Source organism: Actinosynnema sp. NPDC002837, assembly GCF_040295345.1.
In the GTDB taxonomy this organism is placed as follows: domain Bacteria; phylum Actinomycetota; class Actinomycetes; order Mycobacteriales; family Pseudonocardiaceae; genus Actinosynnema.
This window is the reverse complement of the sequence record NZ_JBEOVG010000058.1, coordinates 1-56,350: the sequence shown is the minus strand read 5'-3', so window position 1 is coordinate 56,350 and position 56,350 is coordinate 1. Positions and strand designations below refer to the sequence as shown.

Genomic DNA, 56,350 nt, shown 5'->3' with positions numbered 1-56,350 from the left:
GCTCGACCCGCAGGGCGAGCACCGCATCGTCGTGATCGGCGGCGCGCAGAGCGCGGCGGAGATGCTGTGGTCGGCGCACGAGACCTTCCCGCGCGCCAAGGTGACGATGGTGATGCGCTCGATCGGCCTCAACGGCTACGAGAGCAGCAAGTTCACCAACGAGCTGTTCTACCCGTCGTTCGTGGACAAGTTCAACGAGGCGCAGCCCGACGCGCGGACGCAGCTGCTGCGCGAGATGCACCGCACCAACTACGCGGGCCTCTCGCCGGCCATGCTGGACAACCTCTACCACACGATGTACCTGGAGAAGCTGACCGGCACCCAGCGGCTGTCGATGGTGACGATGGCCGAGGTCGTCGACTCCGCGCTGGTGGACGACGAGGTCGTGCTGACGCTGCTGGACCGCCGCACGGGCGAGCGCAGCGAGCTGCGCTGCGACCGGGTGATGCTCGGCACCGGCTTCGACAAGCGGATGCCGACCCTGGTGCGCTCGATGGCCGCCGAGGTCGGCCAGGAGGACTTCACCGTCACCCGCAACTACCGCCTCCAGCTGCCCGAGGCCGTGTCCGCCCGGGTGTACCTGCAGGGCGTGAACGAGGCCACGCACGGCATCGCGGACTCGTTGATCAGCGTCCTGGCGATCCGGGCCGCGGAGATCGTCGCCGACCTCGCCGACACCGGCGAGGACACCGTGCCCGTGGTGCCGCAGCGCGTCACCGAGCTGTTCGCCGAAGCACCCCAACCCGCCTGACCCGAGAGGAGCCGTCACCATGATGGAAATCCGCCCCCTGGACCGGGACAACCTGAAACTCGACAACGGCCTGGTCGCCCAGCGCCTGATGCCGTGGGACCTGGTCAACGCGCCGTTCGAGGGCTCCTGGTGCGTCGTGCGCCCCGGCGCCGAGTCGGGCGCCCACGGCCACCACGAGTACGAGATCTGGGTCGCCATGACCGGCGAGGCCGAGATCATCACGCAAGCGGGCGCCACGCCGTTCAAGGCCGGTGACGTCGTGCACTTCACGCCGCACGAGAAGCACCAGGTCGTCAACAAGGGCGCGGAGGACTTCCAGTTCTACGCGATCTGGTGGGACGCCGAGCTGGCCGGGAAGTTCGCCGCCCGCCACGAGGGAGCCGCCTCGTGACGACCCGTTCCCGACCGGCGATCGTCGTCGCCGCGACGCCCACGTCGAACGGCGACCTGCACGTCGGTCACATGTCGGGCCCGTACCTGGGCGGCGACGTGTACGCGCGCTACCTGCGCGCCACCGGTCGACAGGTGCTCTACACGACGTGCACCGACGACAGCCAGAGCTACGTGGTGTCCACCGCGCACCGCCGCGGCCTGGCGCCCGACGAGCTGGTGCGCACGTCGATGGCGAAGATCGAGCGGTCGCTGGACGCGATGGGCACGCTGATGCCCGGCCTGCCGCCGATCGACGACCGGTACCGCGCCACGGTGCTGGACTTCCTCAAGGAGCTGCACGCCGCCGGCCGGTTCCACCTCCGCAAGGTGCAGCTGCCCTACGCGCGCAACGCGGGCGCGTTCCTCTACGACGGCCTCGTCACCGGCACCTGTCCGTCGTGCCTGGCCGGCAGCTGCGGCGGCGCGTGCGAGAACTGCGGCCACCCGAACAACTTCGACGAGCTGCTCGACCCGAAGTACACCATCGACCCGAGCGACACCGTGGTGTACCGGGAGTGCGAGATCCTCGTGCTGCCGATGGAGGACTACCGCGAGCGGCTCACGTCCTACTACGCGGCGCGCACGCCCCGCTGGCGGCCGCACGCCCGGCAGCTGATCGGCGAGCTGCTGTCCAAGCCGCTGCCGGACATCCCGGTGACGATCCCCGGCACGTGGGGCATCGCCGCGCCGTTCCCGGAGACACCGGGCCAGATCGTCTACCCGTGGGTCGAGGCGATGCCCGCCTCGATGTACGCCACGTGGTGGACGGCGACGCAGCTGGGCCGTCCCACCGCGGGGGTCGACGAGCTCTGGCGCGCGGGCCACGACGCGGAGCTCGTGTACTTCCACGGCTTCGACAACGTCTACCACTGGGGCCTGGTCGACCTGGTGATGCTGCTCGCGCACGGCGACAAGTACACGACGCCGGAGTCCAACGTCTGCAACGAGTTCTACGACCTGGACGGCGAGAAGTTCTCCACCAGCCGCAACCACCTGATCTGGAGCGCGGACCTGCTGGCGGAGGTGCCGCGCGACCTGGTGCGGTTCTACCTGGCGCTGACCGGTCCGGAGTTCCAGCGGGCGAACTTCACCCGCGACGCGCTGCACTCGACGACCACGCGCCGGCTGATCACGCCGTGGAACGAGCTGGCCGAGGCCATCGCGCTGGCCATGGTGGGCGTGGACGGCACCCGTCCGCTGCCCACCACCGAGGCCGGGCGCTGGCGCGCGGCGACCGTGCTCAAGCGGTTCCGGCTGTGCTACGACCTGCCCGGGTTCAGCATGGGCCGCGCCGCGGAGACGATCGTGACGCAGCTCGGGCGGCTGCGGTCGCTGGCCGACGCGGTGGACCACCGCCGCAACGGCAAGGCGCCGACGCAGCCCGGCGACCTGCTGCTGGAAGCGCGCACGCTGCTCGCGTGCGCCGCGCCGATCCTGGTCGACGTGGCGGCCGACGTGTCCGCGCAGGGCGTCGACCTGGCCATCAGCGACGACATGCCGGCCGAGATCCGGCCGTTCCGGTTCCCGTCGCTGCCCGGCACGCACGCGCGGGCCGAGCAGCACGCGGCCCTCGACGGCGTGAGCTAGTGCCGTGACCGGCGACCTTCGCCGCGCCTTCAGGGCGCTCGGCGGGGCGCCTCACGGCACCGGCCCCACACCCACAGCCAACCAGGATGAGGAACGCGGGGCCGGCACCGCGATCCACCCGTCCGACCGTCGGAATCCGGGGCGAAGGCCGCCGGCCGCGGCACTAGGAGGCGACCCACCGTGAAGCTGCTGACCATCGAGACCCGCCAGTACCTCGAGTACTACCACTCGCGCTACCGGCAGGTGCAGGACCTGGGCGTGGACCTGTACGTGCTCAACGGCGAGGGCACCGAGGACTTCTGGCCCGCCGACCGCTACCGCCTGGTGGGGTCGAAGAACATCGACGAGATGATCGCCACCGCCAAGCAGTGGCACGCCACCGAGTCGTTCGACGGCGTGATCACGTTCTCCGAGGCGGCCGTGGTGGCGGTCGCGGCGATCGCCGAGGCCCTCGGGCTGCCCGGCATCGGCGTCGAGGCGGCGCTGAACAGCCGCAACAAGTACCTGATGCGGCAGGCGCACGAGAAGGCCGGCGCGCCGATCCCCGGCTTCCGGTTCGTCACCTCGCTGGCCGAGGCGAAGGCGGCGGCGGACGAGTTCGGCTACCCCGTGATCGTCAAGCCGACGCTGGGCGCGGGCAGCCACTTCGTGTTCCGCTGCGACGACGACGCCGAGCTGACCGAGCACTACGAGCAGGCCGCGCAGGGCATCCAGGACCTCTTCTGGGCCAACTCCGAGGCGGACGGGATCGACCTGGGCCCCAACGGGCTGCTCGTCGAGTCCTTCCTGGACGGCAAGGAGTACCTGATGGAGGCCGTCGCGTGGGACGGCGAGGTGTACCTCGGGTCGGTGGTGGACCGCATCACCGCCGAGGGCGGCACGTTCGACGACGACGTGCACCACGCGCCGACGTCGATGAGCCCGGACGACCTGAAGGCCGTGCACGAGGTCGTCACCGCGGGCGCGCTGGCGCAGGGCCTCACCAACAGCGTGATGCACGCCGAGGTCCGCTTCCACCAGGGCAAGCCGTACCTGCTGGAGATCGCGGCCCGGGTCGGCGGCGGCGGGCTGGACATGATCGCCCGCATCACCGCCGAGCACGACCCGATCGCGGCCGTCGTGGACATCGGCGCGGGACGGCGGCCGAACGTCCGCCACTTCCGGCCCACCGGCACGCACATCGCCGCGATGTGCCTGATCTCCGACGCCGGGGTGGTGCGGGAGGTGCGCGTGCCCGAAGAGGTGTCCACTTCGGACCGCGTGTTCCTGCTCAAGATCACCGCACGACCCGGCGACGTGGTCAAGCGCCCGCCGGACGGCAACACGATCATCGGCTTCCTCGGTGCCACCGGCACGTCCGAGGCCGACGCCTTCGCCCTGATGAACGACTACGCAGCCAAGATCGAGGTCGATTTCCAGTAGCGCCACACCGCAGGCGTCGCCGGCCCTCCGCGTCACATGTGGCGGACCGGTGGCGCCACCGGCCAGAGAGGACTCCACCGCCGTGTCCGAGCCCGAGCAACGCACCGCGCGCCGCCGCAGGTACCTGATGTGCCCGCCGGAGCACTTCGACGTCTCCTACTCCATCAACCCGTGGATGAACCCCGAGAAGCCGACCGACGCGTCCATCGCCCTGCTCCAGTGGAGCCGGCTGCGGTCGCTGTACCTCGACCTCGGCCACGACGTCGAGCTGATCGAGCCCGAGCCCGGGCTGCCGGACATGGTGTTCGCCGCGAACGGCGCGACCGTGGTGGACGGCCGGGTCCTGTCGGCGCGGTTCCGGTTCCGGCAGCGCGAGGCGGAGGGCCCGGCGTACCTGGAGTGGTTCCGCGAGCACGGCTTCCGCACGCACGAGGCGTTCTGGGTGAACGAGGGCGAGGGCGACTACCTGCTGGTGGGCGACCGGATCCTGGCCGGCACGGGCTTTCGCACCGACCAGCGCTCGCACGTGGAGGCGGCCCGGTTCTTCCGGCGCGAGGTCGTCACGCTCGACCTGGTCGACCCGCGGTTCTACCACCTGGACACCGCGCTGGCGGTGCTGGACGACGACCTGATCATGTACTACCCCGAGGCGTTCTCGACGTGGAGCAGGGGCGTGCTGCGCTCCCTGTACCCGAACGCCGTGATCGCCGGCGACCACGACGCCGAGGTGTTCGGCCTCAACGCCGTCAGCGACGGCAAGCACGTCCTGCTGGCGCAGGAGGCCACGCACCTGGCCGACCAGCTCGCCGACCGGGGCTTCACGCCCATTGGTGTCGACCTGTCCGAACTTCTCAAATCCGGCGGCAGCGCGAAGTGCTGCACGCTCGAACTGCGTGGGGAGCCAGCTCGATGATCAACTACGACGGCAAGAGGTTCCACCCGGTCACCGGTGGCGGCCCCGAGGAGAGCCGGGTCGCCGTGTACCACCAGGACGGCGACCTGCTCTGGGGCGAGTTCCTCGGCGGCAAGGCCCGCCGCGGCGCGCTGACCGGCACCGCGAAGCCCGACGGTGCGCTGGACTTCGCCTACTGCATGGTGCTCGACGACGGCCAGGTCATCTCCGGGCACTGCCGCAGCACGCCGCAGGTGCTCGACGACGGTCGCATCCGCCTCGACGAGGTGTGGGAGCGCTTCGGCGAGCACGCCGCGTCCGGCGTCTCGACCATCGAGGAAATCCCCGCCCAGACCGCGAACTGACCCGAGAGGCCGACGAGCAGCCATGACTTCCGCGAGCACCATCACCGCCCGCCCGGAGGGCACGCCGCGCAAGGGCGGCGTCGTGACGTGGGCGTGCGCGCCGGGCTTCCCGCCCGCCGTGATCTTCCCGTTCACGCCGGCCGAGCGCATGGGCACCCGCAACATCCTGGAGTTCCAGGCGCTGATGTACCGGACGCTGTACTACTTCGGCAGCGACGGCACGCCGAACGTGGACTACGCGCAGAGCATCGGCGAGGAGCCGGTGTGGAGCGAGGACGGCCTGACCGTGCGGGTCAAGGTCAAGCCGTGGAAGTGGTCCAACGGCGAGACGCTGTCCGCCGAGAACGTGCTGTTCTGGGTGAACCTGATGAAGGTCAAGGGCTCCCGGTACGGCGAGTACGTGCCGGGCTACTTCCCGGACAACCTGACCGACTACGGCAAGGTCGCCGACGACGAGGTGTTCTTCACCTTCGACAAGGCCTACTCCAAGCACTGGGTGCTCTACAACCAGCTCAGCACGATCACGCCGCTGCCCAAGGCGTGGGACCGCACCGAGGCGGGCCCGGCGAACGCCTCCGGCGACCTCGCCGACGTCGAGGCGGTCTACGAGTATCTGATGGCGCAGCAGGGCAACATCGTCGACGAGGGCAACGCCCACCGCACCAAGTGGGCCGACAGCCCCATCTGGAGCATCGTGAGCGGCCCGTGGCGGCTCAAGAGCTACACGCTGGAGGGCGTGGTCACGTTCGTGCCCAACGAGCACTACTCGGGACCGAACAAGCCGTACCTGGACGAGTTCCGCCAGGTGCCCACGTTCTCCGACGAGGAGCAGTACGAGATGCTGAAGGCGGGCCCGGACGCCGAGAACGGCATCCAGGTCGGCTACCTGCCGCTGAGCTTCGCCACGGAGCCCGCGGTCGACCCGGTGGTCGGCGGGCCGAACCCGTTGACCGAGTACACGATGTTCCCGCAGTCGGCGTTCTGCATCCGGTACATCTCGCTGAACTTCAACAACCCCACCGTCGTCGGCAAGATTTTCGCCCAGACCTACCTGCGCCAGGCGTTGCAGACCTGCCTGGACCAGGACACCGCGGTGCGCGACATCTACCAGGGCTACGCGTACCGGCAGAACGGCCCGGTGCCGATGTACCCGAAGACCGACTACGTCTCGCCGCGCCAGCGCGAGGGCGCGTGGCCGCTGCCGTTCTCCCCCGGGAAGGCCAAGGCGCTGCTGGAGGCGAACGGCTGGGACACCAGCGTCACGCCCGCGGTGTGCGTGCGGCCGGGCACGGGTCCGGGCGAGGCGGGCGCGGGGATCCCCGCGGGCACGAAGCTGTCGATCCTGCTGCGCTACGTGGAGGGCCGCCCGGCCCTGACCCGGGTGATGGAGAACTTCCGCGACGCCGCCGCCGAGGCGGGCATCGAGCTGCGGCTCGAGGAGGTGTACGGGTCGATCCTCGTGGCCGAGGACGCGCCGTGCGAGCCGACCGCCACGACGCCGTGCACGTGGGAGATGTGCTGCTGGAACGGCGGCTGGGCCTACCACCACCCGACCGGCGAGATCCTGTTCTCCACCAAGGCGGGCGGCAACTTCGGCTTCTACACCGACCCGAAGGCCGACGCGCTGATCGAGCGCACCGTCACCAGCGACGACCTGGACGTGCTCTACGAGTACCAGGACTACATCGCCAACGAGGTGCCGGTGATCTTCACACCGAACTTCCCCATCCGGCTGTTCGAGGTCGCCAACACCCTCGGCGGCTTCGGGCCGATCAACCCGTACGGGATGATCAACCCGGAGAACTGGTACTACCGCGACTGATCCCCGAGGCACGGGGTCCGCACCGGGCCCCGTGCCTCTTCTCCACCGCTCAACAGGGGGTCCCGCCCGTGGTCCTGTCCGCCGCGCCGCCGAGCACGCTCGGCGCGCATCCGCTGCTCATGTTCCTGCTCCAGGTCGCCGTGCTGCTGGGCGCGGCGATCTTGCTCGGGCGGCTCGCCGTCCGGTTCGGGATGCCCGCCGTCGTCGGCGAACTGGCCTCCGGCGTCGTGCTCGGGCCGTCGCTGCTGGGCGCGTTCGCCCCGGTGTTCGACGTGCCGGCCCAGCTGCACCTGCTCGACGCCGTCGGCCAGATCGGCGTGCTGCTGCTGGTGGGGTTCACCGGCATGCACCTCGACCTCGGCCTGGCACGCCGACAGCGCCGGGCCGCCACCTGGGTCGGCGCGGGAGGCCTGCTCATACCGCTGGGGCTCGGCGTCGGCGCCGGGTTCCTGCTGCCCGCCGCCATGCTCGGCCCGGCGGCGGACCGGCCGGTCTTCGCGCTGTTCCTCGGGGTGGCGGTGTGCGTGAGCGCCATCCCGGTGATCGCCAAGGTGCTGCTGGAGATGAACCTGCTGCACCGCGACATCGGGCAGCTCACCGTCACGGCCGCCGCCGTGGACGACGTGGTCGGCTGGTCGCTGCTGGCCGTGGTGTCCGGGATGGCCGCCTCCGGGCTGACCGCCGGGCACGTGGCGTGGTCGCTGGGCGCGCTGGCGCTGGTGCTCGTGCTGGCCCTGGCGGTGGTGCGGCCGGTGGCGCGCGGCTCGCTGCGGCTCGCCGAGCGCTCCGGCGACCCGGGGGTGACCGTGGCCGTGGTCGTGCTGCTGGTGATAGCGTCCGCCGCCGGCACGCACGCCTTGGACTTGGAGCCGGTGCTGGGGGCGTTCGTGTGCGGCCTGGTCATCTCGTCGGTCGGCGGTGTCGCCCGTGAGCCGCTGGCGGTGCTGCGCACGTTCGTGATGGGCGTCCTGGCGCCGCTGTTCTTCGCGACGGCGGGGCTGCGGATGGATCTCACGGCCCTGCGCCACCCCGCCGTGCTCGGCACGGCGCTGGCCGTGCTGCTGCTGGCCGTGGTCGGCAAGTTCACCGGCGCCTACGCGGGCGCGCGGCTGGCCGGGCTCGGCCACTGGGAAGGTCTCGCGCTCGGCGCGGGGCTCAACGCGCGCGGTGTCATCGGCGTGATCGTGGCGCTGGTCGGCCTGCGGCTGGAGGTGCTGTCGACCGAGGCTTACACGGTCGTGGTGCTGGTGTCGGTCGTGACGTCGCTGATGGCGCCGCCGACGTTGCGGTACGCGGCACGGCGGATCGCCGTGACCGACGAGGAACGCCGGCGCGAGAAGGCGTTCGGCGGTGTGCACGTCCTATCGAAAGTGGAGCCCCGTTGACGTCCTCCCCTCCCTGAAGGGAGGGGTTTCCCCGTCGGGCTCACGCCCGACGGTTCCTGTTTCCGTTCCCCGAGGGGAGGTTGCGCCGGATGCCTCGTCGACTAGCGTCGGGTCGGTCTGACTCCGGCTCCACAGGCAGTGGCCGCCCGTCCGGCGGCCAGGATGTTGCGCGACGCGTTGACGTCGCGGTCGTGCGTGGTGCCACAGCCGGGGCAGGTCCAGGCCCGGACGTTCAGCGTCAACCGGTCCAGGAGGTGCCCGCAGTGCGAGCAGGTCTTCGTGCTGGGGAACCAGCGGTCGACCACGACCAGCTCGCGGCCGTACCACTCCGCCTTGTACTCCAGCATCTCCCGGAACGTGGTCCAGGCCGCGTCGGAGATGGCGCGGGCCAGCTTCCGGTTGCGGACCATGTTGCGGACGGCCAGATCCTCGATCACGACCACTTGGTTCTCGCGGACGAGTCGGGTCGACAGCTTGTGCAGCAGGTCCCGACGGCGGTCGCCGATGCGGGCGTGGACCCGTGCGACCCGCAGCCGGGCCTTGGCCTGGTTGTTGCTGCCCTTCTCCTTGCGCGCCAGCACCCGCTGGGCGCGGGCCAGGCGGTCCCGGTCACGGCGCTCGTGCCGGGGGTTGGCGATCTTCTCCCCGGTCGAGAGGGTCAACAGGCTCGTGAGCCCGGCGTCGATTCCGACCCACTCCCGCGCGGGCGGCAGGTGCCCGATCGTGGTCTCCACCAGGATCGACACGTGCCAGCGGCCGGACGGGTCCAGCGACACCGTCACCGTGGACGGCTCCGCTCCCTCCGGCAGGGGCCGCGACCACACGATGGCCAACGGCTCTGCCATCTTCGCCAGCGTGAGCCGGCCGTCGCGCCACCGGAATGCGGACTTCGTGTACTCGGCGGACGCTCGGCCGCGCTTGCGGGACTTGAACCGCGGGTAGCGGGACCGCTTGTCAAAGAACGCGGCGAACGCAGACTAGAGGTGCCGCAGGCCCTGCTGCAACGGGACCGAGGAGACCTCGTTGAGGAACGCCAGCTCGTCGGTCTGCTTCCACTCCGTGAGCAGCGCGGAGGTCTGCGCGTAGTTCACGCGCCGCTGTTCGGTGTACCAGGCAGAGTTCCGGGCCTCCAACGCCCGGTTGTAGACCAGGCGGACACACCCGAACGTCCGACGCAGCTCCGTCTCCTGAGCAGGGGTGGGCGCGAAGCGGTACCGGTACGCCCGCTTCACCACCGACCGCCTCACGCCTCACATACTACTACCTGAATAGGTAAAGCCCTCGACGCCCGTCGTGACCGGGGCATCGATTCCTTCCCCGCCTGAAGGCGGGGGTTCCCACCGACAGGAGCACAGATGAGCAAGACCGACCAGCGGCCCCTCCTGCTCGTGGTCGCGACCGGCATGCGGTTGTACCGCGAGTACCTGCTGCGCTCGATCAGCGCGGAGTACCGGGTGCACCTGTTCCTGACCGCCGAACCCGACTGGGAGAAGGAGTACGTGTCCGGCTGGACCGTGCTGCCCTCCACCACCGACGGGCCGGCCATGGCGGCGGCAGCGGCGGAGATCCACGCCGGGACGCCGTTCTCCGGTGTGCTGTGCTGGGACGAGGTGCGCATCCACGCCACCGCGTTCGTCGCGCGCGCCTTAGGGCTGCGCAACGGCGACCCGGACGTGATCTGGCGCCTGCGCGACAAGGGCGGCACACGGGCGGCGCTGAAGGCGTCGGGCGTGCCGCAGCCCCGGTCGATCCCGGTCAAGACCGTGGACGAGGCGGTGGCGGCGGCGGCCGAGGTCGGGTACCCGGCGATCCTCAAGCCGCGCGGCCTCGGCGCGAGCCTGGGCGTGATCAAGGTCCACGACGAGGACGAGGTGCGCGCGAACTTCGCGTTCACCGAGGCGGCGCGCGGACCGGAGCCGGTGGTGTTCGACACCGACCAGCCGATCCTGGTCGAGGAGTTCGTGTCGGGCGAGGAGATCAGCGTCGACTCGGTGGTGCGCGACGGTGTCGTCACGCCGCTGTTCGTCGGCCGCAAGGTCGTCGGCTACCACCCGTACGCCGAGGAGGTCGGCCACTTCGTGGACGCCTCCGACCCGCTGCTGACCGACGACGTGCTGCTCGACGTGGCCCAGCGGACGCACAAGGCGCTGGGCTTCACCGACGGCATCACGCACGCCGAGTACATGCTGACCGCCGAAGGTCCCAAGGTCATCGAGGTCAACGGCCGCCTCGGCGGCGACATGATCCCCTACCTCGGCCTGCTCGCCACGGGCGTCGACCCGGGTCTGGTCGCGGCGGGCGCGGCCACCGGCGGCGCGGTGGACGTCGAGCACGCGCACGACCGCGTGGCGGGCATCCGGTTCTTCTACGTCGCGGAGGAGGACACCACGCTCGGCTCGCTGGCGTTCGACTCCGCCAAGCTGCCCGAGGGCATCGACCGCGTCGTCACGGTCGCGCAGCCGGGGGCGGTCGTCTCACCGCCGCCCAAGGGCACGGTCTGGGGCCGCATCGCGTTCGCCATCGCCACCGGCGCCTCGCGCGACGAGGTCGCCGCCCGGCTCGACGCGGCCGAAGCCGCGCTGGACGTGACGAGCGCCTGATGACGACCGCGAAGAACACCGACCAGGGCATCTGGCGGACGTTCGTCGAATCGCCCGCGGCCGTGAAGGCCGTGCTGGCCGGCGTGTTCGTGAACAAGGTCGGTGGTTTCCTCAACATCTTCCTGGTGCTGTTCCTGACCGCACGGGGCTTCTCGGCCGGCCAGGCGGCGACGGCGTTGGGCGTCTACGGCGTCGGCAACGTCATCGGCGTCCTGGTCGGCGGCGCGCTGGCCGACCGGCTCGGCGCGCGCAACTCCACCGTGCTCAGCATGGGTGGCGCGGCGGTGCTCACCGCCGCGCTGCTCTACCTGCCGGACTACGCGCTGCTCGTCGGCGCGGTGGCCGTGCTCGGCGCGGTCTCCCAGGTCTACCGGCCCGCGTCGGCCACCCTGCTCTCCGAGCTCACGCCCGACGACCGGCAGGTCATGGTGTTCGCCATGTACCGGTTCGGCCTGAACCTGGGCACCACGGCCGCGCCGCTGATCGGCTTCGGCCTCTACCAGCTCGGCGGTGACGACTACGGCCTGCTGTTCTGGGGCGAGGCCGCGGTCGCGGCGGCGTACGCGCTGGTCGCCTACCGCGTGCTGCCCGCCAGGACCGGGGCGAGGCAGGCGGCGGGCGAGGAGCCCGCGCCCGCGGGCAGCTACGTCGACGTGCTGCGCGACCGGCGCTTCCTGGTGTACCTGGTGGCGACGTTCTTCCACGCGGTGGTCTACGTGCAGTACCTGTCGACGTTGCCGCTGGACGTGCAGGCGTCCGGGGTGCCGATCTTCTGGTACACGCTCGCGGTCGCGGTGAACGGCGGCGCGGTCATCCTGCTCGAACTGGTGGTGACCAAGAAGACGCAGCACATGCGGGCCAACCTGGTCGTCGCGGTCGCGTTCGTGGTGATCGGCGTCGGCTTCGCGCTGTACGCGCTGCCGCTGGGCCCGGCGGTGATCGTGGCGGGCACGCTGGTGTGGACGCTGGGTGAGATCATCGGCGGCCCCATGCTGTTCGCCTACCCCGGCATGGCCGGCCCCGCGCACCTCAAGGGCCGCTACATCGGCAGCTTCCAGTTCGTCTACGGCCTCGGCGCCGCAGCGGGCCCGATCGTCGGCGGGTTCCTGTTCCTCCAGCTGGGCCACGGCGCGTGGCCCGTGCTGGCGGCGGTGGAACTGGGCGCCGCGGTCGCCGTGTACGCGGCCATCCGCAACCGGGCGGGAGGGCCGGACGGTGGGTGACTTCGACTTCCTCATCGGCCGCTGGTCGATCCACAACCGCAGGCTGCGGCGGCGGCTGGTGGGCAGCGACGACTGGGAGGAGTTCGCCTCCTCCTCGGACGTGCGCCCGATCTTCGGCGGCGCGGGGAACGTGGACGAGATCACGTTCCCCGACGGGACGTCCGGCCTGACCGTGCGGCTGTTCGACCCCGCCACCGGTCGCTGGTCGCTGAACTGGGCGAGCAGCGACTCGGGCGTGTTCTTCCCGCCGCTGTTCGGCTCCTTCGCCGACGGCGTCGGCACCTTCCACGGCGACGAGGTGCAGGACGGCGTCCCCGTGCGCATCCGCTTCCTCTGGCACCGCGTCACCGGCGACTCGGCGCGGTGGGAGCAGGCCATGTCGGCCGACGGCGGGCGGACGTGGGAGACCAACTGGTACATGGACATCACGCGCCGGGCCTGACCCCGTGCGGCAGCCCCCGTCCCGGATCGAGGACGGGGGCTTCACCGCGTGGTCAGGCCGCGACGGGCGCGTCGGCGTCGACGGCGTCCGGGTCGGGTTGCAGCGCCACCAGGACGACGGCGCCGAGGGTGAGCGCGACGCTGGCCAGGATCACCGGCAGGTAGCTGCCCGCGGCGTCGGCCAGGACCGCGCCGAGCTGGCTGCCGACCGCGACGGCGACCATGTGCAGCGCCCACAGCACGCCGATCGCGGTGCCCTTGCGCCCGCGCGGCAGGATCTTCGCGATCCACATCGTGGTGGCGACGACCGTGACGAGGTAGCTGGCGCCGAACAGCGCGCCGAACACCAGCACGGTGAACTCGGCGGCGAAGAACGGCGCGATCGTCATCGACGCGGCGCGCAGCGCGTACCCGCCGATCAGCGTGGCCCGGATCAACCCCTTGTCGCACAACCTGCCCGCCACCAGCGAACCGGCGATCTCCAGCCCGCCCAGCAGCACGAACGCCAGCGAGCTGGTCACCGGCGCGACGCCGTGGTCGTGCATGTGCGGGAACAGGTGGACGTCGATGAACGCCATCGTCGTGCCGCAGGCGAAGAACGGCAGGATGAGGCCGCGCACCCGCTTGTCCGCCAACGCCATCCGGATGCCGGCCCAGAAGCCGTGCTCGGCGGGCGCGGACGGCGCGGCGTTGCGGTTCGAGTAGCGCACCAGCAGCAGCGACAGCGGCAGCATCACGACCAGGAACACCACGCCGACGCCCAGCAGGATCTGCTGCCACGACGTGACCGTGCCCAGGAACGTCCACAGCGGCACCAGCACCATGAACCCGACCGCCGCGCCGTTGGTCAGCACCGCGTACAGGAACCCGGCGTTGCGGCCCTGGAACAGCTGGTCGGCCAGCACGCCGAGCGGCACGAACGACAGCATCGTGCAGCCGACCGCGCCGAGGATGCCGTAGGTCGGCACGAAGACCCAGATGTCCGTCGCCAGCGCGCAGACCACGAGCACCACACCGGTGATGCCCGCGCCGATCGCCAGCACCGGCACCGCGCCGATCCGGTCGGCGAGGTGGCCCACTGCAGACGACGCGAGCGCCGTCACCACGGCGAACAGCGTCGTGCCGACCGCGAGCGTGCCGCGGCTGACGTCGAAGTCGTCCGCGATCGGCAGGAACAGCACCTGGACGGTGGACTTCATCGACGAGCCCGCCATGGAGATGACGAAGCTGACGGTGGTCGCGAACACCGCGAAAGCGGTGATGCCGGACGCGACTTTCGGCACGGTGCTCATTGTTCTCCAGATCCGCCCGCGGTAGCCGCCCGCCGGGCCCGTTCATGCTGCCATGCGCGTTGTCCTGCGAAAACACCGCTTCAGCTATCGCCGATTGAGCCGAACAGCTCAATCCCGGAGGACATTCGACGGGGTATGCGGCGCGCGCCCATAGGAAATCCCGATGCGGGCGACCGGCAGCATTCCCGCTGGGCCGCTCGCAGGCATTCGCCTCACCTATCCTGTCGCCGTACGAGGCCGGTCGACGGAGAGGCTCGGGAGATGTCGAGGATCGTCAAGGCAGTCGTCGCCACGGGCAAGGGCGAACCGGTCGGCATCCACGACATCGTCGTCCCCGACCCCGGACCGGGCGAGGTGACGGTCCGCGTCCTGGCCTCCGGTGTCTGCCACACCGACCTGCACTACCGCGACGGCGTGATCGGCGACGCCTACCCGTACCTGCTCGGCCACGAGGCGTCCGGCATCGTCGAGCAGGTCGGCCCCGGCGTGGACGGCGTGGCGCCCGGCGACTTCGTGGTGCTGAACTGGCGCGCGGTCTGCGGTCGCTGCCGCGCGTGCCGCCGCGGCCGGGCCGAGGCCTGCGTGGACGACCACACCGCGTCGACCAGGATGACCCTGACCGACGGCACGCCGCTGCACCCGGCGTTGGGCATCGGCGCGTTCACCGACCTGACGCTGGTGCACGCGGGCCAGTGCACCCCGGTCTCGCCCAAGGCGGACCCGGCCGTCGCCGCCCTCCTGGGCTGCGGCGTCATGTCGGGCCTGGGCGCGGCGATGAACACCGGCGGCGTCACCACCGGTGACACGGTCGCCGTGATCGGCGTGGGCGGTGTCGGCTGCGCGGCCGTCGCGGGCGCCAAGCTGGCCGGCGCCACCACGATCGTCGCGGTGGACATCGACGAGCGGAAGCTGTGCCACGCCCGCGTGCTGGGCGCGACGGACGTGGTCGACGCCCGGCAGACCCCGGACGTGGTGGCCGCCATCCGCGCCCTGACCGACGACCTCGGCGCGGACGTGGTGATCGACGCCGCCGGCACGCCCGAGACGTGGCGGCAGGCGTTCTACGCCAGGGCGCTCGGCGGCACGTTCGTGCTGGTGGCCCGCCCCGACTCCGGGATGCGCCTGGAGCTGCCGCTGCTGGACACGTTCCTGCGCAACGGCACCTACCGCACGAGCTGGTACGGCGACTGCCTCCCGTCGCGCGACTTCGCGCCGCTGGTCGACCTGCACCTCCAAGGCCGCCTGCCCCTGGACCACTTCGTCACCGAGCGCATCGGCGTGGCCGAGGTGGAGCAGGCGTTCGCCGCGATGCGGGCGGGTGACGTGCTGCGCAGCGTCGTGGTCTTCGCCTGAGCGCTTGTTTAGGTTAGCCTAACCTGCATGCCTCGGTATTCGACGTTGGAGCAGTTGCAGCTCAAGGTGCTCACCAAGGCCGTCGGCCTGGTCGCGGCGACGCCCAACCAGCGCGAGGTGTTCGACCAGTTCGCCATGACGGTCGCCGCGGTCGCCGACGTCACGCCGCACCTGCGCCGGGTGACGTTCCGGGCGCCGGAGTTCGCCGAGTACCGCGTGACCGGCCCGGACGAGTGCTTCGGCCTGCTGATGCCGCCGGCCGACCGGCCGTTGACCATGCCGAGCGCGGACCGCGTCAACGTCCGCACCGCGATCCGCGCCCTGCCCGCCGAGGACCGGCCGGACCTGCGGTGGTACACGATCCGGGCCCACCGCCCCGAGCGGAACGAGGTCGACGTGGACTTCGTCCTGCACGGCGACGCCGGGCCGGGCACCCGCTGGGCGACCAGCGCCGAGGTGGGCCGGTCCGTCGGCTTCCGCGCGGGCAACTCCGGCTACCGCCCGCCGTCGGGCGGCGCGGTCCTGCTGGCCGCCGACGAGACCGCGCTGCCCGCCCTGTGCGCGATCCTGGAGTCGGGCGTGCCCGCGGACGCGCGGATCTTCGCCGAGGTGCCCGACGAGGGCTACCGGGTGGCCGTCGACGCACCCGTCACCTGGCTCTACCGCGGCGCCGACGCCCCCGGCTCGCACCTGCTCCGCGCCGTGGCCGACCTGCCCTCCCCCGCACCGGACTACGCCTGGGTGTGCGGTGAGTCGACCCTGGCCACCACCGTCCGCCGCCACTTGGTGAAGGAACGCGGCGTCGACCGCCGCTCGGTGATGTTCAGCGGCTACTGGAAGCTCGGCGCCGCCCGGCTGTGACCGCCGACCCGCGCTACCAGCCGCGCCGGGCGGGTCGGTTGCCCGGCCGCTCGTCACGGCTGCGGTAGACGATGTAGGGGCGGGTGAGGTAGCCCAACGGCATCGAGAACACGTGCACCAGGCGGCTGAACGGCCAGAACGCGAACAGCGCCCACGCCACCAGCGCGTGCAGCTGGAACCCCAGCGGCGCGGCGGCCATCAGCTCCGGCTTCGGCCGCAGGTAGAAGATCGACCGGAACCACGGCGACACCGACTCGCGATAGTCGTGCGGGTGGTCGGTGAGGTTGCCCAGCACCGTCGTGCCGAGACCCAGCACGATGGCGCCGACCAGCAGCACGTACATCACCTTGTCGTTGCGGGTGGTCGCGGAGAACACCGGGCCGACGGTCCGGCGCCGGTAGACCAGGATCGCCGCGCCCACCAGCGTGCAGGCGCCGGCGAGCACGCCGAGCACGACCGCGACCACGTGGTAGGCGGTGTCGCCGATCCCGACCGCCTCGGTCCACGACTTCGGCACGAGCACGCCGCCGACGTGGCCGAGCACGACGACCAGGATGCCGAAGTGGAACAGCGGGCTGCCCAGCCGCAGCAACCGGCTCTCGTAGAGCTGGGAGGAGCGGGTGGTCCAGCCGAACTTGTCGTAGCGGTAGCGCCAGAAGTGGCCCACGACGAACACCGCGATCGACACGTACGGCACGACGACCCAGAGCATGATGTCGAGCGTGCTCGGCCCGGTCATCGCGACCCTCCTCGCGGCACGTGCTCGGGTGGGCCGAACGGGGCCAGGCCGACCTCCTCCTCGGGAGGTCCCTCGGCGATCAGCCGGGCGATCGCGTCGTGCTCGTGCCGTCCCAGCGGGGGCAGGGTCGCCGACACCGACTCCAGGACGTGCGCCCACGGCGAGCCGGCCTCGCGCAGGCCGAGGCGGATGAGCTCCAGCCCGGCCCGGTGCTCGCACAGCAGCCGCAGCCCGGTCGCCGGGTCGCCGGTGGCGGCGAACTCCAGCACCACGGCCAGGTGGTCGGGCAGCTCGCCGTCGTCGAGTTCGAGCCCGGCGGCGCGGTAGGCGTGCTTGAACCGCAGCAGCGCCATGCCGCGCTTGCGCGTGTCGCCGTACGCGAAGTAGGTCAGGTAGGGGCTGAACCGCTTGCGGTGGTCGAACGTCGCCACGTAGTCGGCGGCCAGCTCGATCGGCGGCGTGGCCGCCACGTGGTCCAGGAACGCGTCCAGCGGCGCCGCGAGCGGCGCGGGCAGGGTCCGGGTCGCGGCGCGCAGCAACGGCAGCCGGGCGAACGACGGCTCGTCGGGGTAGCCCAGCGACAACGACTGGACCTGCCACGCGGTGGCGCGCTGCGCGTCGGTGGGCGTCACGGCTTCGGCTCGACCTCGCCGGCCGGGTCTCCCCCGCCGGGCGGCTCACCACGGTCGGGCCGACCTCCCCCGCCGGCCCGACCACCCCCACCCGGCCGGTCGGTCGCCGGGAACAGCCCTTCGGGGCGGCCCTTGCCGTCCCAGTTGAGCAGGTTGACCCGGTTGCCCTTGTCGACCGGCGCGGCGAGGGTGTCGGACGTCTGCCGGTCGCGCAGCATCCGGAAGTTCTCCACCGCGATCGGCGACGTGCCGCCGGAGCCCTCGCCGAACGGGCCGGAGCCGCCCATGCCCGGCCCGCCCTCGTAGTCCAGGCTGCACTCGGTGGCCAGTTCCTCCAGCCCGTGCGCCTGCTCGGCGTGCGCGGGCGGGATGACGTAGCGCTCGTCGTACTTCGCGAGGGCGAGCAGCCGGTACAGGTCGTAGACCTGCTCGCCGGTCATGCCGACCTTCGCCGCGATGGCCTCCTGCGGTTCGCGGCCGAGGTTGATGTCGCGCATGTAGCTGCGCATCGCGGCGAGCCTGCGCAGCACGGCGTCCACCGGCTCGACGTCGCCCGCGGTGAACAGCCGGGCCAGGTACTCGACCGGGATGCGCAGCGCCTCGACGGCGGCGAAGAGGTTGCCGTGGTCCTCGGCGTCGTGGCCGGTGTCGCGCACGACGTCGACCACGGGCGAGAGCGGCGGGATGTACCAGACCATCGGCAGGGTGCGGTACTCCGGGTGCAGCGGCAGCGCGACCTTGAACGTGGTGATCAGCGCGTGGACCGGCGACCGCTGGGCCGCCTCGATCCAGTCGCGCTGGATGCCCGCGCGCTCGGCCTCGCGGACCACGACGGGGTCGTTCGGGTCGAGGAACACCCGTCGTTGCGCCTCGTACAGGTCCTTGTCGTCGGGCGTCGAGGCCGCTTCGAGCACCTTGTCGGCGTCGTAGAGCACCAGCCCGATGTAACGCAGGCGTCCCACGCAGGTCTCCGCGCAGACGGTGGGTATGCCGACCTCGACCCGGGGGAAGCAGAACGTGCACTTCTCGGCCTTGCCGGTGCGGTGGTTGAAGTAGACCTTCTTGTACGGGCAGCCGGACACGCACATCCGCCAACCCCGGCAGCGGTCCTGGTCGACGAGCACGATGCCGTCCTCGGTGCGCTTGTAGATCGCGCCGGACGGGCACGACGCGGCGCACGAGGGGTTGAGGCAGTGCTCGCAGATGCGCGGCAGGTAGAACATGAACGTCCGCTCGAACTCGAACTTCACCTTGTCGGCGATGCCCTTGAGCAGCGGGTCCTGGTCACCGTGGTCGGGCGAGCCGCCGAGGTCGTCGTCCCAGTTCGCCGACCAGGTGATCTTCGTGGGCTCGCCGCTGATCAACGACCGCGGCCGGGCGACCGGGGTGTGCTCCTGCAGCGGCGCGCTGGTCAGCGTGTCGTAGTCGTAGGTCCAGGGCTCGTAGTAGTCGTCGAGGCCGGGCATCTTGGGGTTGCTGAAGATGGTGAGCAGCTTGCGCAGCCGGCCGCCGCCCTTGAGCTTGAGCCGGCCGCGCCTGGTGAGCGCCCAGCCGCCGCGCCAGCGCTCCTGGTCCTCGTAGCGGCGCGGGTAGCCCTGCCCTGGACGGGTCTCGACGTTGTTGAACCAGACGTACTCGACGCCGGAGCGGTTGGTCCAGGCCTGCTTGCAGGTGACCGAGCAGGTGTGGCAGCCGATGCACTTGTCCAGGTTCATCACCATCGCCAACTGGGCCATCACGCGCATCAGTACCGCACCTCCTGGCCGCGACGGCGGATCACGGTCACCTCGTCGCGCTGGTTGCCCGTGGGGCCGAGGTAGTTGAACGCGAACGACAGCTGGGCGTAGCCGCCGATCAGGTGCGAGGGTTTGACCAGCAACCTGGTCAACGAGTTGTGGATGCCGCCGCGCTTGCCGGAGGTCTCCGCGCGCGGCACGTCGATCAGCCGGTCCTGGGCGTGGTGCATGTAGACCGTGCCCTCGGGCATCCGGTGCGACACGACCGCCCGCGCGACCACGACGCCGTTGCGGTTGACCGCCTCGATCCAGTCGTTGTCGGCCACGCCGATCTTCGCCGCGTCCTCTTTGGACATCCAGATGGTCTGCCCGCCGCGCGACAGGCTGAGCATGAACAGGTTGTCCTGGTACTCGGAGTGGATGGACCACTTGGAGTGCGGCGTCAGGTAGCGCACGGTGATGCCCAGCTCGCCCTGGTCGCCGACGCGGGGTTCGCCGAACAGCGCCTGCATGTCCAACGGCGGCCGGAACACCGGCAGCTGCTCGCCCAGCTCGGCCATCCAGTCGTGGTCGAGGTAGAAGTGCTGGCGGCCGGTGAGCGTGTGCCAGGGCTTGAGCCGCTCGACGTTGATCGTGAACGGCGAGTAGCGGCGTCCGCCGGTCTCCGACCCCGACCACTCGGGCGAGGTGATCACCGGCACCGGCGCGGACTGCGTGTCGGCGAAGGTGATCCGCTTGCCCTCGTGCTCGGCGGCGAGGTCGGCCAGCGGCGTCCCGGTGCGGTGTTCGAGCGTGCGGAAGCCCTGGGTGGCGAGGTGGCCGTTCGTGGTGCCGGACAGGGCGAGGATCGCCTCGCACGCGTGCACGTCGCGCACCAGCGACGGTCGGCCGTCGGCGGGGCCGCCTCGGATCGCGCCGTTCTGGCGCCGCAGGTGCTCCACCTCCCGTTCGACCCGGTAGGTGACGCCCTTGGTGGTGGCGCCGAGCGACTCGGCCAGCGGGCCGAGCGCGCCCATCTTGGCCCCGATCGCGGTGTAGTCGCGCTCCACCACCGCGAGCCTCGGCATGGTGACGCCGGGGACCGGCTCGCACTCGCCGGCCTTCCAGTCGCGCACCACGCCGTGCGGGGTGGCGAGCTCGTCGGGGGTGTCGTGCAGCAGCGGGGTGGCCACGACGTCCTCGCGCACGCCCAGGTGCTTCTCCGCCAGCTTGCTGAAGACCTGCGCGATGGCCAGGAACGCGGCCCAGTCCGTGCGGGTCTGCCACGGCGGCGCGATCGCCGGGTTGAACGAGTGCACGAACGGGTGCATGTCGGTGGTGTTGAGGTCGTGCTTCTCGTACCAGGTCGCGGCGGGCAGCACGACGTCGGAGAACAGGGTGGTGCTGGTCATCCGGAAGTCCAGCGACAGCAACAGGTCCAGCTTGCCGACCGGCGCCTCGTCGTGCCAGAGGACGTCCTTCGGCCGGTGCTCCGGCGGGGTCTCCGGCGCGCGCAGCGAGTGGTCGGCGCCCAGCAGGTGCTTGAGGAAGTACTCGTTGCCCTTGCCGGACGAGCCGAGCAGGTTGGCCCGCCAGATGCTCAGCACGCGCGGGAAGTTCCGAGGCGAGTCGGGGTCTTCACAGGCGAAGCGCAGCCGGCCCGCCTTGAGCTCCGCGACGACGTGCTCACCCACCGGCAGCCCGGCGCGCCGTGCGTCGTCGGCGAGGTCGAGGGGGTTGCGGTCGAACGTCGGGTAGGACGGCATCCAGCCCATCCGGGCGGACCGGGCGATCACGTCCGCCGTGGTCTTGCCCGCCAGTTGTCCGCCCGCGGTGGCGGACGCGAGGGTGTCCGCGCCGAACCGGTCGTAGCGGAACTGGTCGGTGTGCAGGTACCAGTACGCGGTCTGGATCATCTGGCGCGGCGGGCGCGACCAGTCCAGGCCGAACGCCAGCTGCGACCAGCCGGTGACCGGGCGGCACTTCTCCTGCCCGACGTAGTGCGCCCAGCCGCCACCGTTGACGCCCTGGCAGCCGGTGAGCGTGGTCAGGGCCAGGAACGCGCGGTAGATCGTGTCCGAGTGGAACCAGTGGTTGGTCCCCGCGCCCATGATGATCATCGACCGGCCGCGGGTCTCCTCGGCGTTGGCGGCGAACTCGCGGGCGATCCGGGCGGCGGCCCGCGCGGGCACACCCGTGATCGTCTCCTGCCACGCGGGCGTGCACGGCTGCTCGGCGTCCTCGTAGCCGCTGGGCCAGACGCCCGGGAGGCCGTCGCGGTGCACGCCGTACTGCGCCAGCAGCAGGTCGAACACCGTGGTGACCAGGTGCCCGCCGACCCGGCGCACCGGCACCCCGCGCCGCAACGCGGACGTCGAGCCGTCCGGGGCGTCGAAGCGCGGCAGCTCCACCACCGCGGAGTCGGCGCCCCCGACCGTCAGCAGCGGGTCGACGTCACCCAGGTCGAGGTTCCACCGGCCCGCGCCCTGCTCGCCGAAGCGGAACCCGAGCGAGCCCGCGGGCACGACGGGGTCGCCGGTGGCGGAGTCGAGCAGCACGGTCTTGAACGCCGCGTTCTCCTGGCCGGCCTGGTCGGGCAGGTCGGCGGCGGTGAGGAACTTCCCGGGCCGGTGCACGGCGCCGTGCTCGTCGAGCCGGACGAGGAACGGCAGGTCGGTGTAGCGCTTGACGTACTCGGTGAAGTACGGCGCCTGGCGGTCGACGAAGAACTCGCGCAGGACCACGTGGCCCATCGCCATGGCCAGCGCGCCGTCCGTGCCGGGCTGGGCCGCCAGCCACTCGTCGGCGAACTTCACGTTGTCGGCGTAGTCCGGCGAGACCGCGACGACCTTCTGCCCCCGGTAGCGGGCCTCGGCCATCCAGTGCGCGTCCGGCGTGCGGGTCACCGGCAGGTTGGAGCCCCACATGATCAGGTAGCCGGCGTCCCACCAGTCACCCGATTCAGGGACGTCGGTCTGGTCGCCGAACACCTGCGGCGAGGCCACCGGCAGGTCCGCGTACCAGTCGTAGAACGACAGCATCGCGCCACCGAGCAGCGACACGAACCGCGCGCCCGACGCGTGCGACACCATCGACATGGCGGGGATCGGCGAGAAGCCCGCGACGCGGTCCGGCCCGTGGGCCTTGATCGTGTGCACGTGCGCGGCGGCGACCAGCTCGGCCGCCTCGTCCCACGACGCGCGCACCAGGCCGCCCCGGCCCCGTGCCGCCTTGTACCGCCGTGCCCGCTCGGGGTCCTCCACGACGTCGGCCCACGCCAGCACGGGATCGCCGGTGCGCGCCTTGGCCTCCCGGTACAGCTCCAGCAGCACGCCCCGCACGTACGGGTACCGCACGCGGGTCGGCGAGTAGGTGTACCAGGAGAACGCGGCGCCGCGCGGGCAGCCGCGCGGCTCGTACTCCGGGCGGTTCGGGCCGACCGACGGGTAGTCGGTCTGCTGCGCCTCCCAGGTGATGATCCCGTCCTTGACGTAGACCTTCCACGAGCACGAGCCCGTGCAGTTCACCCCATGGGTGGAACGCACCACCTTGTCGTGGCTCCACCGGTCCCGGTAGAACTCGTCCGCCTGCCGCCCGCCGATCTCGTGCAACGTGCGCAGGTCCGGCGAGATGTCGGCGCGGGTGAAGAACCGGCGGGTGCGCACGAGGGCCTCGGCCAGCCCGCCGTCCAGCCCGGCGCTCGCGGGAGGCGGTCCGGTCCCGGTGCTCATGCCGTCACCCCTGCGCCCGGGGCGACCGCGCGCACGGCCCGGCGCACGGCGGTCGCGGTGAACAGCAGCGAGGCCAAGGCGACGACGGCGAGCGCGGCCAGCCCGAGCGCGTACGAGGACAGCGCGCCGTAGAGGGCGCCCATCACCAGCGGCGGCACGAACCCGCCGAGCCCGCCGGCCGCGCCGACCACGCCGGTGACCGAGCCGACCTTGTCCGCCGGTGCGAGCAGCGCGACCAGCGCGAACACCGCGCCGCTGCCCGCGCCGAGCGCGGCGGCCATGGCCAGGAACGCGATCGTGCCCAGCGGCGCCAGCGCGGGCGTGAACGCCTGCACCACCGCGCCCGCCGTCACCACGGCCAGGCAGGCGACGAGCACCCGCACCGGGTCCGACCGGTCCGACAGCCATCCGCCCACCGGACGCATCACGACCGCGAGCAGCACGAACCCGGCCATCCGGTTGGCCGCGTCCGCCTGCGTCAGGCCGTAGGCGGCGCCGAGGTAGGCGGGCAGGTACACCGAGAACGCGACGAACCCGCCGAACGCCACCGCGTACAGCGCGGACGCCTGCCACGTGACGGGCAGCCGCGCGGTGGCCGCCATCCGGCCGGCCACCGACCCGGTCGGCGCCGTCCGCCCCGGCGCGTCGCGCAGCAGCACGGCCGCGACGACCGCGTAGACCGCCAGCACGACCGCCGTGACCACGAACGGTGTCGCCACGCCCCACCGCTCGACCAGCTTGACCGTGGTCAGGGCGCTGATCGCGGTGCCGCCCATGCCCGCGCCGAAGATCCCGATCGCCAGGCCACGCCGCTCGGGCGGGAACCAGAGGTTGACGAACGGCACGCCGACCGCGAACGCCGTGCCGCCCACACCCAGGAAGAACCCGCCGACGAGCAGCGCGGCCAACGATGTGTGCCCGACCAGCCCGAGGAACAGCACCGGCACGATCGTCACCGCCGAGACCAGCGGGAACATCACCCGGCCGCCGAACCGGTCGGTGAGCGCGCCCACCGGTATCCGCCCGACCGATCCCACCACCACCGGGACCGCGACCAGCAACGCCTGCTGGAACGCGCTCAGCCCCAGGTCGGCCTGGAACCGCGGCCCCAGCGGGCTCAGCAGCGCCCACGCCCAGAAGTTGAGCGCGAACCCGACCGTCGCCAGGCCGAGCATCAGCGCCCGCCGACCGGTCGTCGGCGGGCCGTCCGTGGTCGGCACTGCTGACAAGCCCATGACCGAGTCCTCGTCCGTGCTCCGGGTGCGCCCCGGCCATCGTCACCTGGACTCGGCGTCGTCGCACTTCGGCGGACCCCGCCGCGCCTACCCGGTGGTCACGCCCGCCCGGTCGTCACAGCAGGCCGCGTCGGTAGGCGGCCACCAGTCGGCGCGGCACGGTGAGCTTGCGGCCGTCGAGGGTGGTCACCGGGACGAGGTCCGGCGCGGAGGCCTTCCACTGGGACCGGCGGTGGCGGGTGTTGCTGCGCGAGGTCCTGCGCTTCGGCACGGCCATCAGCGGGCCCTCTTCCCGTAGCGGCGGTTGAACTTCTCCACGCGGCCGGCGGTGTCCATCACCCGCTGGTTGCCCGTCCAGAACGGGTGGGAGTCCGAGGTGATGTCGACGGTGATCAACGGGTAGGTGTTGCCGTCCTCCCAGTCGATCGTGCGGGTCGACGTGGCCGTGGACCGGGTCAGGAACGCCTTCCCGGTCGCCTGGTCCTGGAAGACCACCGGGTGGTAGTCGGGGTGGATGCCCTGCTTCACAGCTCCTCCATCTGGTCGTGCCACTCGGCGAACGGGTCGACGAACTCCAGCTCGTCGCTCAACGCCGACTCCTCGTCGGTCACCAACGCCTCGCGCAGCGCCGCCGTGATCCCGTCCGGCTCGGCGGAGGCGGTGATCACCACCAGCTCCTGCGACCGGTCGCCGTACTCCGCGTCCCAGCCGGCCGCCGCCGAGGCCCGGCGCTCGGCGTCCACTTCGGACCAGTCCTCCACGGCCGCCAGCCACGGGCCGAGGTTGCCGACGTTCAGCGCGCCCCCGGCGGATTCCAGCCACAGCGCGACGTCCGGCTGGCTCGCGACCCAGAACCGCCCGCGGGTGCGCACGACGCCGTCGAGCAGGACGTCCAGGGCGTGGTGCAACCGCATCGGGTGGAACGGGCGCCGTGCCGTGAAGTGGACGACGGACGCGCCGTGCGCCGGCGTCAACGGCGGCTGACCGCGCAGCAACGGCCCGAAACCGTCGTCGACGCGTCCCCGGCGCGCGCCGGGCGGGATCGCGGCGAGCAGGGCGGGCACGTCCAGCGTGCCGAGGTCGTGGCGCGGCGCGCGCGGCGACAGGCGGTCGAGCACGGCGTCCAGCACCTCGCCGCCGCCGACGCCCGTCATCACCAGCGCGTCGGCGAACTCGGCCTGTCCCACCACGACCTGCGCCACGGTGCGCTCGTCGCCGGCCGCCGCGGCCATGCCGCGCTCGGCCAACGTGACGTCCCCGGTCGCGTCGGTCAGCCACGTGGTCCGGTCGACCACCGTGATCACGGCCTCGACCCGGATGTCGAGCCCGCGCAGGGCGAAGCAGACGGCTTCCGGCTCCAGCGCCGGGTCCAGGTGCACGACGACCCGTCCGCCCAGGCTTTGCAGCAGCGGCAGGAGGTCCAGGCGCAACGTGCACGAGACGCAGCCGTGCGCGAGCTCCAGCACGGTCAGCCGACCGTCGACCCAGCGGCGCACCACGCCCTCGGCCAGGCCGCTCAGGTCGTGGCGCACCAGCACCGATCCCGGTGACGCGCGCCAGACCTCGTCGGCGACGTCGTGGTGGGCGAGCCCGGCCACCAGTACCACCTCGGTTCCCATGTGGGGTACGGTAACTGGAAACGATTGTCATTTCAATTCAGGAGGTCGTGTGTCCTCGCGCCACTGCCGGCTGACCGGCCGCAAACCCGGCTTCGGCAAACAGGTCTCGCACTCGCACCGGCGCACGTCGCGCCGGTGGCTGCCCAACACGCAACGCCGCCGGTACTGGCTGCCCTCGGAGAACCGGCACGTCGTGCTGACCCTGTCCACCAAGGCGATCAAGACCGTGGACCGGCGCGGCATCGAGTCGGTGGTCGCGGAACTGCGCGCCCGCGGGGAGAAGGTCTGATGGCGAAGGGCAACGACGTCCGGCCGATCATCAAGCTCCGCTCCACGGCGGGCACCGGCTACACCTACGTCACCCGCAAGAACCGGCGCAACGACCCCGACCGCATGGTGCTGCGCAAGTTCGACCCGGTGGTGCGCAAGCACGTCGACTTCCGCGAGGAGCGCTGATGGCCAAGAAGTCCAAGATCGCGAAGGACCGGCAGCGGCGGGAGGTCGTCGCCCGGCACGCCGAGCGCCGCGCGGAGCTGAAGGAGATCATCCGCACCGATCCCGTGCGCCGCGACGAAGCACAGCGGGCGCTGCAGAAGCTGCCCCGTGACGCCAGTCCCACTCGGCTGCGCAACCGGGACGCCGTGGACGGTCGCCCCAGGGCGTTCCACCGCGCGTTCGGCCTGTCCCGCGTCCGGCTGCGCGAGATGGCGCACCGCGGCGAGCTGCCCGGCGTCAGCAAGTCGAGCTGGTGAGCCCGGTGGCCAGGACCGAACGCACGCCGAAGCGCCGGGTGAACCTGCTGAGCAAGGAGGGCGTCACCACAGTGGACTGGAAGGACGCGACCCTGCTGCGGAAGTTCATCTCCGACCGCGGCAAGATCCGCTCCCGCCGGGTCACCGGCCTCACACCGCAACAGCAACGCCAGGTGGCCACCGCCATCAAGAACGCCCGTGAGATGGCGCTGCTCCCCTATCCCGGCACGGGGCGGTGACCGGACGGGCCGCCGTCGTCGGGACGGCGGCGGCCCGTCCCACTTCTTGACCATCGCTTTACTCAGCGGGCGCGGTGCCCGATACTGGCGTCGAGGGGAGTACTTCCCAAGTGCCCGGCCGGTCAGTACGGACATCCCGTGAGGTGTCCCCGGTGGGCCGCCCGCCAGGGTGAAGGAGACCTCGGACTTCCACGTTCGAGGAGCCTTGATGCCTGTGCACGTCGCCGTCGCGGCGAGCCCCGCCGACTCCGTCGGGTCGCCGGTTCTGTGGTTGGTCAGCATCGCCGTCCTGGTCGTGCTGCTGGTCGCCGACTTCGCGGTCACCCGCCGTCCGCACGAGGTCTCGATGCGCGAGGCCGCGGGGTGGTCGGTGTTCTACCTCACGCTGCCGGTGGTGTTCGGGCTCTGGCTGTGGCACGCCGCCGGCAGCGACCGGGCGCTGGAGTTCATGACCGGGTTCGTGGTCGAGAAGTCGCTGTCGGTGGACAACCTGTTCGTGTTCATGCTGCTGCTCGCGGCCTTCGCCGTCCCGTCCGCCGTGCAGCAGCGCGTGCTGCTCTACGGCATCGTCGGCGCGTTGGTGCTGCGCGGCGTGTTCATCGCGGCCGGTGCGGCGATGCTGTCGGCGGGCACGTGGGCGTTCCTGGTGTTCGGGCTGGTCCTGTTCGCCTCGGCGGTGAAGCTGCTCCACGACGCGGTCAGCGGACCCGCCGCCGAGCGCGACGTGTCCCGGATGCGGTCGGTCCGGCTGTTGCGACGGCTGATGCCCGTCACCGACGACTACCGCGGCACCCGCCTGACCGTGCGCGAACACGGCCGACGCGCGCTCACGCCCTTGGCGGTCGTCGTGGTCGCGGTGTTCGCCACCGACGTGGTGTTCGCCGTCGACTCGGTGCCGGCCGTCTACGGCATCACCGACGACCCCTACCTCGTGTTCGCCACGAACGCCTTCGCCCTGCTCGGCCTGCGCGCCCTGTACTTCGTGCTGCAGTCCGCGCTGGCCAAGCTCGTCCACCTCAACCACGGGCTCGCGATCATCCTGGCGTTCATCGGGGCGAAGCTGGTGCTGCACTGGGCGCACGGCATCTGGCCCGGCGTGCCGGAGATCCCCACCCCGGTCTCGCTGGCGGTGATCATCGGTGTGCTCGCCGTCGTCACGGTCACCAGCCTGCGCAGCCGGCGACGCGCCGACGAGGAGGAGGCCGCCTCACCGCCGGGCTGACCGACCGCGCGCGCCGACGACCGCGGGCACGACCGCCAGCGCCAGGACACCGCCGCCCAGGGCCAGGACGGGGTAGCCGGCGGCGCTGACGACCAGGCCCGAGGTCAGGCCGCCGGCGGCGCCCGAGACGGCGACGGCGACGGCGACGTCGACCAGGCCCTGGCTCCTGGCGCGGGTGGCCGGCGGCGCCGCGTCGGTGGTGATCGCGGTGCCCGCGACCAGGCCGAGGTTCCAGCCGATGCCCAGCAGGGCCAGGGCCACCGCGGACGAGGCGGCGGAGCCGGTGGGCGCGAGGGCCGCGACGAGCCCCGCGGCCGACAGGGTCAGGCCGGACGCGGCGGCGACCGCCGTGCCGGTCGACGAGCCGGCCGGACAGCGGTGACGACAGGTACATCGCACCGACGTGGACGGCGATCACGAGCCCGGACGCGGCCGCGCCGTGACCGTGGCCGTGCAGGTGGACGGGCGTCATCGTCATGATCGCGACCATGACGAGCTGGGTGAGCACCATGACCAGCACGCCGACCCGCGCACCGGGGCGGTGACGTCCGACCTCCGGGGGCGGCCGGTCGTCCGGCTGGTCGAACGTGCGGGCCAGCAGCAGCGGGTCGGGGCGCAGCCAGGCGGTCAGGACCAGGGTGGCCACCGCGTAGGCGACGCCGGCGAGCAGGAACGACCCGACCAGGCGGGGCAGGCCGAGGGCGGCGGCGAGGTCGCCGGTCGGCGCGGCGAGGGTGGGGCCGACCACACCGCCCAGGGTCGTGGCGACGAGCACCGTGGACACGGCGCGGGCGCGGTGCGCCGGGGCGGCCAGGTCCGCCCCGGCGTACCGGGCTTGCAGGGTGGTCGCCGCGCCCGCGCCGTAGACGAACAGCGAGGCGAACAGCAGCACGGCGTCCCCCAGGACGGCGGCGGTGATCACGCCCGCGCTCCCGATCGCACCGGCCAGGTACCCGGCGGTGAGGCCGGGGCGGCGCCCGCGTGCCTGGGAGAGCCGCCCGACCGCGAACGCCGCCAGCGCGGTGCCGGCGGTGCCCACGGCGCTGGGCAGCCCCGCGAGGCCGGTGGAGCCGAGCACGTCCTGCGCGAGCAGCGCGCCGACCGTCACGCCGGCCGCCAGTCCGGCGCCGCTGAGCACCTGGGCGACGCCCAGGACGATCAGGCTGCGGCGCTGCGCGGCCGTGATGTCCCCGGCCGGCTTCGGCCTCGACCTGGTCAGCCCCGGTCGCCCAGGTCGAGGCGGTCGAGCAGCCCGGCGGCGGTGAACGCCTCCACCAGGTCGTCACGGCCCTCGGTGAAGTGCGCCCAGCTGTCGTAGTGCACGGGCACGACCTGGCGCGCGCCGAGGATCTCGGCGGCCTCGGCGGCCTGGGCGCTGTCGAGGACGATGGCCGCGCCGTCGAAGAGGATCGGGAACCGGGGAGCGCCGGCGAACAGGATGGCGGTGCCCACCGGGCCGAAGCGCTCGGCGACCTGCCGGACCACGTCGAGCGAGGCGTTGTCGCCGCTGACGTAGACCGCGGGCAGGTCGTCGCCGGTCAGCACGAAGCCGACGACCTGGCCGGTGAGCGGTTCGACCTCGGCCCGGGCCAGCGGACCGTGGATCGCGGGCACGCCGGTGACGGTGACCGTGCCGCCGTCGGGGCGGTCGAGGCGGACGGACTCCCAGTCGGCCAGTCCCCTGGCCCGCCCACCCAGCCGCTGCCCGCCACCGGGCGTGGTGAGGGTGAGCGGGACGTCGGCGAGCAGCGCCCGGCCGGCGTGGTCGAGGTTGTCCGGGTGCTCGTCGTGCGAGAGCAGGACCACGTCGACGGCGCCCAGGTCGGCCGGTGCGGCGGCGGACGGCGCCGTCTTGGTCAGCTTGCCGCGCGGCACGGCGTAGTCGCCCGGCGCGTCGAACGTCGGGTCGGTCAGGAAGCGCAGGCCGCCGTACTCGAACAGGGCGGTCGGGCCGCCGAAGACGCGGACGGCGAGCCGTTCGCCGGTGGTGCGGGTCATCGTAACCTCACGGATGATCAAGGGGCTATCCGTGAGGGACGGTAGCCCTTTCTCACGGAAAAGCACAACTCGTACCATGAGAGCCATGACGGACGCCCTGGCCGACGACGCCGCGCCGCCGCCCGCCCCCGGCGCGGAGGACTACCTCGCCCTCGACTTCGTCAACAGCGCCGTCGCACTGCCCGGCGGGCAGTTCACCGACCTCCTCGGCACGCCCGAGGGCACGAACCAGTGGCTCTTCGACCGCGGCCTCGCCCCGGCCGACGCCGGGGTGCGGGAGATCTGCGCGTCGCAACTGCGCTCGTTGCGCGAGCAGCTCAGGTCGCTCTTCGCCGCGCGCGTCGCCGGGGTGCCCGCCCTGCCGGCGGCCCTGTCGGCCGTCAACGACGCGTTGAGCAAGGCGCCGACGGCCGCGCTGCTGCAGTGGGACGAGCGGACCGGCCCTTACCGCGCGACACCGTGCCCCACCAACGAGATCCTCGACCGCGCGCTCGCGACCCTGGCCGCCAACGCCGCCGACCTCCTCACCGGCCCCGACGCCGACCGCCTGACCCACTGCGGCTCGACCCCGTGCAACCGCTACCTGCTGCGCCACGGCCGCCGCCACTGGTGCTCGACCCGTTGCGGCGACCGCGCCCGCGCCGCCCGTGCCTACGCCCGGCGCACCCGGCAGGCGAGCTGACTAACCGTCACCGGACCGGCCGCCCACTATCCTCTGTGGACAACTGCGGCTCGCGGTCCCCGGTCGCAAGTGGACGCGAAGGCCATTCACCCGACGTGACGGAGCGTGGCCGAGCGGCGCGCGTCATCCCACGTTGGTGGGATTCGGGCCGGCGACGGGTCTTTCCGCGCCGAAGAGTGGCACCGTGGTCCCCGGGGGGATTGCGATGAGCGCCGAAATGCGCCGGTTCCGGCGGGATCCGTTGGCTTCGATCGAACGCCTGCGCCGCCGTGCCCCGGCACCGGTGTTCCGGCTGCCGTGGGGCGACTGGTGCGTGGGCGACGCGGACCTGGCGCGGACGGTGTTGCACGAGCCCGCGTTCCACGGCGGGATGTCCGCGTTCTTCGGGAACCTGCTGCCCTCCCGGTCGGATCAGGAGGCGGTCGGGCGCGCGGTGCGGGACCTGCTGCGGGCGCGCGTGCCCGACTTCCACGCGGGGCTGGCCGCGGCGGTGGCCGAACTGCCCGCGGTCAGCAGGTGGCCCGCGGCCGGGACGGCGCTGGTGCACCGGTCCGCGGCCGACCTGCTGCTGCACCCGCGCACGCCGTCCGGGCTGCGGCGGTCGGTGGAGCGGGCCGCACTCGGCGGCGCGCTGATCCGCCCACCGCACGTGTGGCAGCGGGCGCAGGCGGAGGTGCTGCGCGGCAGGTTGCTGGCCGGCGTGGCCGCGGAGGTGGCGGCGCGTCGGGTGGTCGGGACCGGCGAGCCGCGCGACGTGCTGGACGCCGTGATCGGGACGTGCCCGGACGGGATGGCCGACCAGGCCGTGGCCGAGCTGTTCGTGGTGCTGTTCCGGGCGATCGTGGCGCCGGTCGGCTGCACGGTGGCGTGGTCGGTGCTGCTGGCCTGCCTGCACGCGCCCGGTTCGCGGTGGCCGTGGCCGGTCGACCGGGTCGTGCGCGAGGCGTTGCGGCACCGCCCGATGGCCTGGCTGGTCGTCCGGTCGACGCCGGCCGGGTTCGGCGAGGTCCCCGTGCGGCCCGGCGAGGTGCTGTCGGTCAGCCCCTACCTGGCGCACCACGACGAGCGGCACTGGACCGACCCCGACGTGTTCCGGCCCGACCGGTGGGCGCACCCGGGCGGGCACGGCCCCTACCTGCCGTTCGGCACGGGTCCGTTCACCTGCGCCGGCGCGTCGCCGGCCCAGGTCCTGATCACCGCGACGGTGACCGCGCTGGCCGACGACGCCCACCTGACCGTCACCGGGGGCGACGAGCGGCCGGTCCTGGCCGACGGCCTCGTACCCAGACCTTTCACCCTGCACCGGAGCGCGAGGGACGTGGACGACCACGACCGCCGCGTTGCGACGCGTCTTCACGGACCGGACCGGCCGTAGGTGGATCCGGGAGCAGGGCCCACCGGCCCGAGCGGCCTACCCGGGCCGGCCCGTCAGCGCGGCGTGGGCGGCGTCCACCACAGCCGTGCGCAGGGCGTCGAAGGGCTCGTCGGCGAAGAGCAGGAGGCAGTCGGCCAAGCCGCTCAGCGCCACGGCCGCCCGGGTCGCGTCCGCCAGCGACGGGTTCTCGCCGACCAGGAGGGCCGTCACCCGCGAGCGCAGGTCCAGGATGCGGTCGACCAGGCCCAGGTCGGCGAGCGCGGCCGACTCCCGGACCAGCAGCGCGACCGCCTCGCGGTGCCTGAAGTGGAAGGTGAAATAGCCTTCCAGCAACGGTCGCGGGCCGTCGGGCGGGCGGGCCTCCAGCTCCACCACGAACGCGTCGCCGTCCTCGATCAACGGCTCGACGATGCTGCGCACCAGCGCGTCGCGCGACGGGAAGTGGTAGTAGAGCGCCGGTTTGGTGACTCCCAGGCGGTCCGCGATCTCCTGCAGGCTGGTGCCCCGCACGCCCCGCTCGAGGAAGAGCTCGCGTGCCACTGCCTGCGCACGCGCCTTCGTGTCGACCCCCCTGGCCATGCCACCCAGTTTACCGAGCGTTCAGCGCGGCGTTGCGCGCCGAACGCGGTCGCGCCGGCCCTCCGTGATCGGGTCGGGCGCCACGCGCCGGTCAGGTGAGCCGGTCGACCACCTCGGCCGGTGAGGGCATGGTGGCGATCTCGATCGCGAGGCGGCGCGCGCCCGCACGGGCGGCGTCGTCCACGAGCAGCGCGCCCGCCGCCGCCGTCACCGCTTCACGGCTGACCTCACCGGGCAACAGGCGCGCGCCGGCGCCCGCGTCGAGGACGGCCTGGGCGTTGCCGAACTGGTCCGCGCCCTGCGGCAGGAGCAGTTGCGGCACGCCCGCGGCGAACGCGCCGAGCATCGTGCCGCTGCCGCCGTGGTGCACGACCAGGTCGACCTCGCGCAGCAGGCGGTGCTGCGGCGTCCACGCCGTCAGCCGCACGTTGTCCGGGGCCGGGCCCAGCGCCGCCACGTCCACCACCGGCCCGGTCGCCACGACGACGTCCACCGGCAGCGCGGCCAGCCCGTCGACCGCCTGCCGCAGCACGTCGGTCGAGGCGTAGGCGGTGCCCAGGGTCAGGTACACGAACGGCCGGGAGCCGCGTTCGGGCACGTCGCCCGGCCGTGACCAGCCGACCGGGCGCAGCGGGACGCGGTCGGTCGCGCGGAACTGCGGCGACTGCACCGAGTCCGGGCAGATGTCGACGCTGCGGGCCGGCGGGAGCGTGACGCCGAGTTCGGCGGCCAGCGCGTCGAACGCCGCCACCATCGCCTCCGACATCGGCCCCGGCGACACCCGGCCGAACGTGTGCGCGATCGCGGGCACGCCCGCCGCCGCGCCGGCCAGCGCCGCGCCCAGCGTGGCCAGGTCGTGGACGAGCAGGTCCGGCCGGTGGGCGCGCAGCAACGGCGTCAGGTCGGCGAACCACCGGCGCGGCAGCACGTCGCCGATGACGTGGCCGATGCCCCGGTCGGTGGGCTCGACCCCGGCGAACGCCTCCGCCATGCCCATCCCGGCGGGCTCGGCGCGCAGCCCGGCTTCGCGCAACGCGGGCAGGAACGGCTCACCGGCGGCGAACACCACGTCGTGCCCGGCATCGCGGGCGGCCAGGGCCAAGGGGATCGAGGGGTAGGTGTGTCCGTGGGCTGCGAGCGCAGCGAACATCAAGCGCACTCTCCAGCCTAGCGCCGGGAATCAGCACGCCGCCGGCACGCGCCACCCGGCCAGGTGACACCCGATAAGCTCCACCGTGGGGGCAGGTCGCCGGACGCAGGGGGAACCGCGGTGCTCAGAGCTGTGATCTTCATCGTCTCCGGCGTGGCCTTGATCGCGTTCGGCGGCTGGCTCGTGGTGGACGACCGGCGCCTGGTCGACACGCAGGCCGAGGTGGTCAGGGTCGCCCAAGCCGACGGCGGCGACTGGAAGTCGACCGTGCGGTTCACCACGGCCGACGGCGAGGAGGTCACCGAGACCCTCCCGCCGTCCGACCGGAGCCGGCGCCGGGCGACCGGGTGGAGGTCAGCTACCGGCCGAACAACCCGAGCGCCGCCCACTTCCCGGAGGACGGGCAGAACCTGTACCTCTGGCCCGCGGTCGGGCTCGGGCTGATCGTCGTCGGCGTGGGGTCGATTCTCTGGTTGCGGCGCCGTCCTGGCTGACGTCCACGACCGGATCTCTCACCACCGGACGTCGCTCACCACTGGATGTCGCTCACCACTGGATGTCGCTCACCACTGGATGTCGCTCAACGCCTCCAGCGGTGCGCGCTCGTCCAGGGATTCCGGCACGACCAGGGTGTCCGCCGCCGTCAGCGCCGCCGGGAACGTGAAGCCGCAGCGCTCCTCGACCTCGCCCAGCCGCACCTGGAAGACGCGGAACTCGTCGAGCTCCAGCGATTCCAGCTGGTTCAGGTTCTGGGTCAGCACGAACGCCCGCGCCTTCAGCGTGCCCGCCGAGGTGAACGCGATCACCTTCCAGTACTCGCGCGGCAGCGCCACCCCGCGGAAGACGCGGTCGTCGGACCGGAACACCGGGCCGCCGTAGACGCTCACCCGGAGGTCGTCGACGTCCACGTCGGCCAGCACCGCGTCCTCGAGCCTGCCCCACAGGCCCTGCCGCATGCTCTGGTTGAAGTCGTCCATCTGGGGCGTGATGTTGGTGAAGAAGAACGAGTCGACGTTCGCCTTCTGCGCCACCGCCTTCGGGCCCCACAGCAGGTCGGCGCGCCGGGCCAGGTGGCCGCGGTCGAGCCGGTTGCCCCGGTACAGCTCGTCGCCGACCTGGAACTGCGCCGGCAGCCGCGGGTCGAGCACGAACGGGATGCCGGTGCGGTTGATCGACTTCAGGTCGCCGCCGTCGATGTTCCACGCCACCCAGAAAGCGAACCGCCGCGACTTGCTCTGCGCCAGCGAGAAGTGCGTGTAGTCGACCACCACCGACCCGTTCAGCTCGACCGCGTCGGCCCGCGCCGCCTCGCCGAGCTCCGGCACGCCGGCCGGCGTGCCGAGGAAGTTCTCGTCGAACCCGACCAGCGCGGCGGCCTCGACCTTGCGCGGCGGCGTGAGCGTGATGCCCAGCTTCTCGAACACCGAGCCGGGCAGGCACGCCAGCGCGTGCTCGTCGGGGCTGTCGCCCGCCTCGCCCGCGAAATGCAGGCCCGCCATGGTCTTGCCGGTCTTGCCGTTGGACGCCTTGAACACCCACGCGGAGCCGGAGTCGCCGCCCATGCTGATCTCGCCGTCGGCGGCGGGCCGCGCCGGGTCCGGCCCGATCTCGAAGCAGCCGATCTGCCGCTGGCCGACGCCGGGGCCGTAGTCGATCTTGACGAGGGTGTCCACGCGGCGGACCACGCCGTGCGTCACGCCGGTCGTCCGACCGCTCTTGACGACCTTGTCGCCCAGTTCGGGCTCGCCGATCCGGTCCACCCGCACGCCGAGGTCGAGGATCTCCGCCTCGAACCGCCGGTCCTCGATGGTGGCGATGGCGCAGTCGCCCGCCGCGCCGAGGTGCGACCGCACGAGCCGGCCGAGCCGGTTGCGGTCGGTGCGGTTGTCGTCGTGCACGCCGGGCTGCACCACGTCCTCGCCCAGCGCGCCGTTCGGGCCGTGCAGGACGTGCCAGTTGCTCAGCGCGTACGGGGTGCCGTCGACCCGGTCGTAGACGACGCAGCCGAACGTGCCCGCGGAGACGCGCACGTGGCCCACGCTCACGCCCGGCGACACCGGGTCGACCCGCGTCTTGCGCACGTCGCTGACCGTCTCCTCCACCACGTGGAAGTCGACCCGGTAGTCGCGTTGCAGCACGTCGGTCGGCACGGGCACGCCGTCGACCTCGATCGTCTCGGGCAGCAGCGCCGTGCCGAGCGCGCGCAACGCCTCGGGCTCGGCCTTCTGCCGGACGGTGAACTGGATGGCGATCTCGTCCGTCGGCTTGCCGTCGGCCACCTTGTAGCCGATGCCGATCGAGGACACGTTCGGGTCACGCAGGTAGTCGGCGCCCTTGGTGCGCACGAACCGCCTCAGCGACGCCGGCAGACCGTTCTTCTTCTTGACCATGAGCGCAGACCCCCTGTGTGTGCGCGCCGGTGGCCTTGCTGTCGACGTCACCTGATCCGGTGTTAGCGCAACTCCGCTGCGTTCACCCATTCGGCCTAATGACTGACCACCGAATGCAGTCTGCACCCCCGAGAAGGCTGAAAGTTGACCATCGGGCGACTGATCGTTGAACTCTGATCGGACCTGTCGCCGCTCCCGTGCACGTGCTGTGGTTCAAGGACGAGCACGTTCCCCGACGAAACCCTGCTTGTTGGAGGAGCCGTGAAGATCAGACACGTGACGGTGGCGGGCGCGCTGCTGGCCGGCCTCGTCACCCCGACCGCGTACGCCGCCCCGGCGCCGCACGCCGCCCCGGCGCCGCACGCCGCCCCCGTGCTGCCCGCCGACCGAGCACAGGCCGTCGCCGGCAGCTACATCGTGGTGTTGAAGCGGCACGAGGACCTGGCCGCGACGCGATCCACCGCACCGAACGTCACGTTCACCTACCGGACGGCCCTGCCCGGGTTCGCGCTGCGCGCCACCGCCTCGGAGGTCGCACGGCTCGCCGCCGACCCCCGCGTCGCCTACATCGCCCAGGACGCCCGCGTCCGCCTCACCGCGCAGGACCGCACCGCGCGGCCGGCCACCGGGCCCAACCTCACCGCGCAGGACCTCGTGGTCCAGCCCGACCCGCCGTCGTGGGGCCTGGACCGCATCGACCAGCGCTCCCTGCCGCTGGACAGGAAGTACTTCCACCCGAACACCGCGCCCACCGTGCGGGCGTACATCTTCGGCACCGGCATCCGGTACACGCACCAGGAGTTCGACGGCGCGGCCGTGCCCGGGCTCGACACCGTCGGCGGCGTCACCCCGCCCGGCAACGACTGCAACGGCCACGGCACGCACATGGCGGGCACGGTCGGCGGCCGGACCACCGGCGTGGCGAAGGACGTGACGCTGGTGTCCGTGCGGGTGCTGAACTGCCAGGGCTCCGGCACGTACTCGCAGATCATCGCGGGCATCGACTGGGCGACGCAGGACGCGGCGGCGAGCGGCCGGCCGGCGGTCGCGCTGATGACGCTCGGCGGTGGGGCGAACCAGGCGTTCAACGACGCCATCACCCGGTCGATCAACGCGAACGTGCACTACTCGGTGGTGTCCGGCAGCTCCAACGCCAACGCGTGCGGCTACTCGCCCGGCAGCACGCCGTTGGCCACCACCGTCGGCGCGACGGACGCCAACGACGTGAAGGCGAGCTTCTCGAACTTCGGCACGTGCATCGACGTGTGGGCGCCGGGGGTGAACATCACGTCGGCGTGGGGCACCTCGGACACCGCGTACTCGACCATCAGCGGTTCCACGGCGTCCGCGCACGCGGCGGGCGTGGCGGCGCTGTGGCGGCACCGGTTCCCGGGTGACTCGGCGGTGGCGGTGGCCGAGGCGTTGCGGGCCAACGCCACCCCCGGCGTGATCACGAACCCGGGCGTCGGGTCGCCGAACCTGTTGCTGTTCATGGGGATGGTCCCGGTGTAGGCCTGTGCCGGCCTACAGGAGGCCCCGGTCACGGGCGTAGACGGCGGCCTGCGTGCGATCGCGCAGGCCGAGCCGTCCGAGGATGCGGGAGACGTGGTTCTTCACCGTGCCCTCGCTGAGGTGCAGGCGTCCGGCGATCTCGCGGTTCGTGCGTCCGCCGGCGACCAGGCGCAGCACGTCCACCTCGCGTTCGGTGAGCCCGTCGGGCCGTTCGGTCCCCAACGCGGACGCCAGCCGTGCCGCCGCGGCCGGGTCGAACTGCACCACGCCCGAGTGCGCGAGCCGCACCGCCGCCGCCAGCTCGACGGCGGGCCGGTCCTTGAGCAGGTAGCCGCTCGCACCCGCCTTCAGCGCCCGAACCACGTACGCCTCGTCGTCGAACGTCGTCAGCATGACCACCCGTGCCCGCGCACCACGACGGCGCAGTTCCGCGAGCGCGTCGATGCCGTCCATCACCGGCATCCGCACGTCCATCAGCACCACGTCCGGATCCACCGCGACCACCGACTCGACCGCGGCCTCCCCGTCACCGGCCGTGCCGACCACCGCGATGCCCGGCTGGAGGTCGAGGAGGGCCGCGATGCTCTCGCGGATGAGCCGCTGGTCGTCCACCACGACCACGCGCACGTCACCCCCGCCGCCCTTGTTCTCGTCGCTCACATCATCCCTGTCGCTCACATCATCCCTGTCGCCCACACCATCCCGGCCTCTCACACCGCCCCCCTGGGCACGACCACCGTGAGCCGGGTGCCCGAACCACCGTCCACCTCGACCGACCCACCGACCAACCCGATCCGCTCGCGCACCCCGCGCAGGCCGAAGTCTTCCCGTTCCACCGAGAACCCGGGCCCGTCATCGGCCACCACCAGCCGTGCCTGCCGGGGTCCGCAGTGGACGGTCACGGTGACGTCCGAGCCGGCGGCGTGGCGCATCGCGTTGGTGATCCCCTCCTGCGCGGCCCGGTAGAGCGCCAGCAGGGTGCGGGGCGCGTAACGGGACTCGTCACCCGTGCAGGCGACGGACACGCCCAGCCCACCGGCCAGGCGCGTCAGCGACTCAGCCAACCGGAAGGGCTCCCGCATAGCCCGGACGGACGTGCGCACGTCCTCCAACGCCCGCCTCGCCGACTCCCGCGCGTCCTCGATCGCCTGATCCGCCACCGCCGCGTCCCGGTCCCGGAAGGCCGACGCCTTCTCCAGCAACACCGACACCGCGGTCAGGTGGTGCCCAATCCCGTCGTGCACGTCCCGCGCCACCCGATTCCGCTCCGCGGCGGCCGACAACTCGGCCATGGCCAACGCCAGCACCAGCCCGATCCCGAACATCAACAGGTCGGACACGTGCTCGACCGACCGCGTCCACCCCGGCGCGGTGAGCTGGAACGCGACCACCAGGAAAACCGCCGTACCCACCCCAACCCCAACCGCCACCACCCGCCCGAACGCGAAGTACGCGCCGAACGGCAACAACAAGAACAACACCCGCGCCATACCCGACCCGTCGGCGAACGCGATCACCACCACCAACCCCGCCTGCACCACCAGCACAACCGCCGCCCGCCCCCGCGCCCCACCCACCAACCGCCGCAACCCGACCACCGAATACCGCACCCCGCCCGCCGCACGCTGCACCCCGCCCGCCAAGTGCCGCGCCCCAACGGCCGCGCGCCGCGACCCGAGCGCCGCGAACCGCGAACCGAACACGTCGACCAGCACGAGCGCGACGAGCCCGCCGACGAACGGCAGCCACCGCGTCTCCCCGAGCCCAGCGAGCCCCGCATAGCCACCAGCCACCATCACCACGCCGCACAGCAGCGGCGATAACCACGACACAGGACGCACCCCCGCAGGCTACGTCGCACACCTCGGATCGCGCGCCTGCCACCGAAGGCCCGGAGTGCTGGCGGCCGGGACCGATGGCCGGGAGTCGGGAGCCGGTTGCCGGACACCGGGCACCGGGTGCCGGAGCCGGGTGCTCAGGTGCCAGAGCAAGGTTTCCGCGTGCCGGAGCCGGTGCCGGGTCGGGAGCCGGTCGGGCGCCCGGAGCCGGGTCGGCGGGAGAGGCCGGGTGCCAGGACGGCGGACGGCCTGGGCCGGAGGCCGGTGCCGGGCCAGCGGCCAGCGATCGGGGACCGAGGGCCGGTGATCGGGGGCAGGTGATCGGCGGCCGGGTCGGGGGACGGGGATCGTTGGCCGCTGAGGACGGGGCGAGGGCGGGCGGTGGTCGGGTCAGAGGCCAGGCCGTGGCTGTGTCAGAGGCCAGGCCGTGGCTGTGTCGGGGGCGGGTCGAGGCTGTGTCGGGGGGGCGGGGGCGGGACTGCGTCGGGGCCGGGGCGGGGCGGCGGTCGGAGGCGGGGCGGCGGTCGGAGCCGGGGTCGGGGGTGGGTGGTGGTCGGAGGCAGGGGCGGTGGTTGAGGGCGGCCTCTTTGTTCAACCGACGTTCGGGGGCATTGGAAACGGCGTTTTGATTGATCCCTTTTTTGCAGATCACCCGATCGTGGAAGTCGGCGGCACGTGCCGATCGGCACCCCGGCACTGGCCGCTCGGCACTCCCGGGGCCCCGACCTGCGCGAATACCGTCCCCACCCATGACGTTCCTGCTGCGATTCGGCGCCCTCTGCGGCACGCTCTCAGGCCTCTTCATCGCCCTACCGGGAGCGGTCGAGGGGTTTGTCGGGGAGACGACCGCCACCAGCCTGGTGCTCGGCGTCTCCCCCGCCCTGGCCGCGCCGCTCCTCACGGCCCTCTACCTCAAACAACCCCGCACCACCCTGGGCACGGCCGGCTACGCGACGAACATCGTGGGCCTCGGCCTGTTCGGCGCGGCGGCCTACGCGGTGAACATCGTCCTGTTCCACCTCGACCAGCCGACGCTCGCCGCACCCACCACCGCGGTCCTCACCGCCAGCGCCCTGGTCTTCGCCCTCGGCACGATCACCTTCGCGATCAGCATGATCAAGAGCCGCGCCCACCCGTCCGTCCCGGCGTGGACCTACGCCATCGCCGTACCCGTCTTCACCTTCGCCACCCGCCTGCCAGACTCGCTGCTCACCAGCGCCCTGCACGTCGTCGTCGGCGGCGCGCTCGTCTGGCTCGCCCGCTCGGTCTACCCCGCCAACCGCCCGGCCACGACCAGCAGCAGCACGATCACCGCGAGCGCCGCGTAGGGCACGTACACCCGAGGCCGGCCGCGGGTGCCCGCCCACGTCAGCACCGCCGACACCGCCCACACCAGCGCGGTGCCGCCCGCGGCCACGATCATCGGCACCCGCCCGTACGAACACACACCCGACACGGAGTAGTCGCAACTACCCGTCGGGGTGAACGCCATCAACCCGTACACGATGGCGATCGGCGCGAGGACGCACAGCAGCACCATGCCGAGCACGGCGAACCCCTTCATGGACCCGCACGGTAGCAGCACCACCGCGCGGGTCCACAAAGGACCACCAAAGACCACAAAGGACCAAGGGCTACGGAGCCCAAGGCGCGGTCACGGCCCAGCTCACGTCCGCGTCATAAGACGTCGGGTTGTCGTACGCGTGAGCACCGCCGTTCACCGCCACCCACACCTCCTCCGCGTAGTGCCGCACGCTCGCGCCCAACTCGTTCACCGACGCCAACCGCACGCCGCCGACCCCGGGCTGGGCGCAGAACGTCGCGTCCCGCCGGAACAGGTCGCTCCCGTCCGACGCGCCCAACCTCACCCGGAACGACGCGTGCCGCAGGTACTGCCCCGGGAAGTTGCGCGACTCGAACGAGTAGCACGACGGCTCCGACAGACCACGCCGCACGACGAAGGTCGCGTCACCCTTCAGCAACGCCGAACTGCCCGCGTTCACCACGTCGGTGCGCACCACGCCGTCCTGGTGCCGCAGGTACCGGTCCGTGAAGCCGGCCGTCGTCACCCGGAACGACCGCGCCTGGTCCAGCGGGAGGTCCGCACCGCTGCGCCACAGCGGCACGACCGCCGCCCACGTGGTGTCGGCCGTGAAGCTCGTCGCGCTGTCCCACGGGTTCGTCCCGCCGGACCGCGCCAGGTACACGCCCTCCTGGTAGTGGCGGATGAACTGGCCGGGCAGGTTGCGCGACTCCAGCACCGTGCCGCCCGCCCCGGCCCGCGCGCAGAACGTGGCGTCCCCGGCGAACGCCGCCGACCCGTCGTTGGCGTCCGACCGCACCCGGGACGCGGAGTGCCGCAGGAACCGCCCCGGGAAGTTGCGCGACTCGAACGACAGGCACGCCGCGTCCGACAACCCAGGCCTGGCCCAGAACGTCGCGTCCAGCCGACCGGTGTCGTCGGAGATCACGTCGGTGCGCGCGAGCGCGTCCCGGTGCCGCAGGTGCCGGTCGGTGTAGCCGGACGTGGTCACCCGCAACGAGATCACCTCGCCGCGCCCGACCTCGGTGCCGTTGGCCAGCGCGAGCACCCGCTGGTTGACCTCGCGCACCCGCGCCTCGGTCATCTTCAGCACCTGGCGGTCGTAGGTGTAGAAGCCGTTGACCTCGTTCTCCACGTCGTACGGCTCGGTGTAGACGGATGCCGACAGCCCGCGCGTGTGCACGAAGCGCCCGACCTCCTTGGTGATCTCCACGTACCGCCCGGTCAACGACGCCTCGTCCGGGAACAGCTCGCCGTAGGCGAACCCGGCGCCCGGCTGCCACTCGTGGCCGACGACCCGCCGACCGAGGCCGCCGAACTCGCCGAGCACGGCGACCCGGTTGGCGTCGGGCAGCCGGGTGGCGCCGGACATCTGGTAGGCGTGGTCGTCGATGACGTCGCCGTTGCCCGGGTCGGGGTCGGAGACGCAGCAGTTGGAGCCGGAGTTGTGGTTGATCAGCCGGGTGTTGTCGATCGACCGGACCAGGTTCACGATCCGGCCGGCGTCGTACTCGCCCCAGCCCTCGTTGAACGGCACCCACTGCACGATCGACGTGATGCCCTTGAGCTGGTCGACGATCCGCCGCAGCTCGGACTCGAAGTGGGTGCGCCCGTTGGGCACCTCGTCGACGGCGTCCAGCGACGGCATGTCCTGCCACACCATCAGGCCGAGCCGGTCGGCGTGGTAGAACCAGCGGGCGGGTTCGACCTTGATGTGCTTGCGCACCATGTTGAAGCCGAGCGCCTTCTGCCGCTCCAGGTCGAACCGCAGGGCGGCGTCGGTGGGCGCGGTGTAGATGCCGTCGGGCCAGTAGCCCTGGTCGAGGGTGCCGAGCTGGAACACGAACTTGCCGTTGAGCAGCGGCCGCATCACGCCGCCGACCATCGCCTTGCCCAGCGACCGCATGCCGAAGTACCCGGTGACGACGTCGCTGCCCAAGGTGACCCGCAGGTCGTAGAGGAACGGGTCGTCCGGCGACCAGAGCCTCGCGTTCGGCACGGGCACGCGCAGGTGACCGCCCACGGTGCCGCTCGCCGTGCCGACGACCTGCCCGCCGGAGAGGACCTCGGCGCGCACCGGCTGGCCGGCCGTGCCCTGCACGACCAGGTCGAGCACGCCCGCCGGCACGTCGGGCGTGGTGTCCAGGCGCGTGATGTGGTTGGCCGCGACCGGCTCCAGCCACACCGTCTGCCAGATGCCGGACGCCGCGGTGTAGAAGATGCCGCTGGGGTCGCGCCGCTGCTTGCCGATCGGGTACTGGCTGCCGTCGATCGTGGACCGCACGCCGACGATCACCTCGTTCGAGCCCGCACGCAGCGCGGAGGTGATGTCGAACGAGAACGCGTCGAACCCGCCGGTGTGGGTGCCGACGCTGACGCCGTTGACCCAGACGCGGGTCTCCCAGGTGACCGCGCCGAAGTTCAGCTTCACGCGGCGGCCGTTCCACCCGGTCGGCGTGGTGAACGCGCGGCGGTAGAACATGTGGTCCTCGTGCCGCTTGATGCCCGACAGCGCGGACTCGATCGGGTAGGGCACCAGGACGCCCTCGGCGAGCGTGCGGCCGAACGGCGGCGAGGACAGGTTCGGCGCGCCGGCGAACTCCCACACGCCGTTGAGGTTGAGCCAGTCGGAGCGGACCAGCTGCGGGCGCGGGTACTCGGGCAGCGCGTTGGTCGGCGACACCTGCCCGGTCCACGGGGTGGTGAGCGGCGCCGGTTTGGGCTGCCAGACCGCCGCGGTGGCGGTGCCGGGCAGGGCGACGAGGAAGGTGCTGAGGAGGGTGCTGAGGGCCAGCAGTCCGGTCAGGCCGGACGACAGCTTGCGCATGGGTGGCTCCACGATCGGCAGGGTGCTGGTGACGTGGGTGCTGTGCGGTGAGGTGGTGCCGGGTGCTGCGGGTGGGTGCTGTGCGGTGAGGTGGTGCAGCGAGCGGGTGGTGCGACTGCAGGCAGGAGTTGGTGACCTGGGTCACTTGCAGTTCTTACCTCGTCGATACAACGTTGTAAAGCGGCCGACCGGCCGGCTACGATCCCGGTCGTTCCCGAGAATCCCTGCTGAAGGCCCGACCCGAGAGCACCGGAGGCACCGCTTGGCCACGCTCAAAGACGTCGCCGCGCTGGCCGGCGTGTCGGTGAAGACGGTGTCGAACGTGGTCAACGGCTACGCGTTCGTGAAACCGGAGAACCGCCGCCGGGTCGAGGAGGCGCTCACCGCCACCGGCTACCGGCCCAACATCGGCGCGCGCAACCTGCGCCGCGGCCGAACGGGTTTCCTCGCCCTGGTGCTCCCGGAACTGGTGGTGCCGTACTTCGCGGAGCTGGCCGGCCTGGTGCTCGGCGCGGCGCAGGAGCAGGAGTGGAACGTCCTGATCGAGCAGACCCTGGGCACCCGCGAGGGTGAACGGGACACGTTGGCCTCGCTCGGCCCGCACATGATCGACGGCGCGATCGTGAGCCCGGAGGCGCTGGAGGCGCGCGACTTCGGCGAGCTGGCGCCCGGCATACCGGTGGTGATGCTCGGCGAGCACTCGGTGGACCTGCCGATCGACCACGTCGGCATCGACAACGTGGAAGCGGCCCGGGTGGCGGTGGCGCACCTGGTGGGCCTGGGCCGCACCCGGATCGCGGCGATCGGCGCGCACCCCCACCGCGGCACGGCGGCGCAACGCCTGGAGGGCTACCGCAAGGCCCTCGGCGACGCCGGGCTGCCGGTGCGCGACGACCTGGTCGCGACCGCGTTGAACTACCACCGGCGCGACGGCGCGGAGGCGATGGCGCGCCTGCTCGCCGCCGACGAGCCGCCGGACGCGGTGTTCTGCTTCAACGACCTGCTCGCGGTGGGCGCGGTGCGCGCCGCGGCCGAACGCGGCGTGCGGGTGCCCGCCGACCTCGCGGTGGTCGGGTTCGACAACACCGAGGAAGGCACGTACAGCCTGCCGACGCTGACCACGGTCGCGCCGGACAAGGCCGCGATCGCGCGGGCGGCGGTCGACCTGCTGCGACGGCGCGTCGACGACCCGGGACGGCCGCCGGAGCACGTGCGGACGCCGTTCTCGTTGGAGGTCCGGGAGAGCACGAGGGGTGGCGCATGACGCGGGACGGGGTCTTCGAGGCACCGGGTCGGATCAACCTGATCGGCGAGCACACCGACTACAACGACGGTTTCGTGCTGCCGATCGCGTTGCCGCACGTCGTGCGGATCACGGCGGCCCGGCGGGACGACAGCGTGCTGCGGGTGTCGTCGCGGCAGGCTTCGGGCGTGACCGAGGTCCGCGTGGTCGACCTCGTGCCGGGTGCGGTGACCGGGTGGGCGGCCTACGTGGCGGGCGTGGTCTGGGCGTTGCGCGAGGAGGGTCACCCGATCGGTGGATTCGGTCTGCTCGTGGACGGCCAGGTGCCGTTGGGGGCGGGGTTGTCGTCGTCGGCGGCGTTGGAGAGCGCGACCGCGTTGGCGGTGACCGAGCTGTCCGGCGTGTCGCTGGACCGGCGGTCGTTGGCGCGGATCGCGCAGCGGGCGGAGAACGAGTTCGTCGGCATGCCGTGCGGGATCATGGACCAGTCGGCGTCCCTGCTGGCGCGGGAGCGGCACGCGTTGCTGCTCGACACGCGCTCGATGGAGACCGAGCACATCCCGTTCGACCTCGCCCCGGTCGGGCTCACGCTGCTGGTGGTGGACACGAAGGCGCCGCACCGGCTGGTGGACGGCGAGTACGCGGCGCGGCGGCGGGACTGCCACCGGGCGGCGGAGCTGCTCGGCGTGCCCGCGCTGCGGGACCTGGACGGTGCGGAGCAGGACTTGCCGGAGCGGCTCGCCCGGCGGGTGCGGCACGTGGTGGCGGAGAACGCGCGGGTGGCGCGGGTGGCGGACCTGCTGCGCGCCGACCGGATCCGCGAGATCGGGCCGTTGCTGACGGAGTCGCACGCGTCGTTGCGCGACGACTACGAGGTGACGGTGCCGGAGCTGGACGTCGCGGTGGAGGCGTTGGTGGCGGCGGGCGCGCTGGGGGCGCGGATGACCGGTGGCGGGTTCGGTGGTTGTGTGATCGCGCTGGTGGAGGAGGCGGCGGCGCAGGCGTGCACGACGGCGGTGCTCGAAGCGTTCGCCGGGCGTGGGTTCGCGAAGCCGGAGTGCTGGACGGCGGTGGCGGCGGCGGGTGCGCGTCGGGCGGACCCGGTGCGGGTGGTGTGAGCGGAGCGGACCCGGTGCGGGTGGTGTGAGCGGAGCGGACCCGGTGCGGGTGGCGTGAGCGGAGCGGACCCGGTGCGGGTGGCGTGAGCCGAGCGGCGGTGTGAGCCGAGCGGCGGTGTGAGCCGAGCGGCGGTGTGAGCCGAGCGGCGGTGTGAGCGGGTCGGGTTCATGGGAATTCTCGATCGGCTGGGATCGCAGGTATTCGGGAGGTTCTTCGGTAACCAATACAGCTGCTAGTTGGACACCCGTTAACCTGCACTGTCGTGCCATCGGCCCCTTCGCGCTGACCAAAGGACGCTTCGGCCCCTCCACCGGGCGTACACGTCGGGGATGGCCACTGATCACCTTCGCCGTGTACGCAGTACCGGAACGCGTTCTTCCCGGCCCTGCACCGAAGGAGAGCTGTGTCCCCACTGACCCGACGAACGCTCATCGCCGGCGGCATCGCGAGCGCCGGCGTGACGGTCCTCGCCCCCACCACCGCGAACGCCATCTCCTACCCGTTCACGTTGGGCGTCGCCTCCGGTGAGCCCGTCGCGGACGGCTTCGTCATCTGGACGCGCCTCGCGCCCAGCCCGCTCAACGCCGACGGCCTCGGGGGCATGGGCAGCGCCTCGGTCGCGGTGGAGTGGCAGGTCGCGACGGACCAGCGGTTCACCCAGATCGCGCGCAGCGGCACGGCGACCGCGACGCAGTCGTGGGCGCACAGCGTGCACGTCGAGGTGTCCGGCCTGCAGCCCGGCCGCGAGTACTTCTACCGGTTCCGCGCCGCCGGGCACATCTCACCCGTCGGCCGCGGCGTCACCGCGCCCGCGGTCGGCACGAGCCCGTCGCTGACCATGCTGTTCGCCTCCTGCTCGCACTACGAGGAGGGCTACTTCACCGCCTACCGGCGGATGGCCGAGGAGAACCCGGACCTCATCCTGCACCTGGGCGACTACATCTACGAGGGCGCGGCCACGACCACGAAGGTGCGCAAGTTCGCGCCCGGCGTGGAGATCGCGGGCCTGGCGGACTACCGGGTCCGGCACGCGCAGTACAAGACGGACGTCGACCTCCAGGCCGCGCACGCCGCCGCGCCGTGGCTGGTCGTCTGGGACGACCACGAGGTGGAGAACAACTACGCGGACCTGGTGCGCGCCAACACCTCCCCCGCCGGTGACTTCAAGGTGCGCCGGGCGGCGGCGTACAAGGCGTACTACGAGCACATGCCGCTGCGCGCCGCGCAGGCCCCGGTCGCGGAGAACATGCAGCTGTACCGCCGGGTCCGGTGGGGCAGCCTGGCCACGTTCCACATGCTCGACACCCGCCAGTACCGCGACGACCAGGCGTGCGGCGACGGCACGAAGGTGTGCGCGGAGGCCGACGACCCGGCGCGCACGCTGCTCGGCACCACGCAGGAGACGTGGCTGCTCGACGGCATGCGGCAGAAGCTCGGCACCTGGGACTTCCTCGGCCAGCAGGTGTTCTTCGCGCAGAAGCTGGCCTCGGCCGACGGCGCGAAGTCGATGGACTCGTGGGACGGCTACAGCGCCAACCGCGGCCGCCTGCAGCGCGGTTGGGACGCGGCGGGCCTGCGCAACACCGTCGTGCTGACCGGTGACGTGCACCGGTCGTGGGCCGCCAACCTGATGAACAACTACGCCACGCAGGACCGGGTCGTCGGCACCGAGCTGGTGACCACGTCGATCACGTCCAGCGGCGACGGCAACGCCACCGACACGGGCCTGTCCAGCCTCAACCCGCACGTGAAGTTCTACAAGAACCTGCGCGGCTACGTCCGCACCGTCACCACACCGACCCAGCTGAACGTCGACTTCCGCTTCGTGGACCGGGTCACCGTGCGCGACTACCCGGTCCGGACCTTGCAGAGCTACGTCGTCCAGGCAGGCAACCCGGGATTGCAGGCGCCATGAAGAAGCTCAGCCAGCGAAATGTCGCACGGATGATCGGAGCGCCGACGATCGCGGCGCTCATGCTGCTGGGCGCCGGGACGGCGTCCGCGGCGGTCGCGTGGATCCCGGCGAACAGCACCGCCACCGGCGACCAGGACAACGCCGCCGTGGCCGCGGTGCGCAACGGCTGGACCGCCGTGGTGTGGGAGGACGACCGCGACGACGCCACGCCCACCGACCCCGTGCACAGCGACGTGTGGATCCGCCTGTTCAAGGACGGCGTGTCCCGGTACGAGAAGAAGCTGTCCACCAGCGGCACGGGCAACTGGCGGCACGTCCAGCCGGACGTCGCGGTGCACGACAACGGCACCGCGGTCGTCGTGTGGGCCGACGACGGCGAGGGCAACGGCTACTACAACATCCAGGTGCGGGTGCTGAACACCAGCGGCACCGTGACCGGGTCGGCGCGCGCCAACGCCAACACCGACGGGCAGCAGCTCAACCCGGCCGTGGCCGCCGATCCCGACGGCACCGGTTTCGCCGTGGCGTGGGAGGACAAGCAGACCTCCACCAACGCGACGGTGCGGGTGGCCGGGTTCGCGTCCGTGACGTCGAAGACCTACGAGGCGCAGGTGCACGCCGCGGGCGGCACGCACCAGCGGCCGGACGTGGCCATGGGCGCGGCGGGCAACGCCATCGTGGTGTGGGACGAGGACGGCGACGGCAACGGCTTCTACAACATCGGCCGCAAGATCCTGACCCCGTCGGGCGGGGTGAAGCTCGCCCAGGGCGCCGCCAACGCGAGCGGCGACGGCCAACAACGACGGCCCGTCGTGGCGGCGAACTTCAACGGCGACCACACGGTGGCCTGGGAGACCGACCACACGGGTACGGCGCAGGTGGGCGTGCGCTCGTTCGCCGCGGGCGGTGCGGCGCGGACGGCGGCGGACGCGGTGCTGGCGGGCGTGGACCCGCAGATCGGCATCGACGACCAGTTGAACGTCGTGGTGTCGTCGGTCGAGGCGCAGGACGTGGTGACGCAGGGCCTCAACCCGGATGGGACGGTCGCGGGCCGGCTGCCGCGCCAGGTGACGGTGTCCACGGCGACGGGCAGGCAGGAGGAGCCGGCGGTCGGAGTGGACGCCTGGGGGCAGATCACGGTCGTGTACACCGATGACAACGACGGGAACGGGTTCGACCAGGTGTATTTGGGGACTGGGTTGGTGAACAGCACCTGGTGAGGTAAGAGCTGGTGAGGTAAGAGCTGGGAGGTAGGAGCCGGTGAGGTAGAAGCCGGTGAGGTAGGAACTGGTCCTCGCCGGACGGGCAGATCAGCAGGATGACGGGCCGGTGGGTGGTTCGGCGGCGGGTCCGTTGTGGTGCGGGTTTCGTGTCATCCCACCGACCTCCCTACGGGCTACCACACGCGTCAAGGGGGCGGTTCCAGCCCATCGTTCCTGGTGGGTGGAAGGTGCCCCCTTGACACGCGCGGTAGGGCGGAGCCAGGTCGGCGGGATGACACGAAGCCCTTCCTTTGGGGGATGGGCGTGTAAGTGGACGGTGTGCGGGTGGGGGCGGGGTGGGTGAGGGCGCGGTCGGGTGGGGGTGGGTGAGAGGTGGGGTGGGGTTAGTGGTCGGATTCGTATTGCTTGGCGAGGCGTTTTGGGGCGCGGGACAGCCAGGCTTCGGTGAGGAGTTCGGTCAGTTCGTCGGGGGCGATCTCGGTCAGTCGGACCAGGATGGCGGAGTAGCCGTCGAAGTGCGGGGTGGTGAAGTAGACGGCCGGGTCGTCGGCGAGCAGGGCTTCTTTCGCGCCCAGGTCGGGCACGCTCGCGGCGAGGACCGGGCCGTCCGGTGCGGTGGGGCCGAGGGCGGCCAGGTCGCCCTTGCGCAGCGGGCGGTCCCAGGCGAAGGCCTTGTCCTTTACCCGCCAGGCCGGGCGTTGGTCGTAGGACGGGCGTTCGGTTACCTCGGGCAGCGCCATGGCGATGCGCCGCACGTCATCCCAGGTGGCCATGTGCTCACGATAGACCGCGGGATTGTTGTTGGCCTGGCCAACGAGTTGAGGTAGCGTTGGTGTCACCAACATTGGTGAGACCAACGGAGTGGTGATGATCAAGCCCTTTGTCCTGGACGTGCCGCAGGCGCAGTTGGACGACTTGGCCGATCGGTTGGCGCGGACGCGGTGGCCCGAGGAGCTGCCGGAGGCCGGGTTCGAGTACGGGTTCCCCCTGGCGGAGGTTCGCGCGTTGGCGGATCGCTGGGCGAACGGGTACGACTGGCGGCGGCACGAGGCGGAGTTGAACGCGTTGCCGCAGTTCACGACCGAGGTCGACGGCCAGCGGGTGCACTTCTTGCACGTCCGGTCGGCGAAGGCCGACGCGTTGCCGTTGGTGCTGGTCCACGGCTGGCCGGGGTCGGTGCTGGAGTTCCTGGACGTGATCGAGCCGCTGTCGCGGGACTTCCACCTCGTCATCCCGTCGATCCCCGGCTTCGGGTTGTCCGGGCCGACGACGTCGCGCGGGTGGGACGTCCACCGGGTGGCGCGGGCGTTCGCGGAGGTGATGAGTCGGCTCGGGTACCGGCGGTACGGCACGCACGGTGGTGATTGGGGGTCCGGGATCGCGCGGGCGATGGCGGGCGCCGCGCCCGGGAACGTGGTGGCGGTGCACGTGAACTACCTGCCCACGCCGCCGGTCGAGGGGGTCGAGCTGTCCGGAGAGGACGGTCGACGGTTGGAGCGGATCAAGGCGATGATGCGCAGTCGACCGGGGTACCAGGTGCTGCACGCGACGCGGCCGCAGACGGTGTCCTACGCGTTGACGGACTCGCCGGTCGGGCAGTTGGCGTGGATCGCGGAGAAGTTCGCCGAGTGGGTGGACCCGGCCTCGAAGATCGACCTGGACCGGGTGCTGACCAACGTGATGCTGTACTGGCTCACCGGGACGGCGGGGTCGTCGGCGCGGTTGGCGAAGGAGACCGGGATCGTGTCGAACGCCTGTCCCGCGCCGTTGGGCGTGGCCGTGTTCGCGCACGACATCGTGCTGTCGGTGCGGCCGTTGGCGGAGCTGAGCTACCAGGTGGAGCACTGGAGCGAGTTCGACCGGGGTGGGCACTTCGCGGCGATGGAGGTGCCCGAGCTGTTGGCCGGGGACATCGGGGAGTTCTTCGCGGGCCGCGCGTAAACCCCCGAACGGGGGACTTGTCCGACCTCACCCCCTAGGTAGAGTTAGACCATGGTCGGTTCACGGCGAGGCCCCAGGATGACGTTGCCCGCACAGCTCGTGCTGGGCGTCCTGATGGAAGATCCCGCGACGGCGCGGTACGGGCTGGAGATCTGCCAGGTCGCGGGCCTGCCGAGCGGCACGGTCCACCCCATCCTGGCCCGCCTGGAGCAGTGCGGGTGGGTCAGCAGCCGGTGGGAGGACGTCGACCCGAGGGAACGCGGGCGTCCCCGGCGTCGGTACTACCGGCTGGACCCGGACAGCATCGCCCAGGTCCAGGCGGCCCTGGCGCGGGCCAGGACCCCGGTCTCCCGGCTCGGCCTGCTGCGACCGCACGCGGCAGGTGGGACGTGACCAGGCGGCGGCGACGGCTCGCGCACATCAGCGCGCTCGCGCGTGAGCTGGAGACCGCGTTGGACGGCAAGCTCGACCGCATCCTCGACCGCAAGCTGGCGCACGACCTGGCGTTGGAGCTGCGCCGGGCGATCGAGCGGGGCCGGGTGTTCGACGACGTGCGGCTGTTCGAGGTCTACGAACGGGTGCGGGCGCTGGAGTCGGCGGTGGAGGTGAACTTCCGGGCCACCGTCAGCTTCGGCCCGCTGTTGGACAGCGCGCGGTCGATCCGGGTCGGGCTGGAGGAGGTCGAGCGGACCCCGGTCGAGTCCGGGTCGGCGGGCAAGGTGGTCGCGGTGGCGATCGCGGTGCTGCCGGCGCACCACCAGGCCCGGTACGGCGAGGAGTTCCGCGCCGAGCTCGCCGACCTGCCGCGCCACCAGAGGGTCCCGCACGCGCTCGGGCTCGTCAGCCGGTCGCTGCTGTTGCGGCGCGCGCTGCTCGACGCGCGGGCGACGAAGTCGGCACGGCCATGAGCATCGCGCCGGACGTGGTGACGTGGGCGCTGCGGCGGCTGCGGCCCGTGCGGCACGCGCCCGGCCCCGAGCACCGGTCCATCCTGGTGGTGGACATCGCGGGCTTCGGGCGGTGGCGCGATCCCGCGCAGATCGAGGCGCGGCACGCGCTCACCCACGCCGTGCGCACCGGGTTCCGCGCCGCCGGGGTCAGGTGGTCCGACCTGGCCGTGCAGGACCGCGGTGACGGGATGATGGTCCTGGTCCCGGCGTTCGTGTCCAAGTTGGACCTCCTCGACCCGGTCATCCCGCGGATGGTGGGGACGCTGCGGCAGCACAACCAGGGCGTCGCGCCGGAGCTGCGCGTCCGGGTCCGGGTCGGCCTGCACGCGGGCGAGGTGCACCGCGACCCGCACGGCTGGGTCGGGACCGACCTCAACAAGACCTGCCGGTTGGTCGACAGCGCGCCGGTGCGGGAACGGCTGGTGGACCACGCGGTGCTCGTGGTGTCGGAGGTGATCCACCAGGGCGTGGTGCGCCACGGCTACCGCCGCGTCAACCCGGCTTCCTACAGCTCGGTCGAGGTCGCGCTGAAGGAGGTCCGGGAGCGGGCCTGGGTCACGACCCGGCTCTGAGCTAGAGGACGAGGGAGACGCCGGTCGCCGTGACCACCACGGCGACCGCGCCGTCCAGGACCCGCCACGCGGAGGGTCGGGTGAAGGCGCCGGACAGCCAGCGCGCACCGAACCCGAGCGCGCTGAACCACAGCACGCTGCCCGCGATCGCGCCCGCCGCGAACCACCACCGGTCGCCGCCGAACCCGGTCGAGGCGGTGCCCAGCAGCAGCACGGTGTCCAGGTACACGTGCGGGTTGAGCCAGGTCAGCGCCACGCAGGTGACGATCACCGCGGCGCCCGCCTTCGCCGAACCGTCGAGCTCCAACGCCGACGGCCGCAGCACCCGCCGCGCGGCCAGCACGCCGTAGCCGATCAGGAACGCCGCGCCGACCCACCGCACCACCGTCAACGCCGCCGGCCACGACGTGAGCACCGCGCCGACACCGCCGACGCCGAGCGCGATCAGCAGCGCGTCCGAGCCCGCGCAGATGGCGACGATCGCGGGGACCTGCCGGCGCAGAACGCCTTGGCGCAGCACCAAGGCGTTCTGCGCGCCGATCACGACGATGAGGGACAGGCCGGTGCCGAGCCCGGCGAGCAGCGCGTAGGTCACGACAGCGACGGTAGGAAGCGGAGGTCGATAAGGCCAGCTATCTTTTCTTAAGTATCATCAGCAGTCGTGATGCTCGATCCGGAGTGCGTGCGCACCCTGCTGGCCGTCGTGGACGAGGGCACGTTCGACGCCGCCGCCAAAGCTCTGCACGTCACGCCGTCGGCCGTGAGCCAGCGGATCAAGCTGCTCGAACAGCGCACTGGCCGCGTGCTGCTGGTGCGGTCCAAGCCCGCGCGGCTCACCGACTCCGGGGCCGTGATCGCCCGGTACGGGCGGCAGCAGGCGTTGCTGGACCGCGACGCGCGCGAGGCGCTCGGCCTGGTCGAGGACCCGACGCCGATCCCGGTCGCGGTCAACGCCGACTCGCTCGGCACCTGGTTCCGCCGGGTGGTCAGGGAACTGGCCACCGACGAGGGCTTGGTGCTCGCGGTGCGGCGCGACGACCAGGACCACACCGCCGAACTGCTGCGCCAGGGCCTCGTCGTGGGCGCGGTCACGTCGTCGCCCCAGCCGGTGCAGGGGTGCGTCGTCCGTCCACTCGGGAGCATCCGCTACCACGCCGTGGCCACCAAGCGGTTCACCCGCCGCTGGCTCGCCGACGGGCAGCCGCTGCACGACGCGCCGGTGATCGTGTTCGACGAGAAGGACGACCTGCAGGACCGGTTCTGCCGCGAGCTCTCCGGCCACAACGCCTCCGCGCGCCGCCACCACCTGCCCGACGGGCACGTGTTCGAGGACGCCGTGGTCGCGGGCGCGGGGTGGGCGCTGCTGACCGAGCACCAGATCGCCGCGCACCGCAGGCTCGTGCACCTGGCCCCCGACAAGCCCGTGGACGTGCTGCTGCACTGGCAGCAGTGGAAGCTCGACTCGCCGCCGCTGGCCCGCGTCGCCGACGCCGTGTTCCGCGCCGCGGTGGCAGAGCTGCACTGACGGCCGTCGCTCCCCGAGCAGGCCGGGTGGAACCACCGGTGATGTACGTGTGAGCGGTTCGCCGGCCGTTCACCGGCAGGCCGCCCGACCATCACCACGCAGTGTCCGCACGTCCCTACTGTCTGCGAAGCCCTCACTGCCGTCGTTCCCAGGACGAAGGGTTTCGCATGTCAGGACGCAGAGCTCCCCTGGCGCTGCTCGCCGCCGGCGTCGTCACCGCCGCCACCCTCACCGCCATCGCCTCCTCCGGGCACGTGCCGGCCGCCTCGGCCGCCGCGTCGACGTTCACCCCCACCGCCGACACCCACGTCGACGGCTCCGCCACCGGCACCAACCACGGCACCTCCGGCCAACTCGGCGTGGACGGCTCGCCGGTCAAGCGGGTGTTCCTGAAGTTCACCGTCTCCGGCGTCTCCGGCACGGTCGGCAGCGCCAAGCTGCGCCTGCACACCGACGACGTCTCGGGCGCCACCAGCCCGGCCGGCGGCACGGTCCGCGCCATGACCGACACCACCTGGTCCGAAACCGGCGTGACCTGGAACAACCAGCCCGCCATCGACGGCGCCACCCTCGACTCGCTCGGCTCCGTCGCCCGCAACGCCTGGTACGAGGTCGACGTCACCGCGCACGTGCGGGCCAACGGCACGTTCAGCTTCGGCGTCACCTCCACCAGCACCGACGGCGCCGACTACGACTCGCGCGAGACCGGCGCCACCGCGCCGCAACTCGTGATCACCACCGGCGCCACCACGACCACCACTCCCCCTCCCGGCGGCGACCCCGTGCTGGTCGGCGTGGGCGACATCTCGAACTCCGGATCCGGCGACACCGCCACCGCCGCGCTGCTCGACGCCATCCCCGGCACCGTCTTCACCACCGGCGACAACGTCTACAACAGCGGCACCGCCTCGGAGTTCGCGAACTACTACGAGCCCACCTGGGGCAGGCACAAGGCCCGCACCCGTCCCTCCCCCGGCAACCACGACTACGGCACCAGCGGCGCGACCGGCTACTACGACTACTTCGGCGCGCTGGCCGGACCGTCCGGGCGCGGCTACTACTCCTACGACCTCGGCAACTGGCACGTCGTGTCGCTGAACTCCAACATCGGCATGGCCGCGGGCTCCGCGCAGGAGCAGTGGCTGCGCGCCGACCTGGCCGCGAGCACCAAGCCGTGCACGGCGGCGTACTGGCACCACCCGCTGTTCACCTCCGGCGCCAACCACGCCCCGTCCACGGCGACGCGCCCGCTGTTCCAGGCGCTGTACGACCACAACGCCGACCTGGTGCTGTTCGGCCACAACCACCAGTACGAGCGGTTCGCGCCGCAGAACCCCAGCGGCGGCCTCGACACCGCCCGCGGCATCCGCACGTTCGTCGCGGGTATGGGCGGCGCGAGCCACTACGGCTTCGGCACCATCCGACCCAACAGCGAGGTCCGCAACAGCACCGCGTACGGCGTGCTGAAGCTGACCCTGCGCAGCGGCGGCTTCGACTGGCAGTTCGTGCCCGTGGCGGGCCAGACGTTCACCGACAGCGGCACCACCGCCTGCCACTGACCCCCACCGACCGCCGCGCCCGGTCGTCCCCCCACCCGGCGCGGCGCCAGGCCGGCCCGAGGGGGGCCCGGTTCCAGTGCACCCAAACCCCCCCCAAGG

Annotated in this window: 54 protein-coding genes and 1 pseudogene (1 of these 55 cut by a window edge); 33 read left to right on the top strand and 22 right to left on the bottom strand. The window is 72.1% G+C overall.

Features of this window, described 5'->3' with window-relative positions; genetic code table 11:
* From ABTZ99_RS30620 to ABTZ99_RS30585, 8 genes are all read left to right on the top strand, one after another.
* A protein-coding gene (locus tag ABTZ99_RS30620) for a lysine N(6)-hydroxylase/L-ornithine N(5)-oxygenase family protein (RefSeq protein ID WP_498773446.1) crosses the window boundary here: on the top strand, positions 1-751 show its 3' portion. The gene continues 572 nt to the left of window position 1, outside the view; 751 of the gene's 1,323 nt are visible here — the last part of the coding sequence; the start codon falls outside the window, past its left edge; its stop codon occupies positions 749-751.
* A 19-nt stretch (positions 752-770) separates the two neighbouring features.
* Positions 771-1,142, top strand: a complete 372-nt coding sequence (locus ABTZ99_RS30615; protein ID WP_498772898.1) for a cupin domain-containing protein — start codon at positions 771-773, stop codon at positions 1,140-1,142.
* Complete coding sequence (locus ABTZ99_RS30610) at positions 1,139-2,770, top strand: class I tRNA ligase family protein (RefSeq protein ID WP_498772896.1); 1,632 nt, start codon at positions 1,139-1,141, stop codon at positions 2,768-2,770. The genes ABTZ99_RS30615 and ABTZ99_RS30610 overlap by 4 nt, the downstream gene beginning before the upstream one ends.
* 180 nt (positions 2,771-2,950) lie before the next feature.
* The gene (locus ABTZ99_RS30605; protein WP_498772894.1) at positions 2,951-4,192 is read left to right on the top strand and encodes an ATP-grasp domain-containing protein; all 1,242 of its coding nucleotides are present in this window, start codon (positions 2,951-2,953) and stop codon (positions 4,190-4,192) included.
* Positions 4,193-4,274: 82 nt separating this feature from the next.
* Positions 4,275-5,105: a dimethylargininase gene (gene ddaH, locus ABTZ99_RS30600; RefSeq protein WP_498772892.1), complete on the top strand. Its 831-nt coding sequence runs from the start codon at positions 4,275-4,277 to the stop codon at positions 5,103-5,105.
* Positions 5,102-5,449, top strand: a complete 348-nt coding sequence (locus ABTZ99_RS30595) for an avidin-fold protein (protein ID WP_499616150.1) — start codon at positions 5,102-5,104, stop codon at positions 5,447-5,449. Before ddaH ends, ABTZ99_RS30595 begins: the two co-directional genes overlap by 4 nt.
* Positions 5,450-5,471: 22 nt before the next feature.
* Positions 5,472-7,271, top strand: coding sequence for an ABC transporter substrate-binding protein (locus ABTZ99_RS30590; protein ID WP_499616148.1), 1,800 nt, complete (start codon positions 5,472-5,474; stop codon positions 7,269-7,271).
* 68 nt (positions 7,272-7,339) lie between these two features.
* The gene (locus ABTZ99_RS30585; RefSeq protein ID WP_498772886.1) at positions 7,340-8,656 is read left to right on the top strand and encodes a cation:proton antiporter; all 1,317 of its coding nucleotides are present in this window, start codon (positions 7,340-7,342) and stop codon (positions 8,654-8,656) included.
* A gap of 101 nt (positions 8,657-8,757) precedes the next feature.
* Here ABTZ99_RS30585 and ABTZ99_RS30580 read toward each other — a convergent pair.
* A pseudogene (locus ABTZ99_RS30580) lies at positions 8,758-9,573 on the bottom strand (RNA-guided endonuclease InsQ/TnpB family protein); the annotation flags it as partial.
* A gap of 60 nt (positions 9,574-9,633) precedes the next feature.
* Positions 9,634-9,903 carry a helix-turn-helix domain-containing protein gene (locus ABTZ99_RS30575; protein ID WP_499616145.1) on the bottom strand — a complete coding sequence of 90 codons (270 nt, stop codon included), beginning with the start codon at positions 9,901-9,903 and terminating at the stop codon, positions 9,634-9,636.
* A 108-nt stretch (positions 9,904-10,011) separates the two neighbouring features.
* Here ABTZ99_RS30575 and ABTZ99_RS30570 point away from each other — a divergent pair, with 108 nt between their 5' ends.
* The 3 genes from ABTZ99_RS30570 to ABTZ99_RS30560 are packed head-to-tail and all read left to right on the top strand — an operon-like array spanning position 10,012 to position 12,921.
* On the top strand, positions 10,012-11,256 hold the full coding sequence (locus ABTZ99_RS30570; RefSeq protein WP_498772882.1) for an ATP-grasp domain-containing protein: 1,245 nt from the start codon (positions 10,012-10,014) through the stop codon (positions 11,254-11,256).
* Positions 11,256-12,479: an MFS transporter gene (locus tag ABTZ99_RS30565; protein ID WP_499616142.1), complete on the top strand. Its 1,224-nt coding sequence runs from the start codon at positions 11,256-11,258 to the stop codon at positions 12,477-12,479. The genes ABTZ99_RS30570 and ABTZ99_RS30565 overlap by 1 nt, the downstream gene beginning before the upstream one ends.
* Positions 12,472-12,921, top strand: a complete 450-nt coding sequence (locus tag ABTZ99_RS30560; protein ID WP_499616139.1) for a hypothetical protein — start codon at positions 12,472-12,474, stop codon at positions 12,919-12,921. The genes ABTZ99_RS30565 and ABTZ99_RS30560 overlap by 8 nt, the downstream gene beginning before the upstream one ends.
* A gap of 52 nt (positions 12,922-12,973) precedes the next feature.
* Here the strand turns inward: ABTZ99_RS30560 and ABTZ99_RS30555 are convergent, their stop codons facing one another.
* Positions 12,974-14,203, bottom strand: a complete 1,230-nt coding sequence (locus ABTZ99_RS30555; RefSeq protein ID WP_499616136.1) for an MFS transporter — start codon at positions 14,201-14,203, stop codon at positions 12,974-12,976.
* A gap of 270 nt (positions 14,204-14,473) precedes the next feature.
* Here ABTZ99_RS30555 and ABTZ99_RS30550 point away from each other — a divergent pair, with 270 nt between their 5' ends.
* Positions 14,474-15,565 (top strand): S-(hydroxymethyl)mycothiol dehydrogenase, encoded by a 1,092-nt coding sequence (locus ABTZ99_RS30550; protein ID WP_499616133.1) that lies wholly within the window; start codon positions 14,474-14,476, stop codon positions 15,563-15,565.
* A gap of 27 nt (positions 15,566-15,592) precedes the next feature.
* On the top strand, positions 15,593-16,426 hold the full coding sequence (locus ABTZ99_RS30545) for a siderophore-interacting protein (protein WP_499616130.1): 834 nt from the start codon (positions 15,593-15,595) through the stop codon (positions 16,424-16,426).
* A gap of 13 nt (positions 16,427-16,439) precedes the next feature.
* Here the strand turns inward: ABTZ99_RS30545 and narI are convergent, their stop codons facing one another.
* From narI to mrf, 8 genes are all read right to left on the bottom strand, one after another.
* Complete coding sequence (gene narI, locus ABTZ99_RS30540; protein WP_498772868.1) at positions 16,440-17,165, bottom strand: respiratory nitrate reductase subunit gamma; 726 nt, start codon at positions 17,163-17,165, stop codon at positions 16,440-16,442.
* The gene (gene narJ / locus ABTZ99_RS30535; RefSeq protein ID WP_498772866.1) at positions 17,162-17,797 is read right to left on the bottom strand and encodes a nitrate reductase molybdenum cofactor assembly chaperone; all 636 of its coding nucleotides are present in this window, start codon (positions 17,795-17,797) and stop codon (positions 17,162-17,164) included. Before narJ ends, narI begins: the two co-directional genes overlap by 4 nt.
* Positions 17,794-19,542 carry a nitrate reductase subunit beta gene (gene narH / locus ABTZ99_RS30530; RefSeq protein ID WP_499616125.1) on the bottom strand — a complete coding sequence of 583 codons (1,749 nt, stop codon included), beginning with the start codon at positions 19,540-19,542 and terminating at the stop codon, positions 17,794-17,796. Before narH ends, narJ begins: the two co-directional genes overlap by 4 nt.
* Positions 19,542-23,243 carry a nitrate reductase subunit alpha gene (locus tag ABTZ99_RS30525; protein ID WP_499616122.1) on the bottom strand — a complete coding sequence of 1,234 codons (3,702 nt, stop codon included), beginning with the start codon at positions 23,241-23,243 and terminating at the stop codon, positions 19,542-19,544. The genes narH and ABTZ99_RS30525 overlap by 1 nt, the downstream gene beginning before the upstream one ends.
* Complete coding sequence (locus ABTZ99_RS30520; protein ID WP_498772860.1) at positions 23,240-24,478, bottom strand: MFS transporter; 1,239 nt, start codon at positions 24,476-24,478, stop codon at positions 23,240-23,242. Before ABTZ99_RS30520 ends, ABTZ99_RS30525 begins: the two co-directional genes overlap by 4 nt.
* A 115-nt stretch (positions 24,479-24,593) precedes the next feature.
* The gene (gene rpmF / locus ABTZ99_RS30515; protein ID WP_498772858.1) at positions 24,594-24,755 is read right to left on the bottom strand and encodes a 50S ribosomal protein L32; all 162 of its coding nucleotides are present in this window, start codon (positions 24,753-24,755) and stop codon (positions 24,594-24,596) included.
* Positions 24,755-25,006: a type B 50S ribosomal protein L31 gene (locus tag ABTZ99_RS30510; protein WP_498772856.1), complete on the bottom strand. Its 252-nt coding sequence runs from the start codon at positions 25,004-25,006 to the stop codon at positions 24,755-24,757. The genes rpmF and ABTZ99_RS30510 overlap by 1 nt, the downstream gene beginning before the upstream one ends.
* Positions 25,003-26,097, bottom strand: a complete 1,095-nt coding sequence (gene mrf, locus ABTZ99_RS30505; RefSeq protein ID WP_499616117.1) for a ribosome hibernation factor-recruiting GTPase MRF — start codon at positions 26,095-26,097, stop codon at positions 25,003-25,005. Before mrf ends, ABTZ99_RS30510 begins: the two co-directional genes overlap by 4 nt.
* A 49-nt stretch (positions 26,098-26,146) precedes the next feature.
* Here mrf and rpmB point away from each other — a divergent pair, with 49 nt between their 5' ends.
* From rpmB to ABTZ99_RS30480, 5 genes are all read left to right on the top strand, one after another.
* On the top strand, positions 26,147-26,386 hold the full coding sequence (gene rpmB / locus ABTZ99_RS30500) for a 50S ribosomal protein L28 (protein WP_498772852.1): 240 nt from the start codon (positions 26,147-26,149) through the stop codon (positions 26,384-26,386).
* Positions 26,386-26,553 (top strand): 50S ribosomal protein L33, encoded by a 168-nt coding sequence (rpmG, locus tag ABTZ99_RS30495; RefSeq protein WP_498772850.1) that lies wholly within the window; start codon positions 26,386-26,388, stop codon positions 26,551-26,553. Before rpmB ends, rpmG begins: the two co-directional genes overlap by 1 nt.
* Positions 26,553-26,849 carry a 30S ribosomal protein S14 gene (rpsN, locus tag ABTZ99_RS30490; protein ID WP_499616112.1) on the top strand — a complete coding sequence of 99 codons (297 nt, stop codon included), beginning with the start codon at positions 26,553-26,555 and terminating at the stop codon, positions 26,847-26,849. The genes rpmG and rpsN overlap by 1 nt, the downstream gene beginning before the upstream one ends.
* A gap of 5 nt (positions 26,850-26,854) precedes the next feature.
* Positions 26,855-27,088, top strand: coding sequence for a 30S ribosomal protein S18 (gene rpsR / locus ABTZ99_RS30485; protein ID WP_498772846.1), 234 nt, complete (start codon positions 26,855-26,857; stop codon positions 27,086-27,088).
* A 208-nt stretch (positions 27,089-27,296) separates the two neighbouring features.
* Entirely contained in the window at positions 27,297-28,310 is a 1,014-nt protein-coding gene (locus ABTZ99_RS30480) for a TerC/Alx family metal homeostasis membrane protein (RefSeq protein WP_499616109.1), read from the top strand.
* On the opposite strand, the gene ABTZ99_RS30475 is transcribed toward ABTZ99_RS30480, so the two are convergent.
* Positions 28,249-29,448 (bottom strand): MFS transporter, encoded by a 1,200-nt coding sequence (locus tag ABTZ99_RS30475; RefSeq protein WP_499616106.1) that lies wholly within the window; start codon positions 29,446-29,448, stop codon positions 28,249-28,251. The two genes, ABTZ99_RS30480 and ABTZ99_RS30475, sit on opposite strands and share 62 nt — an antisense overlap.
* Before the next feature lie 77 nt (positions 29,449-29,525).
* Positions 29,526-30,308, bottom strand: coding sequence for an MBL fold metallo-hydrolase (locus tag ABTZ99_RS30470; RefSeq protein WP_499616104.1), 783 nt, complete (start codon positions 30,306-30,308; stop codon positions 29,526-29,528).
* 85 nt (positions 30,309-30,393) lie between these two features.
* Between ABTZ99_RS30470 and ABTZ99_RS30465 the strand changes: the two genes are divergently transcribed.
* Both ABTZ99_RS30465 and ABTZ99_RS30460 read left to right on the top strand, forming a co-directional pair.
* Positions 30,394-30,990: a CGNR zinc finger domain-containing protein gene (locus tag ABTZ99_RS30465; RefSeq protein ID WP_498785410.1), complete on the top strand. Its 597-nt coding sequence runs from the start codon at positions 30,394-30,396 to the stop codon at positions 30,988-30,990.
* A 205-nt stretch (positions 30,991-31,195) separates the two neighbouring features.
* Entirely contained in the window at positions 31,196-32,365 is a 1,170-nt protein-coding gene (locus ABTZ99_RS30460; protein ID WP_499616102.1) for a cytochrome P450, read from the top strand.
* A 36-nt stretch (positions 32,366-32,401) separates the two neighbouring features.
* Here the strand turns inward: ABTZ99_RS30460 and ABTZ99_RS30455 are convergent, their stop codons facing one another.
* Both ABTZ99_RS30455 and ABTZ99_RS30450 read right to left on the bottom strand, forming a co-directional pair.
* Entirely contained in the window at positions 32,402-32,944 is a 543-nt protein-coding gene (locus ABTZ99_RS30455) for a TetR/AcrR family transcriptional regulator (RefSeq protein WP_499616100.1), read from the bottom strand.
* A gap of 91 nt (positions 32,945-33,035) precedes the next feature.
* Positions 33,036-34,094 (bottom strand): glycosyltransferase, encoded by a 1,059-nt coding sequence (locus ABTZ99_RS30450; protein ID WP_499616098.1) that lies wholly within the window; start codon positions 34,092-34,094, stop codon positions 33,036-33,038.
* A 347-nt stretch (positions 34,095-34,441) separates the two neighbouring features.
* Here ABTZ99_RS30450 and ABTZ99_RS30445 point away from each other — a divergent pair, with 347 nt between their 5' ends.
* Positions 34,442-34,588, top strand: coding sequence for a hypothetical protein (locus ABTZ99_RS30445; protein WP_499616095.1), 147 nt, complete (start codon positions 34,442-34,444; stop codon positions 34,586-34,588).
* 69 nt (positions 34,589-34,657) lie between these two features.
* Here the strand turns inward: ABTZ99_RS30445 and ABTZ99_RS30440 are convergent, their stop codons facing one another.
* Positions 34,658-36,484 (bottom strand): DNA/RNA non-specific endonuclease, encoded by a 1,827-nt coding sequence (locus ABTZ99_RS30440; RefSeq protein ID WP_498785397.1) that lies wholly within the window; start codon positions 36,482-36,484, stop codon positions 34,658-34,660.
* A 261-nt stretch (positions 36,485-36,745) separates the two neighbouring features.
* Here ABTZ99_RS30440 and ABTZ99_RS30435 point away from each other — a divergent pair, with 261 nt between their 5' ends.
* Entirely contained in the window at positions 36,746-37,996 is a 1,251-nt protein-coding gene (locus ABTZ99_RS30435) for a S8 family peptidase (RefSeq protein WP_499616092.1), read from the top strand.
* 12 nt (positions 37,997-38,008) lie between these two features.
* On the opposite strand, the gene ABTZ99_RS30430 is transcribed toward ABTZ99_RS30435, so the two are convergent.
* Positions 38,009-38,656, bottom strand: a complete 648-nt coding sequence (locus ABTZ99_RS30430) for a response regulator (RefSeq protein WP_498785392.1) — start codon at positions 38,654-38,656, stop codon at positions 38,009-38,011.
* 50 nt (positions 38,657-38,706) lie between these two features.
* Entirely contained in the window at positions 38,707-39,828 is a 1,122-nt protein-coding gene (locus ABTZ99_RS30425; protein ID WP_499616089.1) for a sensor histidine kinase, read from the bottom strand.
* Positions 39,829-40,583: 755 nt separating this feature from the next.
* Here ABTZ99_RS30425 and ABTZ99_RS30420 point away from each other — a divergent pair.
* Positions 40,584-41,162 (top strand): hypothetical protein, encoded by a 579-nt coding sequence (locus ABTZ99_RS30420; protein WP_499616086.1) that lies wholly within the window; start codon positions 40,584-40,586, stop codon positions 41,160-41,162.
* Here ABTZ99_RS30420 and ABTZ99_RS30415 read toward each other — a convergent pair.
* Together ABTZ99_RS30415 and ABTZ99_RS30410 are read right to left on the bottom strand one after the other, a co-directional pair.
* Positions 41,102-41,398 (bottom strand): hypothetical protein, encoded by a 297-nt coding sequence (locus tag ABTZ99_RS30415; RefSeq protein ID WP_499616083.1) that lies wholly within the window; start codon positions 41,396-41,398, stop codon positions 41,102-41,104. The genes ABTZ99_RS30420 and ABTZ99_RS30415 overlap by 61 nt on opposite strands.
* A gap of 70 nt (positions 41,399-41,468) precedes the next feature.
* Positions 41,469-44,204 carry an AbfB domain-containing protein gene (locus ABTZ99_RS30410; RefSeq protein ID WP_499616080.1) on the bottom strand — a complete coding sequence of 912 codons (2,736 nt, stop codon included), beginning with the start codon at positions 44,202-44,204 and terminating at the stop codon, positions 41,469-41,471.
* Between the two features lie 262 nt (positions 44,205-44,466).
* On the opposite strand from ABTZ99_RS30410, the gene ABTZ99_RS30405 reads away from it, so the two are divergent.
* The 4 genes from ABTZ99_RS30405 to ABTZ99_RS30390 all read left to right on the top strand — a co-directional run bounded on the left by ABTZ99_RS30405 (position 44,467) and on the right by ABTZ99_RS30390 (position 49,701).
* On the top strand, positions 44,467-45,468 hold the full coding sequence (locus tag ABTZ99_RS30405) for a LacI family DNA-binding transcriptional regulator (RefSeq protein WP_498785382.1): 1,002 nt from the start codon (positions 44,467-44,469) through the stop codon (positions 45,466-45,468).
* The gene (galK, locus tag ABTZ99_RS30400; RefSeq protein WP_499616076.1) at positions 45,465-46,565 is read left to right on the top strand and encodes a galactokinase; all 1,101 of its coding nucleotides are present in this window, start codon (positions 45,465-45,467) and stop codon (positions 46,563-46,565) included. The genes ABTZ99_RS30405 and galK overlap by 4 nt, the downstream gene beginning before the upstream one ends.
* 404 nt (positions 46,566-46,969) lie before the next feature.
* Entirely contained in the window at positions 46,970-48,481 is a 1,512-nt protein-coding gene (locus ABTZ99_RS30395) for an alkaline phosphatase D family protein (protein ID WP_498785378.1), read from the top strand.
* Positions 48,482-48,510: 29 nt separating this feature from the next.
* Positions 48,511-49,701, top strand: a complete 1,191-nt coding sequence (locus ABTZ99_RS30390) for a hypothetical protein (protein WP_499616074.1) — start codon at positions 48,511-48,513, stop codon at positions 49,699-49,701.
* 386 nt (positions 49,702-50,087) lie between these two features.
* Here the strand turns inward: ABTZ99_RS30390 and ABTZ99_RS30385 are convergent, their stop codons facing one another.
* A complete protein-coding gene (locus ABTZ99_RS30385) occupies positions 50,088-50,477 on the bottom strand; it encodes an MmcQ/YjbR family DNA-binding protein (RefSeq protein WP_498785374.1) in 390 nt (129 codons plus the stop codon).
* A 94-nt stretch (positions 50,478-50,571) separates the two neighbouring features.
* On the opposite strand from ABTZ99_RS30385, the gene ABTZ99_RS30380 reads away from it, so the two are divergent.
* The 4 genes from ABTZ99_RS30380 to ABTZ99_RS30365 all read left to right on the top strand — a co-directional run bounded on the left by ABTZ99_RS30380 (position 50,572) and on the right by ABTZ99_RS30365 (position 53,167).
* Positions 50,572-51,645, top strand: coding sequence for an epoxide hydrolase family protein (locus ABTZ99_RS30380; RefSeq protein WP_499616072.1), 1,074 nt, complete (start codon positions 50,572-50,574; stop codon positions 51,643-51,645).
* 78 nt (positions 51,646-51,723) lie between these two features.
* Positions 51,724-52,038: a PadR family transcriptional regulator gene (locus ABTZ99_RS30375; RefSeq protein WP_498785370.1), complete on the top strand. Its 315-nt coding sequence runs from the start codon at positions 51,724-51,726 to the stop codon at positions 52,036-52,038.
* Positions 52,035-52,553: a hypothetical protein gene (locus ABTZ99_RS30370; protein ID WP_498785368.1), complete on the top strand. Its 519-nt coding sequence runs from the start codon at positions 52,035-52,037 to the stop codon at positions 52,551-52,553. The genes ABTZ99_RS30375 and ABTZ99_RS30370 overlap by 4 nt, the downstream gene beginning before the upstream one ends.
* Positions 52,550-53,167 carry a nucleotidyl cyclase domain-containing protein gene (locus ABTZ99_RS30365; RefSeq protein WP_499616069.1) on the top strand — a complete coding sequence of 206 codons (618 nt, stop codon included), beginning with the start codon at positions 52,550-52,552 and terminating at the stop codon, positions 53,165-53,167. The genes ABTZ99_RS30370 and ABTZ99_RS30365 overlap by 4 nt, the downstream gene beginning before the upstream one ends.
* A gap of 1 nt (position 53,168) precedes the next feature.
* On the opposite strand, the gene ABTZ99_RS30360 is transcribed toward ABTZ99_RS30365, so the two are convergent.
* Positions 53,169-53,762: a LysE/ArgO family amino acid transporter gene (locus ABTZ99_RS30360; protein WP_499616066.1), complete on the bottom strand. Its 594-nt coding sequence runs from the start codon at positions 53,760-53,762 to the stop codon at positions 53,169-53,171.
* A 69-nt stretch (positions 53,763-53,831) separates the two neighbouring features.
* Here ABTZ99_RS30360 and ABTZ99_RS30355 point away from each other — a divergent pair, with 69 nt between their 5' ends.
* Positions 53,832-54,692 carry a LysR family transcriptional regulator ArgP gene (locus ABTZ99_RS30355; protein WP_499616156.1) on the top strand — a complete coding sequence of 287 codons (861 nt, stop codon included), beginning with the start codon at positions 53,832-53,834 and terminating at the stop codon, positions 54,690-54,692.
* A 167-nt stretch (positions 54,693-54,859) separates the two neighbouring features.
* Positions 54,860-56,251: a CBM96 family carbohydrate-binding protein gene (locus ABTZ99_RS30350; RefSeq protein ID WP_499616063.1), complete on the top strand. Its 1,392-nt coding sequence runs from the start codon at positions 54,860-54,862 to the stop codon at positions 56,249-56,251.
* Positions 56,252-56,350 lie beyond the last annotated feature (99 nt).

Bases quoted from the DNA above. Each gene is read 5' to 3' on its own strand.
- ABTZ99_RS30565 (WP_499616142.1), top strand. From the start codon at position 11,256: ATGACGACCGCGAAGAACACCGACCAGGGCATCTGGCGGACGTTCGTC.
- ABTZ99_RS30390 (WP_499616074.1), top strand. From the start codon at position 48,511: ATGATCGGAGCGCCGACGATCGCGGCGCTCATGCTGCTGGGCGCCGGG.
- ABTZ99_RS30550 (WP_499616133.1), top strand. From the start codon at position 14,474: ATGTCGAGGATCGTCAAGGCAGTCGTCGCCACGGGCAAGGGCGAACCG.
- ABTZ99_RS30365 (WP_499616069.1), top strand. From the start codon at position 52,550: ATGAGCATCGCGCCGGACGTGGTGACGTGGGCGCTGCGGCGGCTGCGG.
- ABTZ99_RS30595 (WP_499616150.1), top strand. From the start codon at position 5,102: ATGATCAACTACGACGGCAAGAGGTTCCACCCGGTCACCGGTGGCGGC.
- ABTZ99_RS30385 (WP_498785374.1), bottom strand. From the start codon at position 50,477: ATGGCCACCTGGGATGACGTGCGGCGCATCGCCATGGCGCTGCCCGAG.
- rpmF (WP_498772858.1), bottom strand. From the start codon at position 24,755: ATGGCCGTGCCGAAGCGCAGGACCTCGCGCAGCAACACCCGCCACCGC.
- rpmG (WP_498772850.1), top strand. From the start codon at position 26,386: ATGGCGAAGGGCAACGACGTCCGGCCGATCATCAAGCTCCGCTCCACG.
- ABTZ99_RS30420 (WP_499616086.1), top strand. From the start codon at position 40,584: ATGACGTTCCTGCTGCGATTCGGCGCCCTCTGCGGCACGCTCTCAGGC.
- ABTZ99_RS30355 (WP_499616156.1), top strand. From the start codon at position 53,832: ATGCTCGATCCGGAGTGCGTGCGCACCCTGCTGGCCGTCGTGGACGAG.
- ABTZ99_RS30440 (WP_498785397.1), bottom strand. From the start codon at position 36,484: ATGGTCAAGAAGAAGAACGGTCTGCCGGCGTCGCTGAGGCGGTTCGTG.
- ABTZ99_RS30570 (WP_498772882.1), top strand. From the start codon at position 10,012: ATGAGCAAGACCGACCAGCGGCCCCTCCTGCTCGTGGTCGCGACCGGC.
- narH (WP_499616125.1), bottom strand. From the start codon at position 19,542: ATGCGCGTGATGGCCCAGTTGGCGATGGTGATGAACCTGGACAAGTGC.
- ABTZ99_RS30450 (WP_499616098.1), bottom strand. From the start codon at position 34,094: ATGTTCGCTGCGCTCGCAGCCCACGGACACACCTACCCCTCGATCCCC.
- ABTZ99_RS30545 (WP_499616130.1), top strand. From the start codon at position 15,593: ATGCCTCGGTATTCGACGTTGGAGCAGTTGCAGCTCAAGGTGCTCACC.
- rpsN (WP_499616112.1), top strand. From the start codon at position 26,553: ATGGCCAAGAAGTCCAAGATCGCGAAGGACCGGCAGCGGCGGGAGGTC.
- ABTZ99_RS30590 (WP_499616148.1), top strand. From the start codon at position 5,472: ATGACTTCCGCGAGCACCATCACCGCCCGCCCGGAGGGCACGCCGCGC.
- ABTZ99_RS30380 (WP_499616072.1), top strand. From the start codon at position 50,572: ATGATCAAGCCCTTTGTCCTGGACGTGCCGCAGGCGCAGTTGGACGAC.
- ABTZ99_RS30375 (WP_498785370.1), top strand. From the start codon at position 51,724: ATGACGTTGCCCGCACAGCTCGTGCTGGGCGTCCTGATGGAAGATCCC.
- galK (WP_499616076.1), top strand. From the start codon at position 45,465: ATGACGCGGGACGGGGTCTTCGAGGCACCGGGTCGGATCAACCTGATC.
- ABTZ99_RS30525 (WP_499616122.1), bottom strand. From the start codon at position 23,243: ATGAGCACCGGGACCGGACCGCCTCCCGCGAGCGCCGGGCTGGACGGC.
- ABTZ99_RS30520 (WP_498772860.1), bottom strand. From the start codon at position 24,478: ATGGGCTTGTCAGCAGTGCCGACCACGGACGGCCCGCCGACGACCGGT.
- ABTZ99_RS30460 (WP_499616102.1), top strand. From the start codon at position 31,196: ATGAGCGCCGAAATGCGCCGGTTCCGGCGGGATCCGTTGGCTTCGATC.
- ABTZ99_RS30410 (WP_499616080.1), bottom strand. From the start codon at position 44,204: ATGCGCAAGCTGTCGTCCGGCCTGACCGGACTGCTGGCCCTCAGCACC.
- mrf (WP_499616117.1), bottom strand. From the start codon at position 26,097: ATGGGAACCGAGGTGGTACTGGTGGCCGGGCTCGCCCACCACGACGTC.
- ABTZ99_RS30415 (WP_499616083.1), bottom strand. From the start codon at position 41,398: ATGAAGGGGTTCGCCGTGCTCGGCATGGTGCTGCTGTGCGTCCTCGCG.
- ABTZ99_RS30350 (WP_499616063.1), top strand. From the start codon at position 54,860: ATGTCAGGACGCAGAGCTCCCCTGGCGCTGCTCGCCGCCGGCGTCGTC.
- narI (WP_498772868.1), bottom strand. From the start codon at position 17,165: ATGACCGGGCCGAGCACGCTCGACATCATGCTCTGGGTCGTCGTGCCG.
- ABTZ99_RS30615 (WP_498772898.1), top strand. From the start codon at position 771: ATGATGGAAATCCGCCCCCTGGACCGGGACAACCTGAAACTCGACAAC.
- ABTZ99_RS30455 (WP_499616100.1), bottom strand. From the start codon at position 32,944: ATGGCCAGGGGGGTCGACACGAAGGCGCGTGCGCAGGCAGTGGCACGC.
- ABTZ99_RS30470 (WP_499616104.1), bottom strand. From the start codon at position 30,308: ATGACCCGCACCACCGGCGAACGGCTCGCCGTCCGCGTCTTCGGCGGC.
- ABTZ99_RS30465 (WP_498785410.1), top strand. From the start codon at position 30,394: ATGACGGACGCCCTGGCCGACGACGCCGCGCCGCCGCCCGCCCCCGGC.
- ABTZ99_RS30480 (WP_499616109.1), top strand. From the start codon at position 27,297: ATGCCTGTGCACGTCGCCGTCGCGGCGAGCCCCGCCGACTCCGTCGGG.